Source organism: Polaromonas sp. CT11-55 (assembly GCF_047303325.1).
GTDB lineage: Bacteria > Pseudomonadota > Gammaproteobacteria > Burkholderiales > Burkholderiaceae_C > Polaromonas.
In genome coordinates this window covers 54,364-110,510 of the sequence record NZ_JBKBEX010000015.1, presented here as the reverse complement: position 1 = coordinate 110,510, position 56,147 = coordinate 54,364, and the positions used below count along the sequence as shown (strand labels likewise).

51 protein-coding genes and 1 tRNA gene are annotated in these 56,147 nt (G+C 61.9%); 25 read left to right on the top strand and 27 right to left on the bottom strand.

Features of this window, described 5'->3' with window-relative positions; genetic code table 11:
* The first annotated feature begins 61 nt into the window (after nt 1–61).
* Genes ACEN8I_RS15150 through ACEN8I_RS15140 form a run of 3 tightly spaced genes read left to right on the top strand, consistent with a single transcriptional unit; the run spans nt 62 to nt 6,661 of the window.
* Nucleotides 62–2,170, top strand: a complete 2,109-nt coding sequence (locus ACEN8I_RS15150) for a type I restriction-modification system subunit M (RefSeq protein ID WP_413329322.1) — start codon at nt 62–64, stop codon at nt 2,168–2,170.
* Complete coding sequence (locus tag ACEN8I_RS15145; RefSeq protein ID WP_413329321.1) at nt 2,170–3,381, top strand: restriction endonuclease subunit S; 1,212 nt, start codon at nt 2,170–2,172, stop codon at nt 3,379–3,381. Before ACEN8I_RS15150 ends, ACEN8I_RS15145 begins: the two co-directional genes overlap by 1 nt.
* A 25-nt stretch (nt 3,382–3,406) precedes the next feature.
* Nucleotides 3,407–6,661 carry a type I restriction endonuclease subunit R gene (locus tag ACEN8I_RS15140; protein ID WP_413329320.1) on the top strand — a complete coding sequence of 1,085 codons (3,255 nt, stop codon included), beginning with the start codon at nt 3,407–3,409 and terminating at the stop codon, nt 6,659–6,661.
* A gap of 485 nt (nt 6,662–7,146) precedes the next feature.
* On the opposite strand, the gene ACEN8I_RS15135 is transcribed toward ACEN8I_RS15140, so the two are convergent.
* A complete protein-coding gene (locus ACEN8I_RS15135) occupies nt 7,147–8,010 on the bottom strand; it encodes a glycine-rich domain-containing protein (protein WP_413329319.1) in 864 nt (287 codons plus the stop codon).
* 2 nt (nt 8,011–8,012) lie between these two features.
* Nucleotides 8,013–9,077, bottom strand: coding sequence for a UDP-N-acetylmuramate dehydrogenase (murB, locus tag ACEN8I_RS15130; RefSeq protein WP_413329318.1), 1,065 nt, complete (start codon nt 9,075–9,077; stop codon nt 8,013–8,015).
* Nucleotides 9,078–9,146: 69 nt separating this feature from the next.
* Here murB and ACEN8I_RS15125 point away from each other — a divergent pair, with 69 nt between their 5' ends.
* Both ACEN8I_RS15125 and ACEN8I_RS15120 read left to right on the top strand, forming a co-directional pair.
* Nucleotides 9,147–9,632, top strand: coding sequence for a YajQ family cyclic di-GMP-binding protein (locus tag ACEN8I_RS15125; RefSeq protein WP_007866093.1), 486 nt, complete (start codon nt 9,147–9,149; stop codon nt 9,630–9,632).
* A 2-nt stretch (nt 9,633–9,634) separates the two neighbouring features.
* Complete coding sequence (locus ACEN8I_RS15120; protein WP_413329317.1) at nt 9,635–10,309, top strand: TIGR02281 family clan AA aspartic protease; 675 nt, start codon at nt 9,635–9,637, stop codon at nt 10,307–10,309.
* Between the two features lie 22 nt (nt 10,310–10,331).
* On the opposite strand, the gene plsY is transcribed toward ACEN8I_RS15120, so the two are convergent.
* Genes plsY through ACEN8I_RS15105 form a run of 3 tightly spaced genes read right to left on the bottom strand, consistent with a single transcriptional unit; the run spans nt 10,332 to nt 12,612 of the window.
* Nucleotides 10,332–10,964 (bottom strand): glycerol-3-phosphate 1-O-acyltransferase PlsY, encoded by a 633-nt coding sequence (gene plsY / locus ACEN8I_RS15115; RefSeq protein ID WP_413329316.1) that lies wholly within the window; start codon nt 10,962–10,964, stop codon nt 10,332–10,334.
* Between the two features lie 48 nt (nt 10,965–11,012).
* The gene (locus tag ACEN8I_RS15110; protein WP_413329314.1) at nt 11,013–11,525 is read right to left on the bottom strand and encodes an aminoacyl-tRNA deacylase; all 513 of its coding nucleotides are present in this window, start codon (nt 11,523–11,525) and stop codon (nt 11,013–11,015) included.
* 25 nt (nt 11,526–11,550) lie between these two features.
* Nucleotides 11,551–12,612: an aldo/keto reductase gene (locus ACEN8I_RS15105; protein ID WP_413329313.1), complete on the bottom strand. Its 1,062-nt coding sequence runs from the start codon at nt 12,610–12,612 to the stop codon at nt 11,551–11,553.
* A gap of 286 nt (nt 12,613–12,898) precedes the next feature.
* On the opposite strand from ACEN8I_RS15105, the gene ACEN8I_RS15100 reads away from it, so the two are divergent.
* Nucleotides 12,899–13,564: an OmpA family protein gene (locus ACEN8I_RS15100; RefSeq protein WP_413329312.1), complete on the top strand. Its 666-nt coding sequence runs from the start codon at nt 12,899–12,901 to the stop codon at nt 13,562–13,564.
* Nucleotides 13,565–13,618: 54 nt separating this feature from the next.
* Here the strand turns inward: ACEN8I_RS15100 and ACEN8I_RS15095 are convergent, their stop codons facing one another.
* Nucleotides 13,619–15,403, bottom strand: a complete 1,785-nt coding sequence (locus ACEN8I_RS15095) for an acyl-CoA synthetase (protein ID WP_413329311.1) — start codon at nt 15,401–15,403, stop codon at nt 13,619–13,621.
* A gap of 8 nt (nt 15,404–15,411) precedes the next feature.
* On the opposite strand from ACEN8I_RS15095, the gene ACEN8I_RS15090 reads away from it, so the two are divergent.
* From ACEN8I_RS15090 to ACEN8I_RS15060, 7 genes are all read left to right on the top strand, one after another.
* Entirely contained in the window at nt 15,412–16,350 is a 939-nt protein-coding gene (locus tag ACEN8I_RS15090) for an alpha/beta fold hydrolase (protein ID WP_413329310.1), read from the top strand.
* 71 nt (nt 16,351–16,421) lie between these two features.
* Nucleotides 16,422–17,526, top strand: a protein-coding gene (prfB, locus tag ACEN8I_RS15085) for a peptide chain release factor 2 (protein WP_413329309.1) whose coding sequence is annotated in 2 segments (ribosomal slippage) — nt 16,422–16,502 and nt 16,504–17,526 — 1,104 coding nt in all. Because the reading frame shifts where the segments join, the coding sequence is not laid out codon by codon here.
* A gap of 88 nt (nt 17,527–17,614) precedes the next feature.
* Nucleotides 17,615–20,347, top strand: coding sequence for an aminopeptidase N (gene pepN, locus ACEN8I_RS15080; protein WP_413329308.1), 2,733 nt, complete (start codon nt 17,615–17,617; stop codon nt 20,345–20,347).
* 28 nt (nt 20,348–20,375) lie between these two features.
* Nucleotides 20,376–21,383, top strand: coding sequence for a class 1 fructose-bisphosphatase (locus ACEN8I_RS15075; RefSeq protein ID WP_413329307.1), 1,008 nt, complete (start codon nt 20,376–20,378; stop codon nt 21,381–21,383).
* A gap of 23 nt (nt 21,384–21,406) precedes the next feature.
* Nucleotides 21,407–21,482 (top strand) — tRNA-Thr (locus ACEN8I_RS15070).
* A gap of 273 nt (nt 21,483–21,755) precedes the next feature.
* Nucleotides 21,756–22,475, top strand: a complete 720-nt coding sequence (locus tag ACEN8I_RS15065; RefSeq protein WP_413329306.1) for a HipA family kinase — start codon at nt 21,756–21,758, stop codon at nt 22,473–22,475.
* The gene (locus tag ACEN8I_RS15060) at nt 22,472–23,302 is read left to right on the top strand and encodes a hypothetical protein (RefSeq protein WP_413329305.1); all 831 of its coding nucleotides are present in this window, start codon (nt 22,472–22,474) and stop codon (nt 23,300–23,302) included. The genes ACEN8I_RS15065 and ACEN8I_RS15060 overlap by 4 nt, the downstream gene beginning before the upstream one ends.
* A 126-nt stretch (nt 23,303–23,428) precedes the next feature.
* Here ACEN8I_RS15060 and ACEN8I_RS15055 read toward each other — a convergent pair whose 3' ends face one another.
* Together ACEN8I_RS15055 and ACEN8I_RS15050 are read right to left on the bottom strand one after the other, a co-directional pair.
* Nucleotides 23,429–23,893: a hypothetical protein gene (locus ACEN8I_RS15055; RefSeq protein ID WP_413329304.1), complete on the bottom strand. Its 465-nt coding sequence runs from the start codon at nt 23,891–23,893 to the stop codon at nt 23,429–23,431.
* Between the two features lie 107 nt (nt 23,894–24,000).
* Complete coding sequence (locus ACEN8I_RS15050; RefSeq protein ID WP_413329303.1) at nt 24,001–24,336, bottom strand: DUF4238 domain-containing protein; 336 nt, start codon at nt 24,334–24,336, stop codon at nt 24,001–24,003.
* Nucleotides 24,337–24,575: 239 nt separating this feature from the next.
* Here ACEN8I_RS15050 and ACEN8I_RS15045 point away from each other — a divergent pair, with 239 nt between their 5' ends.
* Together ACEN8I_RS15045 and ACEN8I_RS15040 are read left to right on the top strand one after the other, a co-directional pair.
* The gene (locus ACEN8I_RS15045) at nt 24,576–24,875 is read left to right on the top strand and encodes a PadR family transcriptional regulator (RefSeq protein WP_413329302.1); all 300 of its coding nucleotides are present in this window, start codon (nt 24,576–24,578) and stop codon (nt 24,873–24,875) included.
* A complete protein-coding gene (locus ACEN8I_RS15040; protein WP_413329301.1) occupies nt 24,872–25,603 on the top strand; it encodes a hypothetical protein in 732 nt (243 codons plus the stop codon). Before ACEN8I_RS15045 ends, ACEN8I_RS15040 begins: the two co-directional genes overlap by 4 nt.
* A gap of 239 nt (nt 25,604–25,842) precedes the next feature.
* Here the strand turns inward: ACEN8I_RS15040 and ACEN8I_RS15035 are convergent, their stop codons facing one another.
* The 13 genes from ACEN8I_RS15035 to ACEN8I_RS14975 all read right to left on the bottom strand — a co-directional run bounded on the left by ACEN8I_RS15035 (nt 25,843) and on the right by ACEN8I_RS14975 (nt 37,246).
* Nucleotides 25,843–26,676 (bottom strand): shikimate dehydrogenase family protein, encoded by an 834-nt coding sequence (locus ACEN8I_RS15035; RefSeq protein ID WP_413329300.1) that lies wholly within the window; start codon nt 26,674–26,676, stop codon nt 25,843–25,845.
* Nucleotides 26,677–26,741: 65 nt separating this feature from the next.
* Nucleotides 26,742–28,652, bottom strand: a complete 1,911-nt coding sequence (locus tag ACEN8I_RS15030; protein ID WP_413329299.1) for a bifunctional sugar phosphate isomerase/epimerase/4-hydroxyphenylpyruvate dioxygenase family protein — start codon at nt 28,650–28,652, stop codon at nt 26,742–26,744.
* A 23-nt stretch (nt 28,653–28,675) separates the two neighbouring features.
* A complete protein-coding gene (gene aroQ / locus ACEN8I_RS15025; protein WP_413329298.1) occupies nt 28,676–29,128 on the bottom strand; it encodes a type II 3-dehydroquinate dehydratase in 453 nt (150 codons plus the stop codon).
* Between the two features lie 23 nt (nt 29,129–29,151).
* Complete coding sequence (locus ACEN8I_RS15020; RefSeq protein WP_413329297.1) at nt 29,152–30,195, bottom strand: Gfo/Idh/MocA family protein; 1,044 nt, start codon at nt 30,193–30,195, stop codon at nt 29,152–29,154.
* A gap of 36 nt (nt 30,196–30,231) precedes the next feature.
* Nucleotides 30,232–31,005: an amino acid ABC transporter ATP-binding protein gene (locus ACEN8I_RS15015; protein WP_413329296.1), complete on the bottom strand. Its 774-nt coding sequence runs from the start codon at nt 31,003–31,005 to the stop codon at nt 30,232–30,234.
* A gap of 27 nt (nt 31,006–31,032) precedes the next feature.
* Nucleotides 31,033–31,875, bottom strand: a complete 843-nt coding sequence (locus tag ACEN8I_RS15010; protein ID WP_413329295.1) for a transporter substrate-binding domain-containing protein — start codon at nt 31,873–31,875, stop codon at nt 31,033–31,035.
* Between the two features lie 61 nt (nt 31,876–31,936).
* Nucleotides 31,937–32,587, bottom strand: a complete 651-nt coding sequence (locus ACEN8I_RS15005) for an amino acid ABC transporter permease (protein ID WP_413329294.1) — start codon at nt 32,585–32,587, stop codon at nt 31,937–31,939.
* A complete protein-coding gene (locus ACEN8I_RS15000; protein WP_413329293.1) occupies nt 32,588–33,256 on the bottom strand; it encodes an amino acid ABC transporter permease in 669 nt (222 codons plus the stop codon). It abuts the gene before it with no gap.
* Between the two features lie 13 nt (nt 33,257–33,269).
* Complete coding sequence (aroE, locus tag ACEN8I_RS14995) at nt 33,270–34,091, bottom strand: shikimate dehydrogenase (RefSeq protein ID WP_413329292.1); 822 nt, start codon at nt 34,089–34,091, stop codon at nt 33,270–33,272.
* A 56-nt stretch (nt 34,092–34,147) separates the two neighbouring features.
* Nucleotides 34,148–35,368 carry a CaiB/BaiF CoA transferase family protein gene (locus ACEN8I_RS14990; RefSeq protein ID WP_413329291.1) on the bottom strand — a complete coding sequence of 407 codons (1,221 nt, stop codon included), beginning with the start codon at nt 35,366–35,368 and terminating at the stop codon, nt 34,148–34,150.
* Nucleotides 35,365–35,853: a MaoC family dehydratase gene (locus ACEN8I_RS14985; protein WP_413329290.1), complete on the bottom strand. Its 489-nt coding sequence runs from the start codon at nt 35,851–35,853 to the stop codon at nt 35,365–35,367. Before ACEN8I_RS14985 ends, ACEN8I_RS14990 begins: the two co-directional genes overlap by 4 nt.
* Nucleotides 35,853–36,254: a VOC family protein gene (locus tag ACEN8I_RS14980; protein ID WP_413329289.1), complete on the bottom strand. Its 402-nt coding sequence runs from the start codon at nt 36,252–36,254 to the stop codon at nt 35,853–35,855. Before ACEN8I_RS14980 ends, ACEN8I_RS14985 begins: the two co-directional genes overlap by 1 nt.
* Before the next feature lie 32 nt (nt 36,255–36,286).
* Nucleotides 36,287–37,246 carry a ketopantoate reductase family protein gene (locus ACEN8I_RS14975; protein WP_413329339.1) on the bottom strand — a complete coding sequence of 320 codons (960 nt, stop codon included), beginning with the start codon at nt 37,244–37,246 and terminating at the stop codon, nt 36,287–36,289.
* A gap of 111 nt (nt 37,247–37,357) precedes the next feature.
* On the opposite strand from ACEN8I_RS14975, the gene ACEN8I_RS14970 reads away from it, so the two are divergent.
* The gene (locus tag ACEN8I_RS14970; protein WP_413329338.1) at nt 37,358–38,260 is read left to right on the top strand and encodes a LysR family transcriptional regulator; all 903 of its coding nucleotides are present in this window, start codon (nt 37,358–37,360) and stop codon (nt 38,258–38,260) included.
* 46 nt (nt 38,261–38,306) lie between these two features.
* On the opposite strand, the gene ACEN8I_RS14965 is transcribed toward ACEN8I_RS14970, so the two are convergent.
* Nucleotides 38,307–39,245 carry a LysR family transcriptional regulator gene (locus tag ACEN8I_RS14965; protein ID WP_413329337.1) on the bottom strand — a complete coding sequence of 313 codons (939 nt, stop codon included), beginning with the start codon at nt 39,243–39,245 and terminating at the stop codon, nt 38,307–38,309.
* A 128-nt stretch (nt 39,246–39,373) separates the two neighbouring features.
* Between ACEN8I_RS14965 and ACEN8I_RS14960 the strand changes: the two genes are divergently transcribed.
* The 8 genes from ACEN8I_RS14960 (at nt 39,374) to ACEN8I_RS14925 (ending at nt 48,844) form a co-directional block, all read left to right on the top strand.
* Entirely contained in the window at nt 39,374–40,531 is a 1,158-nt protein-coding gene (locus tag ACEN8I_RS14960; RefSeq protein ID WP_413329288.1) for an ABC transporter substrate-binding protein, read from the top strand.
* A 15-nt stretch (nt 40,532–40,546) separates the two neighbouring features.
* Nucleotides 40,547–41,335: an enoyl-CoA hydratase-related protein gene (locus ACEN8I_RS14955; RefSeq protein WP_413329287.1), complete on the top strand. Its 789-nt coding sequence runs from the start codon at nt 40,547–40,549 to the stop codon at nt 41,333–41,335.
* A gap of 153 nt (nt 41,336–41,488) precedes the next feature.
* Nucleotides 41,489–42,670 carry an acyl-CoA dehydrogenase family protein gene (locus ACEN8I_RS14950; RefSeq protein ID WP_413329286.1) on the top strand — a complete coding sequence of 394 codons (1,182 nt, stop codon included), beginning with the start codon at nt 41,489–41,491 and terminating at the stop codon, nt 42,668–42,670.
* A gap of 225 nt (nt 42,671–42,895) precedes the next feature.
* Entirely contained in the window at nt 42,896–44,554 is a 1,659-nt protein-coding gene (locus tag ACEN8I_RS14945; RefSeq protein WP_413329285.1) for a ShlB/FhaC/HecB family hemolysin secretion/activation protein, read from the top strand.
* A 23-nt stretch (nt 44,555–44,577) separates the two neighbouring features.
* Entirely contained in the window at nt 44,578–46,878 is a 2,301-nt protein-coding gene (locus ACEN8I_RS14940; RefSeq protein WP_413329283.1) for a filamentous hemagglutinin N-terminal domain-containing protein, read from the top strand.
* A gap of 10 nt (nt 46,879–46,888) precedes the next feature.
* On the top strand, nt 46,889–47,344 hold the full coding sequence (locus ACEN8I_RS14935) for a hypothetical protein (RefSeq protein ID WP_413329282.1): 456 nt from the start codon (nt 46,889–46,891) through the stop codon (nt 47,342–47,344).
* A gap of 51 nt (nt 47,345–47,395) precedes the next feature.
* Complete coding sequence (locus ACEN8I_RS14930; protein WP_413329281.1) at nt 47,396–47,737, top strand: hypothetical protein; 342 nt, start codon at nt 47,396–47,398, stop codon at nt 47,735–47,737.
* A 216-nt stretch (nt 47,738–47,953) separates the two neighbouring features.
* The gene (locus tag ACEN8I_RS14925) at nt 47,954–48,844 is read left to right on the top strand and encodes an amino acid ABC transporter substrate-binding protein (protein ID WP_413329280.1); all 891 of its coding nucleotides are present in this window, start codon (nt 47,954–47,956) and stop codon (nt 48,842–48,844) included.
* A 29-nt stretch (nt 48,845–48,873) separates the two neighbouring features.
* Here the strand turns inward: ACEN8I_RS14925 and ACEN8I_RS14920 are convergent, their stop codons facing one another.
* Together ACEN8I_RS14920 and ACEN8I_RS14915 are read right to left on the bottom strand one after the other, a co-directional pair.
* On the bottom strand, nt 48,874–49,728 hold the full coding sequence (locus ACEN8I_RS14920; RefSeq protein ID WP_413329279.1) for a DUF2726 domain-containing protein: 855 nt from the start codon (nt 49,726–49,728) through the stop codon (nt 48,874–48,876).
* 221 nt (nt 49,729–49,949) lie between these two features.
* Entirely contained in the window at nt 49,950–51,305 is a 1,356-nt protein-coding gene (locus tag ACEN8I_RS14915) for a hemolysin family protein (RefSeq protein WP_413329278.1), read from the bottom strand.
* A 194-nt stretch (nt 51,306–51,499) separates the two neighbouring features.
* Here ACEN8I_RS14915 and ACEN8I_RS14910 point away from each other — a divergent pair, with 194 nt between their 5' ends.
* A complete protein-coding gene (locus ACEN8I_RS14910; protein ID WP_413329277.1) occupies nt 51,500–52,363 on the top strand; it encodes a symmetrical bis(5'-nucleosyl)-tetraphosphatase in 864 nt (287 codons plus the stop codon).
* Here ACEN8I_RS14910 and ACEN8I_RS14905 read toward each other — a convergent pair.
* The 3 genes from ACEN8I_RS14905 to ACEN8I_RS14895 form a co-directional block, all read right to left on the bottom strand.
* A complete protein-coding gene (locus ACEN8I_RS14905) occupies nt 52,355–53,260 on the bottom strand; it encodes a YihY/virulence factor BrkB family protein (protein WP_413329336.1) in 906 nt (301 codons plus the stop codon). The two genes, ACEN8I_RS14910 and ACEN8I_RS14905, sit on opposite strands and share 9 nt — an antisense overlap.
* A gap of 122 nt (nt 53,261–53,382) precedes the next feature.
* Entirely contained in the window at nt 53,383–54,834 is a 1,452-nt protein-coding gene (locus tag ACEN8I_RS14900; RefSeq protein WP_413329276.1) for a DEAD/DEAH box helicase, read from the bottom strand.
* A gap of 341 nt (nt 54,835–55,175) precedes the next feature.
* Complete coding sequence (locus tag ACEN8I_RS14895) at nt 55,176–56,057, bottom strand: neutral zinc metallopeptidase (protein WP_413329275.1); 882 nt, start codon at nt 56,055–56,057, stop codon at nt 55,176–55,178.
* Nucleotides 56,058–56,147 lie beyond the last annotated feature (90 nt).

Sequence of the window (56,147 nt, the reverse complement as noted above, 5' to 3'; positions counted from 1 at the left end):
CAGGCGTCGTTCCATCGGGATGTACCCAAATTCTCAAGCCTCGTCCGTTACCATTGGACGCATGAACAGAGACCAGCTCAAAAAACTAGAAAAAGACCTCTGGAGTGCCGCCGACAAGCTGCGTGCCAACTCCGACCTCAAGGCCAGCGAATACAGCACCCCCGTGCTGGGCCTGATCTTCCTGAAATTCGCGGACAACAAGTACCGCCAGCACGAAGACGCCATCCTGCAGGCTTACAACAAGCTCAAAGGCACTCGCCGCGAAAAGACGCTGGAAGAGATCGCCATCGAAAAATGCGGCTTCTTCCTGAAAGATTACGCCCAATACGACTACTTGCTGAAGCTGCCTGAGAAGGAAGACATCGCCAAGGCCATTCGCCGTGCGATGGTCAGCATCGAGAAGAGCAAGCCCGAGTTACGGGGCGTCTTGCCCCAAGAGGAATACGACCGCTTCACCCGAAGCGACAAAAACAAGCACATCCCCAAGGATCTACTCAAGCTGTTTTCGGATATTCCAGTTGATGCATCGGGCGATGTGTTCGGGCAGATTTATGAATACTTCCTCGCCAACTTCGCCCTCAGCGAGGGCCAGGGTGGTGGCGAATTCTTCACCCCGCGCTCCGTCGTCAAGCTAATGACCGAGATCATCGAGCCCCATGGAGGCAAGGTCTACGACCCTGCTTGCGGCTCGGGCGGCATGTTTGTGCAGTCGGGTGAGTTCATCTTGCAACACCAGACCGACAAGGCCGCCGACCTGGACGTGTTTGTGTGTGGTACCGAGAAAACGCTGGAAACCGTCAAGCTGGCCAAGATGAACCTGGCGGTAAATAACCTGCGCGGCGACATCAAGCAAGCCAACACCTATTACGAAGACCCTTTCAACGCCTTCGGCGCATTCGACTACGTGATGGCAAATCCACCTTTCAATGTGGACGACGTGACGCTCGAGGCCGTAGAGAAGGACAAGCGCTTCAACACCTACGGCGTACCGCGCAACAAGTCCAAGGCCAAGGCTGGCAGCAAAGACGGCAAGGAAAAGGCCGTCGAAACAGTGCCCAATGCCAACTACCTGTGGATCAACCTCTTCGCCACCTCGCTCAAACCAGGTGGGCGTGCCGCGCTAGTCATGGCCAACTCTGCTTCGGATGCGCGCAACTCTGAAGCCGACATCCGCCAGACGTTAATCGAGCAGAACCTGATCTACGGCATGCTCACGCTGCCGTCCAACCTGTTCTACACCGTCACACTGCCTGCCACGCTATGGTTCTTTGACAAGGGGAAAGAGGATGACAAGGTGCTGTTCATCGACGCCCGCAACATCTTCACTCAAGTCGACCGGGCGCACCGCGAGTTGACGGACGAGCAGATCCAGAACATCGCCATCATCCCGCGCTTGCACAAGGGTCGCCGCCAGGAGTTTGTGGATCTGGTGGACCGTTATCTGCATCAGGGAATGGCCCAACTGCACGAAGCGGCCGACCACCTGCCTGGCTTGAGCGAGCATTTGCTCGCAGTGGTGACCGAAGAGGCCGACAAGAAGGCAGCGAAAGCCGCACGCCAAGCCATTACCTCGCTGGAGGTTCAGTGGGATCAACTGGTCAAGCTGAAGCAAGCGCAGGCACAGCACGGTAGGGCCAAAGGTCAGAAACACACCATCGACGGTCGCAATAAAGCCCAGCAAGCGCTGCGACTAACCTTTACCCCCTTCTTCGATGGTCTGCACGCCGCCGTGAAGGCGCTGGACAAGGCCATTCGCGAGATGGACAAGCGCAAGGCCGATGCCGCCAAGGCAGAGGGCAAGCGCGCCACGGCCAACCGCCAGACAAAGGCCGTGAAAGAGGCTGTGCAGGCTCTACACGATGAGCTGAAAGCTGCCGAACTGTATTACCAACATGTGAGCTGGTTGCAAGAGCGTTTCCCCAAGGCCACTTACCAAGACGTGACGGGGCTTTGCAAGTTGGCCAGTCGCGAGGAGATGCGGGAGCAGGATTGGTCGCTTAATTCTGGGCGGTATGTGGGGGTGGTGATTGAGGAAGACGGAAAGACAGAAACGGACTTCCTCAATCAACTCGCAGAACAAGCATCAGAACTAGATGCGTTGAACAAAGAGTCCGACGTCTTGGCAAAGATCATTCAAGGCAACTTGAGTGTCCTTTTGGAGGCTCTGTGATGAAGTGGCCGACGGTGCGTTTAGGGACGCTTGCTGACTTTAAGAACGGCTTGAACTTCCCAGGAACCAGTTGGGGCAAGGGTCTAAAAATCATTGGCGTTTCAGATTTTGGTGACCGGTCATTTCCCGACTACGGCTCACTCGATGAGGTGAACCCTCAGGGCATCGTTCGAGATGCTGACCTTTTAGCAGAGGGTGACATCCTCTTTGTCCGGTCAAATGGCAACCGTGAGCTGATCGGGCGGAGTCTATTGATCAAGGACATGCCTGAGCCGTTGTCGCATTCAGGTTTCACCATCCGGCTTCGCTTTCTGCCAGAGGCTTCGGTGTGTACGCGGTTCTACTCGCACGTCTTTAAGTCGGACATCATCCGAAAGACACTCAGCGGAGGTGGTGGCGGTACGAACATCAACAACCTCAACCAAGGCTTGCTTGGCAATTTGGAAGTTCCGGTGCCACCGCGACAAGAGCAGGAATCCATCGCTGCACTGTTATCAAGCTATGACGACCTGATCGCCAACAACCAGCGCCGCATCGCCTTGCTGGAGCACATGGCTGAGGAGATCTACCGCGAGTGGTTCTCTCGGAAAAGATCTGGTCGAGCTGGCCATAAGCTACTTCGATTTGATGAGCTAGGTCGATTCGAAAAAGGAAAAAATCCCCCCGAACTCCGCACCTCTCCGAATGAAGATTGGTTGCCTTACCTAACGGCAGATGTATTGGATGGAGCGCCAGCCAGTGAATGGGTTTTGAGTAATCGAAGCGTTATATCGAATGCTGGAGAGGTTTTGATGTTGATGGATGGGGCACGGTCTGGATTAGTTTTTCGCGGCCCTGCCGGTGTTGTTGCTTCAACAGCTGCGGTTATTCGAACTGCGCCAGAGCACCGCGGGATCATTTATCAATACCTGCGTCAAATGGAGGATGCGATCAAGTGGAACAACACTGGATCCGCAATACCTCACGCGAACAAAGACTTCATCAATCGAATGCTTGTGCCAGTGCCCCTGGACGAGGGGGCCCTGACAGAGTTCAACCGCCTTCATGAACCCCTTTATCAGCAGGCTCAAGCACTAAAACAGATATCGGCCAAGCTAAGGCTGCAGCGTGACTCATTGTTACCCCGACTGATCTCCGCCAAACTACGCCTCGATCACCTCGATATTCAGTATCCGCCCAGCATGAAGGCGGAATTGGCCAAGGCGGTCTGAGGTTCCGCAACACATGGGAGGCACGGTGGCAAAGAACTTCATTTCAGAAGATGACATCGAACAGGGTTTGATCCAGCGCCTACAGCACCTGTGTGGCTTCAATGTGCTGAATTGCTACACAGCCCAAGCTGATGACCTCAACGATGGCTCGGGCCGCGCCGATAAGCGCGAAGTCATCCTAGCCTCCCGCTTGCGTACCGCCGTTGAGCGGCTCAACCCGCAGGCCCCCACCCAAGCCGTCGATCAGGCCATGGCCCAGTTGCTGAAGCCTCGCACGGCTATGACCCTTGCCGCCGCAAATCGCGAGATGGACGCCCTGATTCGCGATGGCGTTCCCGTCACCTACAAGCCTGAAGCCGGACCTCAGGCAGGCCAAACTGTTACCGAGCGCCTGCGCGTCATCCACTTTGACGAGCCTGACCCTAAAGCGGGTCATAACGACTACCTGGTGGTCAGCCAGTTGTGGATACGCGGCGAGCATGGCCACCGCCGCCCCGACCTGCTGTTGTACGTGAACGGCTTACCCCTGGTCTTCATCGAGCTAAAGAACAGCAACGTCAAGCTGCGGGCCGCGTTTGATGACAACCTCACCACCTACAAGGCCGAGGTCCCGCAGCTCTTTGTGGCCAATGCGCTGTGTCTGCTGTCCAACGGCATCGATACCAAAGTGGGCAGCCTCACCGCGCAGTGGGAGCACTTCTTCGCCTGGCTGCGTGTGGACGATGAAAAAGAGCCGCTGGACCGCAAAGACATCGCCGAGCGCGGCCTGAGCGTCGAGCGGGCCGTGATGGGCTTGCTCAAGCCCGAACGTCTGCTGGATTACGTAGAGAACTTCTGCGTGTTCTACAGAGAAACGCAGAAAGTGATCGCTCAGAACCACCAGTTCTTGGGCGTGAACAATGCATTCGCACAGTTCACCCGTCGCCGCGAGCTAAGCGGTAAGTTGGGGGTGTTCTGGCATACCCAGGGCTCAGGCAAGAGCTTCTCGATGGTGTTTTACACCCGCAAAATCTTCCGCAAGCTCACGGGCAATTTCACCTTTGTGGTGGTGACCGACCGCGATGATCTGGATGGTCAGATCTACCGCAACTTCCTACATACCGGCGTGGTGGCCCCGAAGGACGACGTGCGCCCTCGGGACAGCGCCCAGCTGCGCGAGATGCTGGGGAAGAACAAGCGCGTGGTGTTTACGCTGATCCAGAAGTTCCGTTATCCCAAGGGGCAAAACTACCCCTTGCTTTCGGATCGAGACGACATAGTGGTTATCGTGGATGAAGCCCACCGGACCCAGTACGCTGACTTGGGCGAAAACATGCGCGCCGGTTTGCCACATGCCAACTTTCTGGCCTTCACCGGCACGCCCTTGCTAGGCAAAGAGCGCAAGACCAATGCCTGGTTTGGTGGCTACGTTTCGGAGTACAACTTCCAGCAAAGCGTGGAAGACGGCGCCACCGTACCGCTGTACTACGAAAAGCGGGTGCCCGAGGTTCTGATCCAGAACGACGATTTGAACGAGGAGTTTATTCAAATCCTGGAGGACGAAAGCCTCGATGAACAGGCGCAAGAGAAGCTCGAAAGACGCTTTGCGCAGGAGATGGCTGTTGTCAAAGTGGAAGACCGCCTCGACAAGATTGCACAAGACATCGTCTTCCATTTCCCGCGCCGTGGCTACTTGGGCAAGGGCATTGTCATCTCGGTAGACAAGTTCACTGCCGTGACCATGTATGACAAGGTGCAGACGCTGTGGAAAGCTGAAATCAAAGCGCTCAACGGACGCATTCTCAATACGAAAAACGATGTTGAGCGCCAGCGACTAAAGAAGCTTAAGGAGTGGATGACTGCCGCGGCAATGGCGGTGATCGTCAGCGAAGAGGCGGGCGAAGAAGCCAAATTTACAAAGAAGAAGCTAGACATCAAGCCCCATCGCCAACGCATGAACGCGATGGACGAGCACGGCCACGACATCGAATACAACTTCAAAGATCCAGCGCACCCATTGCAGTTGGTATTCGTATGCGCCATGTGGCTCACTGGCTTTGACGCACCGACTGTCAGCACCCTCTACCTGGACAAACCTATGCAGGGGCATACGCTCATGCAAGCCATCGCGCGGGCCAACCGAGTAAGTGGCTACGAAATCCACGGTGTAACCAAGCGCCACGGCGAGATCGTGGACTATTACAACGTCTTCCGGCGCATGAAGAAAGCGTTGCGTGACTACGCTGCGGGACCCGACGGCGAAGAACTTCCAGTACAGGAAAAGAAGCAACTCTTTGTACTGCTGGAAGAAGCCATTGAGCAGGGGTTTGTCTTCTGCCGTGAAAACGGAGTGGCACTGCGTGAGGCGTTAGAGCTCGGCGATGTATTTACCAAGCTGGGGAAGTTCAACGACTATGCCAACACGTTGCTCGCGAGCGAGGAACTGCGCAAGTCGTTCAACGTGTATGAAAACACAATTTCCTCGCTGTATGAAGCTTGCAAACCCGAGGTACTGAGCCAGAAAAAGGGGCGAGTGGTTTCGGCTTTTCAGTACCTACGGGGGGTGATAGACAGCATTGTTCAACAGGCCGATATTGACAGCGCCGTGCAGCGGATTGAAGAGTTATTGGATTCCAGCGTGGTTGTAGACAACGCTGAGGCTTTCACTGCCAAGGAATTCCAGGCCTCCTACAAAATTGTTCAGCGTGGCAAGGCGTGGGACCTCAGCAAGGTCAACGTGGAGAAGCTGCGCGAAGAGTTCAAGCAAACCGAGTACAAGAACATTCAGATCGCCGACTTGCAGGCATTTCTGCAAAAGAAGCTAGCAGAGATGATGGCGCAGAACAGTACGCGCGTTGACTTCGCACAACGGCTGCAAATGGTGATCAATTCCTACAACGCAGGCGCCACCGCCACTGAAAACTACTACGACGAGCTGACTGCATTTGCTCAATCCTTGAAGGAAGAAGCTGAACGGCATATTCGCGAAGGCCTCACCGAAGACGAGCTGGAGTTGTTCGACCTGCTGAAAAAAGAGCCGCTGTCCCAGGATGAAACCCAGAAGGTCAAACTGGCTGCCAAGCACTTGCTGAAGCGCCTTTTGGATGAGCACCCCAAAGTGCTGGTGCAGGACTGGTACAAAGACAACCAGACCCAGAAACAAGTGCGTTCAGAAATTGAACGGGTACTGGACGAAGATCTGCCCGCGACCTATGACCGCACTACATTCAAGCAAAAGTGCGACAACGTGTACGAGTTAATCGAAGAGTATGCAATGAAAGGGAAGAAGTGGGCGGCGTGAGACCGCCGCAGCGTCAACAGCGGTCAAGCTAGCCCTACTTCGGCCTCCATGAGCAGCTTCACCAAGAGCTCATTGATGAAGTACACCGCCTTGCCTGGCTCCGGCCTCATGTTAAATATTTCAATTATTTTTAACGTGAAAAAAGCCTTGTGTTAAATAACATCTCTCTTTTTGGCCCTCGGACAAGCGCTGCAGGGGGCAAATGGCACCCACAAGCTTTAAAGGCTGCTCCGACGGCTCCAAAACCCGGATTTTCGGCGTCAAAAGTGCTCGCCCCCCCGCCTGACGGGCGCAAGTAGCTATTAAAAACATAGCGTATGTCAAAAAAACCGCCTTCGGGCGGCTTTTTAAACCAATCTTTAATACGAAGCGCAAGTATGAAAGCCGGCTTGAACAAAGCGCAGATGCCCTCCACGCGCACGCCAACCCGGCCGCTTTGCCTGGCCAGGTACTTCCCGGACGGCGCCTATAGGTGTTGGCAGCGGCTAATCGCCGCCTCCACCGCATCCCGAGCCACAACCCGAACTGCATCCACTGCTGCCATCCGAAGAATCCCCGCCGCTGCTGGAATCGCTGCTGCTTGAGGACTGGCTGCCGCCAAACCCGTCGGCGTCACCGCTGTAGCTGCCGTCCGAAAAGCTTTCGCCGCAGTAGGCCTGCCCCTGCGTGCCGTCGCGGCGCACGCCCTTGCAATCGGCCAGGTAAACAAACCCGCCGGGAATCGCGAACTTGGCATCCAGCGCGAACAGCAGCGGCAGCCGGCTGGGCTGCTTGGGGTTGATGGATTCGTCGCGGCAGGACCAGAACCAGGCGCGGCGCAGGCCGTCGTTGGTGGAGGCTTTGCGGCCCAGCACTTCGGCCGGCACGTGGTCGATAAAACGCCCTACCACCAGGTCGCACCACTCGCGGTAGGCCGAGGTGTGCAAAATGAACTCGTGCCACATGCTGTCGACCACCTGCGAGGGCATGGCGACAAAACGCTTGTTGCTGCGCTGGCAGGCGATGAAGAACTGCCGCAGCCCGCGCTCCACGAGTTCGGCATCCCTGAGGGTCAGGTGCGGGTAGCTGTCCATCAGCTTGCGCCGCAGGAACCTGGGCAGCGGCGCTTCGCGGACCAGCCGGCTGCGCTCGCGGGCCGCCCAGATGCCGGCGGCCAGCATGAGGACGAAGAGCACGGAAATCGTGGTCATGGTCCAGCCCGGCGGCCGCCAGCCCGCGAATATCGCACCCAGCATCAGGCCAACCCAGGCGAAGGCCAGCATGGCGGCGGTGGAACGCGAATGCCTTAGCACCAGGCGGCGCCAGGGCGATACTTCGGGCCCTCTGTAGACCTTGCCCAGCCGCGCCATCGTCAGACCACCACCGGTTCGGGCTCCAGCAGGATGCCGAAGCGTTCATACACACTGGTCTGGATGGCCTTGGCCAGGGTCATGACCTCGCCGCCCGTCACCGGGTTGGCCGTGCCACCCCGGTTGACCAGCACCAGCGCCTGTTTTTCGTAGACGCCGGCATTGCCTATGGATTTGCCTTTCCAGCCGCAGGCGTCTATCAGCCAGCCCGCGGCCAGCTTCACGGCGCCGTCGGCCAGGTGGTAATGAACAATCTTGGGTTCGCGCTGGATGATGTCGGCGCACTGCTCGGGCGAGACCGTGGGGTTCTTGAAAAAGCTGCCGGCGTTGCCAATCACCTTGGGGTCGGGCAGCTTGGCCTTGCGGATCTCGCAAATCCACTCATACATCTGCATCGCATCCGGCGCCTGCACACCCAGTTGCTGCATCTTTTTCTCGATGTCGGCATAGCCCAGCACGGGCTTCCAGGCTTTGGGCAGGGCCAGGCGCACGCGGGTGATGACGGCCTTGCCTTCCAGGCCGAAACCGTGGCCGCCCGGCGCGGGGGCCGCGCTGCTGTGCTTGAACACCGAATCGCGGTAGCCGAAGGCGCATTGCGCGGCATTGAGGGAAAAAGCCTGGCCTGTCGTCAAATCGATGGCGTCCAGCGATTCAAAGCGGTCCTGCAGCTCCACCCCATAGGCACCTATGTTCTGCACAGGCGACGCGCCGACTGTTCCGGGAATTAATGCCAGGTTTTCCAGGCCGGGGTAGCCGTTTTGCAGGGTCCAGGTGACCAGGTCGTGCCAGTTTTCACCGGCGCCGGCCTCGATGATCCAGGCCTTGGCGTCTTCGCGCAGCAGCCGTTTGCCCATGATCTCGACCTTGAGCACCAGCGGCTTGACGTCGCCGGTCAGCACGATGTTGCTGCCGCCGCCCAGCACGAACTTGGGGGCGGCCTTCAGGGCCGTATCCCGCAGCACGGCGGCGATATCGGCTTCATCGGCCACCCGGACCAGGCTCAGGGCCTTGGCCACGATGCCAAAGCTGTTGGAATGCTGGAGTGGAACGTTTTTCTCGACTAACATCCGGGGGATTGTCTCACCCCGACGCCTCCTCCTTACTCCCTTACCGTCCCCCTCATAAAGACTCGCACCATGCCCTCTTTCGACACCGTTCTTGAAGCCGATCTGGTCAAGGTCAAAAACGCCGTGGAAAACACCGGCAAGGAAATCGCCACGCGCTTCGATTTCAAGGGGACCTCCGCCTCCATCGAACTGAAAGACAAGGACATCACCCTGATCGGCGACAGCGACTTCCAGCTCGACCAGATCAACGACATCCTGCGCAACAAGCTCACCAAGGCCGGCGTGGACATCCGCTTCCTGGATATCGGCAAGGCCGAAAAAATCGGCGGCGACAAGGTCAAGCAGGTGTCCAAGGTGCGCAACGGCATTGAGGCCGAGCAGGCCAAAAAAATCCAGCAGCTCATCAAGGGCAGCAAGGTCAAGGTGCAGGCCTCCATCCAGGGCGACGCGGTGCGCGTGACCGGCGCCAAGCGCGACGACCTGCAGACGGCCATGGCCATGATCCGCGCCGAAATCAGCGATTTCCCGCTGAGCTTTAACAACTTCCGGGACTAGACATGCCCTCCACCAAGCTTGCCACCGTTGCGGCACCGTTGCTGCTGACGCTCGTCCTGTTGCACGGCGGCGCACAGGCCCAGACCGTGGGCCTGGCCGGCATGCTGGGCAGCAAGGCCTTGCTGATTGTGGATGGCAGCCCGCCCAAGACGGTGGCCCCCGGGGAGACCCACCAGGGCGTCAAGGTGGTCTCCACCACGAGCGAACAGGCGGTGGTGGAGCTGGGTGGCAAGCGCCATACGCTGCGCATCGGCGAAGCACCCATGAGCGTGGGCGCCGGCGGCGGGCCGGGGACGCAGGCCGGACAGGGCAACCGCATCGTGCTGACGGCGGGCAGCGGCGGCCACTTCATGACGCAGGGCCAGATCAACGGCAAGATGGCCCAGTTCCTGGTCGACACCGGCGCCAGCGCCGTGTCCATGTCGCTGGCCGATGCCGAGCGCATGGGGATTGACTACAAGTCGGGCCGGCCCGTGCAACTGAATACGGCCAACGGCACCATCATGGGATGGCAGACTTCCCTCGCGTCGGTGCGCGTCGGTGATGTGGAAGTGTTTAACGTGCCGGCCGTGGTGGCGCCGCGCTCAATGCCTTTTATCCTGTTGGGCAACAGCTTTCTCACGCGCTTCCAGATGAACCGCACCAACGAAGAAATGATCTTGACCCGGCGCTTCTAGCCGGAACAAGGATTGCGCCGGCTCAGGCCTTCTTGCCGCTGCCGAGTTTCGACTCCGTCCCCTTGAGCAGCTTGCTGATGTTCTCGCGGTGGCGGTACACCAGCAGCGCGCTGATGGCGAACATCACCAGCAGCATGGCCTTGTCGACATACCAGGCTTCCCGGTCGCCGAACAGGTAATACAGGGGCGCGAAGGCCGCGGAAACCAGGGACGCCAGCGAGGAGTAGCGCGAGAAAAAGGCGATGATCACCCAGGTCGCCAGCGTCGCCAGGCCCAGTATCCAGCTCACGCCCAGCAGCACGCCCGCCGCCGTTGCCACGCCCTTGCCGCCCTTGAACTGGAAGAACACCGGGTACAGATGTCCGAGGAAGGCCGCGAAGCCGACGGCGGCCATGGTGCCGTCGCCCAGGCCGTAGTCGGCGCCAAACCATTTCACCAGCACCACCGGCAGCCAGCCCTTGAGGCCGTCCAGCAGCAGGGTGGCAATGGCGGCCGGCTTGCTGCCCGAGCGCAGCACATTGGTGGCGCCCGGGTTTTTGCTGCCGTAGCTTCGGGGGTCGCTCAGGCCCATGAGCTTGCTGACGATGACCGCGAAGGACAGCGAGCCGAGCAGGTAGGCCAGCAGCGTGGCGCCGATTGAATATGCGTAAACCATGTGTCCCTCTTTATGTTTGTGGGCGACCGGCCCTTCCCAGGCCGGCGTTCAGCCGTAGCCGGCGGCATTGTCCAGGCTCAGCGCACAGTTCACCGATTTTGCACCGAGCAATGTGACACAGACCTGCGGGTCAATCCCGACCAGGTAACCACGCCGCCCGCCGTTGATGGCGATTCTAGGCAAAGCCAGGATGCTTTCCTCGATATAGACCGGCATGGCCTTGCGCGTACCGAAGGGCGAGGTGCCGCCCACCAGGTAGCCGCTGTGCCGGTTGGCGACTTCGGGCTTGCAGGGCTCGACCGACTTGGCGCCTATCTGCCGCGCCAGGTTTTTGGTCGAGACCTTGCGGTTGCCGTGCATCAGCACCAGCAGCGGCCTGGCGTCCTGGTCCTGCATGACCAGCGTCTTGACGACGGTAAACGGATCAAAACCCAGCACCTCGGCGCTGTGCTGGGCGCCGCCGTGTTCCAGGTACTCGTAGGGATGCTCGGTGAACTCGACCTTGCTGGCTTTTAGCAAGGCGGTGGCCGGCGTCTCACTGACGTGGTCCTTTTTCCCCATCAACTAGTCCCTCAACTCCCCGCCCTCACAGAGCCGGGTCGCGCGTTTCCCAACGGATTTTGTCGATCTCGGCCAGCACTTCTGGGCTTAGCGTGGTACCCCAGACATCCAGGTCTTCGTCGAGTTGCGCGACCGAAGTCACGCCAATGATGGTGCTGGCCACCTGCCATTTGGTGTAGCAAAAGGCCAGCGCCATCTGTGTAGGCGTCAGGCCGTTGGCGCGCGCCAGCGCGTTGTAGCGCCGCGCGGCGGCCAGTGCCTCGGGGCGGCCCCAGCGCTGCTTGCGTGTGGATTCGAATTTGGCGATGCGCGCCTCCTTGGGCGCCTTCGCGCCTTCAAAGCCCGATTCGTCGTACTTGCCCGTCAGCAGGCCGAAGCCGAGCGGCGAATAGGCCAGCAGCGAAACGCCCAGGCGGTGCATGCTTTCGTCCAGGCCGTTTTCCACGGTGCGGTTGACCAGGCAATACGGGTTTTGCACCGAGGCCACGCGCGGCAGGCCGTGCTGCTCGGCCAGGCGCACAAACTCATGCACGCCGTAAGGCGTTTCGTTCGACAGGCCTATGGCGCGCACCTTGCCCGCCTTGACCAGGCCGGCCAGCGCCTGGAGCTGCTCGTGGATGGGCGTGGCGGAGCGTTCCTGCGCGGGGTTGTAATACACCGCGCCGAAAGCCGGCACATGGCGCTCGGGCCAGTGGATCTGGTAGAGGTCAATCACATCCGTCTGCAGGCGCTTGAGGCTGGCGTCGCACGAAGCCACGATGTCTTTCGCCGTCATGCCGCTGCCTTCGCGCACCCAGGGCATGCCGCGCGAGGGGCCGGCCACCTTGCTGGCCACCACCAGCTTGGCGCGCGCCGAGGGGTTTTTGGCGAACCAGTTGCCGATGATGGTTTCGGTGGAGCCGAAAGTCTCGGCGCGCGCCGGCACCGAATACATCTCGGCCGTGTCCAGGAAGTTGACGCCGCGCGCCAGCGAGCGGTCCAGGATGGCGTGCGAGGTTTTTTCATCCACCTGTTCGCCAAAGGTCATGGTGCCCAGGCAAACAGGGGTCACATGCAGGTCGCTGGAGCCGAGTTGAACTTTATTCATGGGATTTGCGCTTAATGCGGTTGGGATGGGATGAATGCAGGCCTCGAAACACTGTTGCATCCATGAGAAGCGAGTGTGACGAAGTTCACAAAGCGGCTAGTTTAAGGGCTCTGAACACGGCGTGCTGGCGGCTCCAACTCGGGCCCTTGTCTTACAACTGCTCACCAATTGCCTGCCTACCATTCACAGACCGGCGATTTAATCCCTGCGTGGCTGAATCCTGAACTGAATTCAAAAGCACACTTTTCATAACGACATCGTCCAATTTTTCCCGAGGAGAATTTCCATGAACAAACTGACCATCACTTCCCTGAGCTGCGCCGTCCTGGCCGCCTTCACCCTGTCCGGTTGCGCCAACATGAGCGAAACCCAGTCCGACACGGCCAAGGGCGCCGGCATAGGCGCGGTCGCGGGTGCGCTGCTGGGCGCGGCCACCGGCGGCTCCAAGGGTGCGGCCACCGGCGCGGTGCTGGGCGGTGCGGTCGGCGCGGGCGGCGGCTACATCTGGTCCAAGAAGATGCAGGACCAGAAGGCCGCGATGGAACGCGCCACCGTGGGCACAGGCGTGGCTGTGAGCCAGACCACCGACAACCGCCTGAAGCTGGACATCCCCAGCGACGTCTCGTTTGACGTGGGCCGCTCGGCCATCAAGCCCAACTTCGCGCCCATCCTGAACCAGTTCGCGACCAGCCTGAACCAGAACCCGGTCACGACGGTCACCATCATCGGCCACACCGACAACACCGGCTCCGACGCCATCAACAACCCGCTGTCGGTGGACCGCGCCGACGCGGCCCGCGACTACCTGGTCAGCCGCGGCGTGGCCCGCACCCGCATCGTGACCGACGGCCGCGGTTCGCGCGAGCCTGTGGCTGACAACAGCACGCAGCAAGGCCGCGACAAGAATCGCCGCGTTGAAATTTATGTGGCCGAACAAGTTGCTGCACGCTGAGCACAGGCTTCACTCGTAAAAAAAGCACCTTCGGGTGCTTTTTTTACGTCCGCGTCAGGCCGGCGACTGCGCCTTGAAGCGCTCTTCTTCCTGCAGTCGCAGCACCCGCCGCTGCACCTTGCCCGTGGTCGTCATCGGCAGCGCGTCAATAAATTCAATCTCCTTGGGGTACTCGTAAGGCGCCAGCATGTTTTTGACGTGCGCCTGCAGTTTCGCGGTGAGCTCCTCGTCAAACCCGGCCGCACCGCCCGGATGCGCCGCGCGGGCCGCGAGCTGGTCGGGCGCGATCACCACATAGGCCTTGACGACCGCGCCGCGTTCGCGGTCGGGCTTGGGCACCACGGCCGCGTTGGCGACGGCCGCGTGCTTGACCAGGCAGTTCTCGATCTCGCCGGGGCCTATGCGGTAACCCGCGGCCTTGAACACATCGTCGGCGCGGCCCTCGTACCAGAGATAGCCCTCGGCGTCGCGGCGTGCCAGGTCGCCGGTGCGGCACCAGTCGCCGGTGAACTTGTTGCGGGTGGCCTCGTCTTTTTTCCAGTAGCCCAGAAAGAAAATCGGGTCGGGGTCGCCGTGTACGTCGTAGCGGTTCACCGAGACATCGCCCGGCACGCCCACCGGGCATTCATTGCCCTCGTCATCAATCACCGCCACGCGGTGGCCCGGGTAGCCTTTGCCCATGCTGCCCGGCCGGGCAGGCCAGAAGCGGCTGCAGTTGCCCACGACGTAGTTGATTTCGGTCTGGCCGAACATTTCGTTGACGGTGACGCCGAGCTGCTCCTGGCAGTAGGCGAACACCGCATCGCCCACGGCTTCGCCCGCGCTCATCATGGCTTGCAATTTCAGCTTGAAGTACTGCGCGGGCCGGGGATAGGCCTTCATCATGGCCTTGAGGGCCGTAGGGAACAAAAAGGTGTGCGTCACGCCCTGCTCCGCCATCAGGCTGAAGGCCAGTTCGGGGCTGAAACGCCCGTTAAAAGCGACGATGGGCCGGCCGAAATACAGGCTGGGCAGCAAGGCGTCCATCAGCCCCCCGGTCCACGCCCAGTCTGCCGGAGACCAGAACACCGCGTCCGATTTTTGATTCTTTTTGCCGTCAAAGCCAAACCAGTTGTGGCTGCAGACAAAGCCCGGCAGGTTGCCTATCAGCGCGCGGTGCGGCAACAGCGCGCCCTTGGGCGGGCCGGTCGTGCCGCTGGTGTAGATCAGGATGGCGCCTTCTTCGGCCTTGGTCTTGACGGCCGTAAAGATGCCCTTTTGCACGGCAAGCGCACTGTCGTAGCCGAGATCGCCCTGGTCCTGGGCGCTGCCGGCGGCGATCACCGTGCGCAGCGCCGGGCAGTTGCCGCGAATGGCTTTCAGGCTGGCGATGGAGCTTTCGTCGCAAATGGCCACCACGGCATCGCTGTCCTGTAGCCGGTATTCCAGCGCCTCGGGCCCGAACAGCATGGACAGCGGCATGGCCACCGCGCCCATCTGGAACACCGCCATATAGGCCACGGCGGTTTCCAGGCGCTGCGGCATCACGATGGCGACGCGGTCGCCTCGCTGCACGCCCAGGCCCGTCAACACCTGGCTTAGCGCATCGGCTGCTTCTTGCAGCTCCTGGAAGCTGTGCAGCACCGTCTTCGCACCCGGCTTGTGCTCGCGTATCGCCGTCCGGGGTTGCTCGCGCGCCCAGCGGCTGCAGCAGGCCTCGGCGATGTTGAAAAATTCATCCACCTGCCAGCGAAAGCCGGCGTGCAGTGCCGCGTAGTGGTCGGGCTGGCCGGCCTGGGATTTACCGGCAGCCGGCTTGTCCCTGTGTTGACTGCGCTTTGTGTCTTGTCTCTTTATCATGGGCACCAATGTACAAAGAAAAACGATCTTCCCGCAGCGAGTTTGTCCCTATACGCGGCCTCAGCTACCACGTTCGCCTCTGGGAAAGCCCCTCGGGCACCGACCCCGCGCTGCCGCCACTCGTTCTGGTCCATGGCTGGATGGACGTGGCGGCCTCTTACCAGTTCATGGTGGATGCCCTGTCCGACGCCTTCGCGCAAGGCCGAACCATCATCGCGCCCGACTGGCGCGGCTTTGGGCTCACGGGCTCGGGCCCAGACGGCAGCCCCGCCGACAACTACTGGTTCGCCGACTACCTCGCCGACCTGGATTTTTTGCTGGACCATTACGCGGGCGAGCGGCCCGTGGACCTGGTCGGCCACAGCATGGGCGGCAATGTCGCCATGCTGTATGCCGGCGTGCGGCCCGCGCGCATACGCCGGCTGGTCAACCTCGAAGGTTTCGGCCTGCCGCCCAGCAAGCCCGAACAGGCGCCGGGCCGTTATGCCAAATGGATGGACGAGCTCAAAAGCCTGCGGCGCGGCGAACTCGCGCTCAAGACCTATGACAGCGTGGACGGCGTGGCGCGCCGCCTGATGAAAACCAACCCGCGGCTGTCGGCCGACAAGGCGGGCTGGCTGGCCGGCCACTGGGCACGCCCAGATGCGTCGGGGAAATGGCAAATCCTGGGGGAAGCCGCGCACAAGATCACCAGCGCGCAGCTGTACCGCGTCGACGAAGCGCTGGCAATCTACCGCTGCATCAGCGCGCCCACGCTGGCCGTCGAGGCTTCCGACGATTCGCTGGCTACCTGGTGGCAGGGCAAATACAGCCTGGCCGAGTACCACGAGCGCCTCAAACAGGTGGCCCAGGCCCGGGTCGCCGTGATCCAGGACGCCGGCCACATGCTGCACCACGACCAGCCGGAACAGCTGGCAACACTGATTGAGGGCTTTCTGGAGCAATAGTCCCTGTGTCATGAGAAAATAGCGGGTTAGGCCGCCCCTTGCGGCCACCAACATTTCAGGACAGAAGAACCATGGAAGCAGAACGCATCAACCTCATCAGCAACCAGCTCGTGGACCTCAGCAACCGGGTCAACGAGCTTCGGGGGTATCTTTGACTACCCTGCCAAAGAACGAAAGCTGAACGAAGTCAACGCCGCACTCGAAGACCCCAAGGTCTGGGACAACCCCAAGCGCGCGCAGGAACTCGGCAAGGAAAAAAAATCGCTGGAAGACGTGGTCCACGTCATCGACCGCCTGAGCTCCGAGCTGGCCGACAACACCGAACTTTTCGAGATGTCCAAGGCCGAAGGCGACGACGCCGGCATGGCGACGATTGAAGGCGAGGCCGCCAAGATCGCCGCCGAGGTCGAAAAAATGGAATTCCGCCGGATGTTCAACAACCCGGCCGACCCCCTGCCCTGCTTCCTGGACATCCAGGCCGGCGCCGGCGGCACCGAAGCCTGCGACTGGGCCAGCATGCTGCTGCGCCAGTACCTCAAGTACGCCGAGCGCAAGGGCTTCAAGACCACGGTCGAAGACGAATCGCCCGGCGACACCGCGGGCATCAAGGGCGCGACCATCAAGATCGAGGGCGAATACGCCTTCGGCCTGCTGCGCACCGAAACCGGCGTGCACCGCCTGGTGCGCAAGTCGCCGTTTGACTCCTCAGGCGGGCGCCACACCTCGTTTGCCTCGGTGTTTGTTTATCCCGAAATCGACGACTCCATCGAGATCGAGATCAACCCGGCCGACGTGCGCACCGACACCTTCCGCGCCAGCGGCGCCGGCGGCCAGCACATCAACAAGACCGACTCGGCCGTGCGCCTGACGCACATCCCGACCGGCATCGTCGTGCAGTGCCAGGACGGCCGCAGCCAGCACAGCAACCGCGACGTGGCCTGGAAGCGCCTGCGTTCGCGGCTGTACGACTTCGAGCTGCGCAAGCAGCAGGAAGCCCAGCAAAAGCTGGAAGACACCAAGACCGACGTGGGCTGGGGCCACCAGATCCGCAGCTATGTGCTGGACAACAGCCGTATCAAGGACCTGCGCACCAATGTCGAGGTCTCGGCCACGCAGAAAGTGCTGGACGGGGACCTGGACGTTTTTATCGAAGCCTCGCTGAAGCAGGGCGTTTGATGTTGGATGCCCGTGGCGGCCGGCGCGGCCGCCCGGGATTTTCGTTGAGTGATTGTTTGAGTTTTTAGATTGTTTTGAGGAAGCAGCCATGTTGCAAATGCCCGATGACCGTGGATCTGGACAAGGGCCCACAGTGGTCATCAACCGCGCCGACTACATCGCCCCCGCCTACTGGATAGACACCGTCGACCTGTGCTTCGACCTGGATCCGGCCAAGACCCGCGTGCTCAACAAGATGCGCCTGCGCCGCAACCCGGACGTGCCGCCCCAGCCGCTCAAGCTCGACGGCGAGGAGCTCAACCTCTCGCGCGTGCTGGTCAACGGTCAGGGCACCTCCTTCAAGATGGAAGGCAACCGACTGGTGCTGGAAAACCTGCCCGAAGGCAATGAGCCCTTCGAGCTCGAAATCTTCACCACCACCTGCCCCGCCAAAAACACCAAGCTGATGGGCCTGTACGTCAGCAACGACTCCTTCTTCACGCAGTGCGAGGCCGAGGGCTTTCGCCGCATCACCTACTTCCTGGACCGCCCCGACGTGATGGCCAGCTACACCGTGACGCTGCGCGCCGACAAGGCCCAGTACCCGGTGCTGCTGTCCAACGGCAACCTGGTCGACCAGGGCCCGCTGGAGCCCGGCCCCAACGGCGCGCGGCATTTCGCCAAATGGGTGGACCCGCACAAAAAGCCCAGCTACCTGTTCGCCCTGGTGGCCGGCCAGCTGGTCAGCCGTGAGCAGCGCATCACCTCGCGCGCCGGCAAGCAGCACACGCTGCAGGTCTATGTGCGCCCGGGCGACCTCGACAAGACCGAGCACGCCATGGCCTCGCTGATGCATTCGGTGGCCTGGGACGAAGCCCGTTTCGGCCTGCCGCTGGACCTGGAGCGCTTCATGATCGTTGCCACCAGCGACTTCAACATGGGCGCCATGGAAAACAAGGGCCTGAACATCTTCAACACCAAGTACGTGCTGGCCAACCAGGCCACCGCCACCGATGTGGATTTTTCCAATATCGAGAGCGTGGTCGGCCACGAGTACTTTCACAACTGGACGGGCAACCGCGTCACCTGCCGCGACTGGTTCCAGCTGAGCTTGAAGGAAGGCCTCACGGTGTTCCGCGACCAGGAGTTCAGCCAGGACCTGGCCGGCTCCCCCTCGGCCCGCGCCGTCAAGCGCATTGAGGACGTGCGTGTGCTGCGCACCGCCCAGTTCCCCGAGGACGCCGGCCCCATGGCCCACCCGGTGCGGCCCGACAGCTATGTCGAGATCAGCAACTTCTACACCGTCACCATTTACGAAAAAGGCGCCGATGTCGTGCGCATGATGCAGACCCTGGTGGGACGTGACGGCTTTGCCCGCGGCATGACGCTGTACTTTGAACGCCACGACGGCCAGGCCGTGACCTGCGACGACTTCGCGCAGGCGATCGCCGACGCCAACCCCATGTCGGACCTGGCGCGCCTGCTGCCCCAGTTCAAGCGCTGGTACAGCCAGGCCGGCACGCCGCGCGTGCACGCCCAAGGCCGCTACGACGCCGACGCCCGCACCTACACCCTCACGCTGTCGCAAAGCTGCGCGCCCACGGTGGGCCAGCCCGTCAAGCAACCGTTTGTGATCCCGGTCGGCCTGGGCCTGCTGGGCGCGGACGGCCAGGACCTGCCGCTGCAGCTGGCCGGCCAAAGCCATGAAGGCCAGGCGCCAGCGAGCACGCGCACCGTGGTGCTCACGCAGGCCGAAGAGACTTTCACCTTCACCGGCATCGCCGCCGAGCCCGTGCCTTCCATCCTGCGCGGCTTCAGCGCCCCTGTGGTGCTCGAGTTCGACTACAGCGACGCCCAGCTGCTGCACCTGCTGGCGCACGACAGCGACCCCTTCAACCGCTGGGAAGCCGGCCAGCGCCTGGCCGTCAACCGCGCCATCGCGGCCATCACCACAGCCGGCACGCCCGCCGCCGTGCTGGATGAAGCCTACCTGGACGCCATGCGCCAGGTGCTGCGCCACCCCACGCTGGACGCCGCCTTCAAGGAGCTGGTGCTCACATTGCCGTCCGAAACCTACCTGGCCGAGCAGCTCGAGGTGGTGGACCCGCAGCGCATCCACGCGGTGCGCGAAGCCATGCGCCTGCAACTGGCCACGGCCCTGGCGGCCGACTGGGCGGCCGTCTACGACGCCAACCACGACACCGGCGCCTACACGCCCGACCCCGTCTCCAGCGGCCGCCGCGCGCTCGCGGGCATGGCGCTGACCTATCTGTGCCTGGCGGCGCAAAGCACCGGCGATGCCGACTGGCCGCACAAGACCCTGCAGCGCTTCAAGGACGCCGGCAACATGACCGACCGCTTCAACGCGCTGGCCGCGCTGGTCTCCAGCGGCCACGCCCTGGCCGGCGAGGCGCTACCGCTGTTCCACGCCATGTTCAAGGACGAAGCCCTGGTCATCGACAAATGGTTCGGCCTGCAGGCCGGCGCGCCGGATCGCGGCGGCAATGTGCTGCCGGCCGTCAAGCAGCTCATGAAACACGCCGACTTCAGCCTGCGCAACCCCAACCGCGCGCGCAGCGTGGTCAGCACCTACTGCCAGGGCAACCCGGCCGCCTTCCACCGCGCCGATGCCGCAGGCTATGTGTTCTGGAGCGACCGCGTGATGGAACTCGACGCCATCAACCCGCAGGTGGCCGCCCGCCTGGCGCGCGCGCTGGACCGCTGGAGCAAGCTGGCCGAGCCCTACCGCAGCGCGGCACGCGAGGCGATTGCACGCGTCGCGGCCAAGACCGACCTCAGCAAAGACACCCACGAAGTCGTCTCTCGCGCATTAGCCGATTGACCCTCCCCTCAACAGAACGGAGCCCCCCATGTCCCAGAAAATCTCCCTGACCCGCTACCTGGTGGAGCAGCAGCGCATGGACGGCCACATCCCGTCGCAGCTGCGGCTGCTGCTCGAAGTGGTGGCGCGCGCCTGCAAAAGCATCAGCCAGGCCGTCAACAAAGGCGCGCTGGGCGGCGTGCTGGGCACGGCCTCCAGCGAGAACGTGCAAGGCGAAGTCCAGAAAAAACTCGACATCATCGCCAACGAAGTGCTGATCGAGGCCAATGAATGGGGCGGCCACCTGGCGGCCATGGCCTCGGAAGAAATGGACAGCATTTATGTGGTGCCCAACCGCTACCCGCAGGGCGAATACCTGCTGCTGTTCGATCCCCTGGACGGCTCCAGCAACATCGACGTCAACGTCAGCATAGGCACCATCTTCAGCGTGCTCAAAAAGCCCGAAGGCCATGCCGGCGTCGAGGAAAAAGACTTTCTGCAGGCCGGCAACAAGCAGGTCGCGGCCGGCTACTGCATTTACGGCCCGCAAACCACCCTGGTGCTGACGGTGGGCGACGGCGTGGCCATGTTCACGCTGGACCGCGAGCAGGGCTCCTTTGTGCTGACCGAAGAAAACGTCCGCATCCCCGAAGACACTAAAGAGTTCGCCATCAACATGAGCAACATGCGCCACTGGGACGCGCCGGTGAAACGCTATATCGACGAATGCCTCCAAGGCAAGGACGGCCCACGCGGCAAGGACTTCAACATGCGCTGGATCGCCTCCATGGTGGCCGACGTGCACCGCATCCTGACCCGCGGCGGCGTGTTTATGTACCCCTGGGACAAACGCGAGCCTGAAAAAGCCGGCAAACTGCGCCTGATGTACGAAGCCAACCCCATGAGCTGGCTGGTCGAACAGGCCGGCGGCGCCGCCACCAACGGCAAACAACGCATCCTGGACCTGCAACCCACCAAGCTGCATGAGCGGGTCAGCGTCATGCTGGGCTCCAAAAATGAGGTCGAACGGGTAACCTCCTACCACTCCGGGCTATAATCTCTGGCTGTATTCAATAAAAAGCCGGTGTAGCTCAGTCGGTAGAGCAGCTCATTCGTAATGAGAAGGTCGGGTGTTCGATTCATCTCTCCGGCACCAATTCAGCGGGAAACAGCGATAGTGGTCACTTACCGGTGATTGCTGGTGTCATCTCTGGTGACAGCCGGGTTCCGCATCAAAAAGCCTCCTCACGGAGGCTTTTTGCTTTTTGGGCGATTTTTACCACCCGCCCAGCCTTGACACACGAATGCGCAACCTCCAGACTACCTGTAACAAAAAGTGCAATTAAAGGTGTCGCTTGGGCATTCGCTCACACCCTCACTTCAACGTGACTTGCCGGCAAAGCTGCGTACCCGAATTTCTTGAAAATTTATGCCACCTACTACACAGAGCAGCTTCTTTCCGGTTCAATGCAATCGCACCCGCCCAAAGCCACCAGCGGCTGTTGACTGCGACTTCGTCGCTGTTTGCGATGCAAGCACCGAGCGGTATTTGTGCAAGGGTCAGTCTCGCATTGCGCATTTGCCTGCAACAGAGTGGATTTGCTCAACGCTTGCTCGTGACATTGGTCTTCCTGTCCCGCCTTTCGCCGTGGTGGAGCTGACTACAAACCCTGGTGTTTTTTTGTTTGGCTCTCAATGGCTTGGAGGTGCAGTCGATTACATGGTTGGACTTCCCCATGTCAGCAATCCGGAACTATTCAGCAGAGTATTCGGAATGGATTGGGTATCACACAATGACGACAGGCATTTCGGCAACTATCTTTACCTGGTTATTAATGGCGAAGTTATTTTGCGGCCGATGGACTTCAGCCGAGCATGGCTTCATCACGGCTGGCCCTTACCTGGGCTGCCACTTCCCAAGTGCTTCACAACAGACAACAAGCCCATCTGGGAGGCAATGCACGGCTACACTCCGCCATTGGCGACTATAGACAAAGTAACCTCTTTGGCCGATGATTGGATGCTCAACACCTTGGAAGCCATGCCCGCTGTTTGGGTTACGCCGCAGCAGCGTAGTGATCTGATCGCTTGGTGGACATCTCCAGCCAGGCAATCCAGAGTAACACTCGCCAAATCAACCTTGCCATGAAGACCGCTAAATACAGCCTCATCACTATGCGTCCGTCACTTGAACGCCTCGATGTTCTGTGCGTTGGCGTAGCTGTTTTAGATGATGGCGAATGGTTAGTTCTTACTGTTCCGGATTCGAGGAAGTTCCTATCGCTGGATCCAAATTTTGATTTCTCCACCATAAGTGCGTTTGCAAGCACGCTTAATCGTTTTCTTGAGCATTGCGAAACATTGAGTGACGCCCGCCAGCTGCTCGCATCAAGTCGCAGCAGCATTTCAATTCACGATTTCGAGGGCGTTTTTGGTTACGAGACTGAGCAAGAATTTGACGCTCAGATTCATGCATTGATGGCTGAATCCGTTCTCCCTATAGGCGCTAGTCCCAGGCCATCAATCGCACGGAAGAAGGCGAAACCCCGTATTCGGTCGCAACTACGTCGCCAATTCCAAACCATGGGGTTGCTTGGGAAGACGCACGACGACATCAACAGCCGCAAAGTAATACCTAATTTTCCGGTTTCTGCAGCTCACGGTTTGGTCGCTGAGTTCGCGATCAAAAACGGCGTAATGAGTTTTACCGAAACTCTTGACTTCGCAGTGTCCGAAGACGGCGTTCGCAATCGCATCTTTGAGGCGCAAGCAAAGTGCTTGGTTATGAAGACTGCGGTCGAGACATTCGGTACAAACATTAGCCGCCACATCGTCATTGCAGGCGGTGGAAGTCCAAAGGCATCTAGATCTGTGGACCTCTTAAGCACGGTCGGTGAGCTATACGCACTCGAGAGTTCGGCAGACATGGCCAAGTACTTTGGTGCCATCGAACACTCAGCCCATCACATAGGCTAACTAACGGAAGCCTCCCGCTGTGGCGGTTTTTTTACGTTGACGGGATAGTCCCGTCGGCCTCCATCGCCCCGCATAGTGCGGATGCAGAGGCCGACCGCTTCTATAGAACGGAATCCGGCCAAGCCTTTAGCTCGTGAAGTCACCTGGCCGAATTGTCAACACTCCGCGCATCCCGCTTGATGTGATTGCCGCAGCCAGCTCGTCGCTCACCGCATACTTACAAATTTCTCCGAGATAGGCAATCGGGATGTCGGTGAGCATCTCGCCCTTGAGTTCAAGGTGTTCGACCTCCTCCAGTGGCCCCTCATCAAAGGACTTGAACTTCGACCGTTCACGGTCCACGGCGCTCTCCACGACAGTCAAAACGTTCAAGGCGAAGAATTCGTTGTGTAATCGTTTTTGCCGGTATTCGACGAGCAGAGGCAGCATTTCGACTTCGCAGCCGAAACTGCTTAGAAGCTCCGCAAAAGGCTTCGAGACGATGGTGAAGGGCACCGTCATGAAGTAGTCGGTCAATCCGGCCGGAGACTCGCGGTCATCTCTGACTTGGACACGGACGTCACCCCATAGCGATTCGAGACGCTTGCCCATGTTTAGGTGGAATCCGGGGATGCTCCACAAGCGATGAAGGTCTACCAAGTTCGGAGATGCATCTGGCGCAGGGACGCCATGCCGAAGGTCAACGGTCAAGAGTTTCGTCATAGGATCAACTTAGTGGAATGTCCGCTGTTGTCTGATTCGAGACTGGAGAGCGGTGCCTCTAAAGAACGCCCCTCACCCTCTATCTCAAAGTCATAAAAGCGACTCTCGTTGGCCACGTTTTTCACGTGTGAGACAAAGGTAATTCCTTTTTGTTTGTCGAATACATGCACTCGGTTCTTCTTATCTGAAGTGAAGTTCCGTAAAAGAAACTGCGGAACATAGTGCTGAATTTTTACTTGAGTAATTTTGTCCCCAGTTAGAAGTTCGCCGTAGTCGGCACAACGAATCGGCCCGATTAGTCTAGCCATTGCCGACATGGCTACCAACGTCATTGAATTCAAAAAAGCTAAGCCCCTACAGTGACTGTAGGTTTATCCTATCTTACAAGTTGTAAGATATAATGACACCGTCAGTTAGGTGGTCCCGGCCTCCTGACCGACCCTAAAACTTATACACATACATTCAAACTTATCCGTTCAATTCATTCTTTAAAGTTCAAATTTAATACTCAGCACCAAACTCAAATTTATACATTCCAATTTATTCAAAGCCTATATCTGTTTACCAACTTATGAACATTTCACCTAAAGAAGGCCTCGTCCTTGAACAGCTCTCCAGCAATGCTGGCTCGGAGATGTATGGGCTTGAGATGGTCAATGCATCGAATGGTGCATTGAAGCTTGGCACGATTTACGTCACTTTGGGACGCCTTGAAGACAAGGGCTTCATCGAGAGTCGCAAAGAAGACGCGTCCGTAAGGACCGTGCCTCGCAGGCTTTACAAAATCACTGGAGCCGGCAGGAAAACATACCTTGCTTGGAGCGCCGCGATGTCGGCCTATAACAAGGGAATGAATGGAGTTTTGGTATGAGTGACGACTATTTCGGATCCCCTAAGGACGTGATCGGGTCCGCGATGACTGAGGCAGAACGGGTGTATCGCCTGGCACATGGAGGTTATGACGCGCCGTCGTGGGTTACGTCGGCTCAAAAGGCAGCGGAATGGTTTGACCAAGCAGTGCGAGAAACTAAGCAGCGCGAGGACCTCTTGACGCGATTAAGGCTGGATTCAAACTTGACGACATTGAAACTTGCCCAACAGATCAAGGATGTAGAGCGCACAGCTAACATGTTTGCCGAGAAGTTTTTAATACAAGAGCGATTGGCAAAGCACTACGGTATGGGTGCAACTGAACAAACTGGCCGGCAGATCATGAATCCTGCCGAGGCATTCTACGAGAGCTACACCAGTGACAAGAGAAAGAAGACAGACAAGTCCGAAATCGACAAGGAACCTACAGTCACTGAAGCGCCTAGGGTGAGTAGAGCGCCAATAGTTCAGAAAATTGAAATTGCTCCAGGCTATGGGTTGCTCCGTTTCCTCGGTCATTTTTGCAGTAAGAAGTTCAGAGAACGCGTTCTTGAAGCTCTTCACGCAGAGTCGATTGCAGAGTATCAAGAGGCGTTAAAGCGCAAAGACAAGGCTGGCGCGATCTCAGCGCGGTATCGGATGTATGTTTCAATGGTTCGAACAGTCTTTGGCGGAGCGATCGACTGGGCCTTCGGTAGGTTCTCCCTCAAAATCGGCTCAGGCGAGTAATGTTGACCGCAATGCAAAAAGGACTCTTCGGGGTCCTTTTTTATTTGTAAGTGTCCTGGGCCTGTCTAGTGGCTCAGAAATCGAGGGTTTCGGTCAGGTGACTCAGAATGCCATCCGCGTTGATACGCCTGACAGCCTGCTTGGCCGCCACCCTCTCCACAATGACATCGACTCTCCACGAGGGTGCAATGCGGTCGAAGAAAAAATCCTGGCCATCCTCACCGAAAACCGGCGCCAATTCAATACCTGATTGTGGCGACCGAACGCAAAACCTCTGGCGTTGTGGTGGGAAGCCCGAAAAACTCCAGGTACGCCGGGATCTGCTCGAACAACATGTCCGTCCCCACCTGGACCTGGCATCCGCGTGCGATGGCCGCTTTGAGGAAGGCTGTGGTTTCGCTGCGCATGACCACCTCGCCCACAAAAGTGTTGGGCGCGATGCGTGAGACGTCCATCGGCAGGGGATCGCCCTCCTCCATGCCCATGGGCGTGGCATTGACGACCAGGTCGTAGCCGGCGGGATCGTTGGACCCAGTGCTCACGCCCAGTTTGGGGTAGTGCTTTTTGAGCCGGCCGGCCAGTGCTTCGGCGGACGCGGCGTTGACGTCAAAAAGGCTGATCGCTTCAATGCCGGCTGCGGCCAGTGAGGCCGCAATCGCCGAGCCGACGCCGCCGCTGCCCACCACCAGCACCCGCTTGCCGGGCAGGCTCAGGCCCTTGCGCTGGATGCCGCGCACGAATCCTTCACCGTCAAACATATCGCCCTGCAGGCGGCCGTCGGCAGCGCGGCGCACGGCGTTGCACGAACCGGCGATCAGTGCCGTGGGCGAAACCTCGTCGAGCAATCCGACCGTGCTGACTTTGTGGGGCATGGTGATCAGCGCGCCGCCGATGTTTTCGAGCGTGAAGACTGACTTCAGGAAAGCTGCGTAGTTTTCGGCACGGCATCCCATGGGCACGACGACCGCGTCAATGCCTGCCTGCTCGAAGTAAGGGTTGTAGATCATCGGTGCCTTGAACGAATGCGTGGGAAATCCGATGTGGGCGATGAAGGTGGTTTTGCCGCTGATCATGAAAGCCTTCTTGATGGTCCTGGTGGAAACGATGGAATATTGTCGGATGGCCGGGGGTGGCGTTGTCAGGCGGCGGCGTCCCGCCATTGCGCCAGCGCACCCAGGTGCACGGGGGCGTTGGCAATGCCGTACTGCTGGTAATTGCCGCAGCGCTCAATCATGCTGAAGAAAAACCGGCCGTCAAATGGTGTCGTATATGCCTGGAAAAATTCACCGTCGGCATCCCGGTCGTACATGATGCCGAGCTCCCGCATGGACGCGAGCAGCGCCGGGTCCAAGTCGTATTTTGCTGCCAGGTCATCGTAGTAATTTCCGGGAACGGCTAGCAGGCTTGCGCCCTGCGCCTTGAGCCTGCGCATGGCGGCCACGAGGTCGCGCACGGAGATTGCAATCTGCTGGACACCCGCGCCGCCGAACTGCGAGACCGTCCTGGCGGTGGACGTGTTCTCACGCTCCGAGACATTGAGCGCATACCGGACCTCCCGGCCCGAGGATTCCATGACACGGTTGCGGATGATGCCGTAGGGATCGTGCATGACGGTGCTGGACCCGGGTTTCAAGCCCAGGACCGCGCGGTAGAACAGGGTCCAGGGCTCGACCTGGCCGGTTGGAAGCACCTGGACCAGGTGGTCGATGCGCGCGCCTTCGCCAAAGGCGGTGGCGGCGGATGGCGCGTTGTCGATGATGAAATCGGCTTCGAAGCCATGCTCACCGCCCGCGTGCACGTCAAAGAAATAAAGCAGGCTGCCGTCGGGTGCGCGCACCGCCGGAATCGTCAGCTCGTTCTGGCCCACCCGGCCGGCCACACGCGTGCAGCCGAGCGCCTCGGCGCGGCTGAGCGCCGCCAGGGCATCGTCGGTCGCCAGCGCGGTGGCGCAGGCCGACACCCCGTGGGCTTCAAAATAGGCGCGCGCGAAAGAATCTTCCTCGAGGTTGAGCACCACCCTCACCTCGCCCTGGCCGTACAGATCGACCGCCTTGGAGCGGTGTTTGCCGATGCGCCGAAACCCTATGGCCTGCAAAAACTGGGCGAGCCGTGCCGCGCTGCCGGCGTCGACCGCAAACTCGACAAAAGACCAGCCGCGCAAGACGGGCGGCGGCGGTGGGTCAAACAGCGAGACCCTGCGGCTTTCGCCGTGGGACTTCCCAGTCTTCAGCGAGGCCACGTCCCGCATCTGTTCCTCGAGCCAGAGCAGCGAGCGCATCGCGTCGGCCGCAGTGGCACGCGCCGGCGCGGCGCGAAATTCGTCGTTGAAAATTTCGAGCGACAGCGGGCCTGTATAACCGGCATCGAGCACCGCGGCCGTGAACTTCGCCATCTCAAACTCGCCCTGCCCCGGAAAACAGCGGTAGTGGCGGCTGTGGCTGAGAACGTCGAGCTTGACCCAGGGCGCATCGGCCAGCTGCACGTAAAAGATCTTGTCTCCCGGAATCTGTGCGATCGGCAGCGGGTCATCGCGCAGGGCCAGCGTGTGGAAGCTGTCCAGGACAATCCCCAGGTGCGGATGGTTGGCGCGCTGCACGACCTGCCAGGCCTGGCCGAAGCGGTTGATCTGCGGCGCCCAGGCGAGCGCCTCATACCCGACCCGCAAGCCGCGCCGCCCCGCCCTCTCGGCGAGCTGGTGCATCTGCTCGGCCAGGATTTCGACATCCCCCGACGCGTCGGACTGGGCGTTGGTGCACACCAGTATCAGCGGCGCACCGAGTTCCTGCATGACGTCGAATTTGCGCTCCGCGCGATCCAGGTTACGCAGCAACTGCGCCGGGGTCACGCCGTCGAAATCGCGGAATGGCTGGAACATGTCGATCGAGAGGCCCAGGTCCTCGGCGATGCGGCGCACATCGCGCGGCGAACCCGGAAACTGCAGCAAATCGTTCTCGAATATCTCGACACCGTCAAACCGCGCGGCCGCCGCGGCCTGCAGCTTCTCCCTCAGCATGCCCGACAGCGACACGGTGGCAATGGATCGACGCATCGTGGACCTCGCGACGATCAGGTTCAAGCCGTCCGTCGGGCGGCCTGCACGGCCGACACCGCCGCGCGCAAGCCCAGTGTGTAGCTGTCGACGCCAAATCCGCAGATCTGGCCCTTGACGATTTCAGCGAAGACCGAATGGTGCCTGAACTGCTCACGGGCATGGATGTTGGACATATGGATTTCAACAACGGGCACCGTGAGGATGGCCAGCGCATCCCGAATCCCGTAGCTGTAGTGGGTCCAGGCGCCGGCGTTGATCAGGACGGCATCGACGCCGTCCGTGAAGCCCTGGTGGATGCGCTCGCACATGGCGCTCTCGCTGTTGGTCTGGAAATGTTCAATGCCCGCGCCGAGTTCCCGGCCCAGCGCCATGAGGGTGGCATTGATCTCGTCAAGCGTGATGGTGCCGTACTGGACCGGGTCCCGCTTGCCGAACATGTTGTGGTTGATGCCGTGCAGCATGAGTATCTTCATTGGGTTCCTTCTTCTGTGAAAAATCAAAGTTCCACCGTGCGGCCGGACTTCGCCGCCTGCACGATCGCTTCGGTCACGCGCAGGTTGGCCAGGCCGTCCCTCGCGCTCACCAGCGGTTGCGCCTGGCCGCGTATCACCGCGCCGAAATGCTCCATCTGGCGCTTGATCGGGTCGTCGCGAACCATGCCGACCACCCCCTGTTCAAACGGTTTCCACCAGGAGCGGTCTTCGGGGCGCGGGTAGGTTTTGAGCCTCATCGTCGGCACCGACAAGCTGCCGTTGGTGCCTGAGATGACATAACAATCCTCGTCGTCGTAGCTGGGGTAGGCCTTGTTTTCCTGCGAGGTCTGCTCCCAGCTTCGGGCGCTGGCGGCTGTATCTGAAAGCATGAAGGTCCCGAGCGCGCCACTTGCGAACCTCAGGGAGATCGCCACGGTGTCTTCCACAGGAAACCCGCGTACAGCGTGCGAAGCCATGGCCTGCACCGCCACAATCTCGCCGCAGAGCATGCGCAGGTTATGGACCTCGTGGATCATGTTGAGCAGGATAGGCCCCGCGCCCGGCTCCCGCCGCCATGGCGCGTCATCGAAATAATGGTCGGGCTTCAGAAAGGTTGCACTGCCAGTCACCGAGACCAGCCGGCCGAGCTGGCCGGACCCCACGACCTCGCTAGCCTTGGCCATGATCGGGCTGTGGGCGCGATGATGGCCAATCAGTACCTTGGCGCCGGAGCGCTCGACCAACTGGACCAGGCGCTCGCCTTCGGCAAATGTCGGTGCCAGCGGCTTCTCGAGCAGCATCGGCAAACCGGCGTCGATGCAACGCATGGCATGCTCAACATGCAGCTGGTTGGGCGTCGCGAGCACGATGCCATCGGGAGGGTCCTTCGAAACCAGTTCCTCCAGCGATGCGTAATGCGGCACGCCGGCGGCGGCCGCCAGCGCGGCGGCGCCAGGCGCCGGATCGACAATGGCGGACAAGGTGCAGCTGGGGCTGCTGCGCACCACGCCCAGGTGGGCTTGCCCGATATAGCCGGCACCGGCTACCGCGATCCTGGTTTTTGGCATGGGCTTCCTCTGTTCGGAGCTGACCTGGTTCCGGCTTTAGTGCCCGGCCAGGATGTCACCGAGAAATGCCCGCGTGCGCTCGTGTTTCGGGTTCGCGAAGAACTCCTTCGGGGGGCCTTCTTCGACGATCTGCCCGCTGGCCATAAAGATCACACGGTCCGCGACGGCGCGCGCAAAGCCCATTTCATGCGTGACGCAAATCATGGTCATGCCGTCGTTCGCCAGCGCGACCATGGTGTCGAGCACCTCCTTCACCATCTCAGGGTCCAGCGCCGAGGTCGGCTCGTCAAAGAGCATGACCTTGGGCTCCATGCACAGCGCGCGCGCAATCGCCACCCGCTGCTGCTGGCCGCCAGACAGTTGCGCCGGATACTTTTCAGCCTGCTCCCCGATCCGCACGCGTTCGAGCAGGCGCCGCGCCGTGGCTTCCGCCTGGGCTTTGGACAGCTTGCGCGTGTTGATGGGCGCGAGCGTACAGTTTTCAAGCACCGTCAGGTGCGGGAAAAGATTGAACTGCTGAAAGACCATGCCGACCTCGGCGCGCACGGCGTTGATCGCCTTGGCATCATCCGTCAGCGCGATGCCGTCGACGAGGATGCGCCCCTTGGAGTAGCCCTCAAGGTGGTTGATGCAGCGGATCAAGGTGGACTTGCCCGAACCCGAGGGCCCGCACAGGACAATTTTTTCTCCCGCGCGGACCGACAGGTTGATGCCGGTCAGGGCCTGGAAGGAGCCGTACCATTTATCGACGTCTTCCATCACGATCATCGGGGTGCCCGCGCCGGCGGACGGGTTGGCGGTTTGATTCATGGCTCTGGCTCTTTCCGGACGACGGGATTACTTGGCAACGAAGGGAACACCTTCAATGCTGGCCGGGAAGTTCGTCATCGACGTTCCGGTCCACTTCTGCTGGATCTTGGCGAGCTCGCCGTTGGCCTTGATCTTGTCGATGAAGGCGTTGAGCACGGTGTTGAGCTCCTTGTCTTCCAGCCTGGTGCAGGCGCCGTTGAACAGCTGCGTGAACTCGAGCTTGTTCTCGTAGGTATTGGGCGTGGCTTCATTGAGGCGGCGCGCATAGAACACATTGCCGCCGACGGCCTGCACCTGGCCTGAGAGCAGTGCCTGTATGGTGGCCGCATCGTTGTCGAAGCGGCGGATGACCGTGCCGGGAGGCGCATTCTTGGTCACATCGCTGTCCTGGGTGCTCGAGCGCGGCACACCGATCACCAGCTTGCCCATGTCGGCATTGGTCTTGACCACCACGGACTTGGCCGCCACCAGGAAGATTGAGTTGCCGATGTAGGGCTTGCTGTACTGCACGGCTTTGGCGCGGTCAGGAAGCATCGCCATCGTCGCGAACAGCACGTCGACACGCCCGGACGTCAGCGCCGGGATACGGTTGGCGACCTCCAGGCCGGCGAACTCGACCGGCACGCCGAGCTCTTTGGCAAAGGCTTTCGCCATGTCGGCATCGATGCCGTCGGCCTGGCCGGTCGTCGAATCGACGAAGCCCCAGGGCGGGTTGGCGGCCTGGATGCCTACCACCAGCTTGCCTTTGGCCTTGATCTCGGCCGAAGTAATGGCCCGGGCTGGAGCGGTGATCAGCGTGGACGCGGCAATCAGGCCTGCAAGGCCGAGCATGAGCTGGCGGCGCTTGGAAGAAATCGTTTTGAAAGTCATGTCATGGTCTCCGGTTTAGGTTTTTTTTGAAAGCGGGTGACTGAAAAGTTGTCAGGAGCGGTCACCGGGCGCCCGTGGCAAGTCTGCGTTCCAGCCGCGACCCATAAAGGGAGAGCGGCCAGCACATCGAGAAGTAAAGAAGGGCTACGACGGCATAGACCAGCAGCGGCTTGAAATTCTGGTTGGAGACGATGCTGCCGCTGCGGGCAAGCTCGTTAAACCCGACGATCGCCGCGAGCGAAGTGCCTTTGATCAGTTGAACCAGGAAGCCGATGGTCGCCGGAAGAGAAATACGCAGCGCCTGGGGCAAGACGATCTTGCGCATCCGCGTGAGGTAGTTGACGCCAAGGGCGTTTGCCGCCTCGGTCTGGCCGCGCGGAACCGCTTCGATCGAGCCGCGCCAGATTTCGCCGAGGAAGGCACTGGCATGCAGCGTGAAGCCGATCGCAACGGAAGCCCACGGGTCGAGCTTCAAACCTATCAGCGCCAGGCCGTAGTAGGTCACGAACAGTTGCATCAGCAAAGGCGTTCCCTGGAACAGCATGATGTAGCCGCCGGTGATGCGCTTGAGCGTCTTGAAACCCGAGGTCCGCGCGAGTGCGATGAGCAATCCGGCCACGGCGCCCAGGGACAAGCCGATCAGCGACAAGGCAATCGTCCACTGCAGACCTTTGAGCAGGAACAGAAATTGAGGAATGGTGAAGGAGTCCATCTATTTCACCGGGTAGCTGAACATGCGCTGGGCAATGGCGCTCATTCCCATGAGCAGCGCCGTCGACATCGCAAGGTAGAGGAATGTCACCGTGCCGTAGACCTCGAAACTGCGGAACGAGTCCGATTCGATGCGCTGCGCAACCGAGGTCAACTCATAGGCCGAGATCGCGGAGGCGATGCTCGTCGTCAAGGTCAGCAGGATGAACTGGCTGGCCAGAGAGGGAAACACCGCCCGCAAGGCGGGCTTGAAAACGATCAGGCGGAACACCTGGAGCTTGCTCAGGCCCAGGGCGTGGCCCGCTTCGATTTGCCCTTTGTCGATGGCCTGCACTCCGCCGCGAAGAATCTCGATGGCATAGGCGCCGCCGTTCACGCCGAGCGCAATGATCGCCGTCGGTGTCGGGTCCAGCCGGATGCCCACCAAGGGCAGGGCAAAAAACACGAAGTAGATCTGGACCAGGAAGGGCGTGTTGCGAATGAGTTCAACGAAAGTGATGACCATCCAGCGTACCGGCGCCACATGAGACCCCCTGAGCGCGACGCCAACAGCGCCGATCACCGAAGAAAGCAGCAGGCCCGCAAAGGCAAGGCCGAGGGTGCCGGCACAACCCATCAGCAGGTCTGGAAACCCGTTGAGCACCGGATTGAAGTCGAATTTGTAATCCATGCGAAATTCCCGATCAACCCAGGGGCACGGTCAGTTTTTCGATCACCAGGCGGGTGTCGGGCCTCATGCCGCGCCACCACGCGAAGGCTTCAGCAGCCTGTTCGGCGAGCATGCCCACACCGTCGGCAATGCGTTTGACGCCCGCGTTCCGGGCAAGGCGAAGAAAGGGCGTCAACCCTTTGCCGTAAGCCAATTCGTAGGCCAGTTCGCAGTTGGCGAAAACAGTTGCAGGAACAGGCGGCAGCTCGGCGCTGAGGCTGGCCGAGGTGGCGTTGAAGACGAGGTCGAAATGCTGGCCGGCCAGGTCCCCATAACCGCTCGATGTCAACGGGATATCGCTGCGAACCTCGCTGACCAATTGGGAAGATTTTGAAAGGGTCCGGTTGACGATCAACAACAAAGCCGGCTTTTCGGCAAGAAACGGCAGCAACGCACCGCGGGCGGCGCCACCCGCGCCCAGCATCAGGATGCGTTTGCCTTTGAGCGCGCAGCCAAGGTTGTGTGTGACGTCACGGACCAGGCCCACGCCGTCGAAATTCTCCGCGTACACCACGTCGTTTTCGAACTTGAGCGCGTTCGCCGCCCCCGCCAGCGTGGCGCGCTCGGAACGCCTGCCGGCATAGGCGAAGGCATCGAGCTTGAAAGGCGCGGTGATGTTCATGCCGCGGCCGCCGGAAGCCCGAAATTCATCCAGCTGGGCTCTAAAGCTTTCACGGGAACCCTCGATCGCCCGGTAGGCCATGTCTTGCCCGGTGGCCTCGGCGAACATGCCGTGTATCAGCGGTGATTTGCTGTGCCCGATCGGCTGGCCGATCACGGCGTATTGGTCAGTCATTGATTTGTCTCCGGTTTCCGCCAGTGCGCTGGCTTCTTTGTTCCAAACACCCGCCTTTATTTCACGGCGCTCTCCGCGTAAAGCACGCCGTCCGCGACCATGCGGTCGATCTCCGACGCCGAGTAGCCAAGGCCTGCGGCAATGCTGCGGTTGTGCTGGCCCATCAGCGGAGCCGGCATCGTGATCGTCGTATCGCAGCCCGAGAAGTGGAAAGGCAGATTCGGCAACTTGACCTTGCCAAGGACGGGATGCTCCTGCTCGATCAGCATGCCGCGCGCAAGCACCTGGGGGTCGGCGAGGACCTCATCGATACCCTGGACCTTGGCGCTCGGCACTTCGATGGCGTCGAGCTGCGCGAGACAATCCGCGACCGTGCGGGTCGACACCCAGGTTCTCACGACGGGCAGGATTTCGAGGCGGTTCGCGTTCCGTCCGCTCGCACTGTGAAAGCGCGCGTCAGCGGCGAAGGCCGGACCGCCTACCAGGGCCGCGAGCCGTTTCCAGGCATCGTCAACCTGGGCGGCGATCACGATATAGCCGTCGGTGGCGCTGAACACGCCGTACAGGGTCGACTGCGGCAGGTCGTGGCCGGTTTGCACCGGAATTTCGGTACCGCCGGAGAAGGTGTAGCACTGCACCGCGTATTCATGCATAGCAACGAGGCAGTCGTAGAGCGCCATGTCGATGTGCTGGCCCAGCCCGGAACTCACGCGACCCAGCAGGGCCGCGCAGACTGCGGCAACGCCGTGGATGCCGGTATACATGTCGCCCAGCGCGATGCGCAGCAACGGCGGCGCCTCGCCCGGGTTGCCGACCATGGCCATGATGCCGCTCTTGGCCTCGGCGATCAGGCCGAAGCCTGCGCGGTGCGAGTCGGGACCGGTGTGACCGTAAGCCGAGACGGAGCAGTAAACGAGTTTGGGATTTCGCTTCGAAAGTTCGGCATAGCCAAGGCCGAGCCGGTCCAGGGCACCAGGCCGGTAGTTCTCGAGGAACACGTCCGCGGTGTCGGTGAGCTTGTGCATCATCTCGAGGCCGCGCGGGTCCTTGAGGTTGACGCAGAGCCCCTGCTTGCCCATGTTTTGCTGGAGGAAGTAGCCGCTCTGCCCGTTCACAAAGAACGGGTGCGCGCGGCCCGCGTCGCCCATCGTGGGGCGCTCTACCTTGATGACCTCGGCGCCGAGCGCCGCGAGGCAGCGGCCCATGTAGGGACCGGCAAGGAAGTGCGAATAGTCGATGACACGGATGCCTTTAAGCGGCAGGGATTGGAGCGTCATGGTGCGGTTTCCGTGGAGGGGTTGGCACCGGGACGGCGCGGGATCATGAGGCGGTGTTCGCCCTGCTGCAATACCTGGCCCTTCTGGTTGAACAGTCGGGTGGGCAATATGACGATGCCCCAGTCCGGCTTGCTTTTGGAAGCGCGCATGCTGCCGACGGTGAACTCGATGTGCAGCACGTCCCCGATGTAGATGGGGAGCGCGAAATCCCAGGTCCAGCCCAGCGACATGCCCGGCAGGAAGCGGTATTCGCACTGGGTCTTCAGCCCGTCGGCCACCGAGAGGCCCATGAGGCCGTGTGCCACGCGCTGGCCGAAATGGCTGTTGCGCGCGTATTCCTCATCCACATGCACGGGCGTGAAATCGCCGGTGAGCTCGGCGTAGGCGTCGATGCGCTCCGCCGTCACGGTGTAGGTCGGGCTCTTGCAGCTGTCACCGACGACCGCATCGTCCCAGTATTTTTCGGGGGTGGTGAAACTGCGCATCACTGGGCCCTCGGGTTGATGGCCAGAACTTCGACCACGGAGTTGCCGCTCGCCTGGATCAGCTCGATCGCCAGCCCGTCCGGCAGCTGCAGCCAGTTGCGCCCCTGGGGCAGTGGCTTGACCTTCCACTTGTGCGCCTCGGCAATCGCGGCGTCGAGATCCTCGACCATGATGCCGATGTGCGCGAGCCAACCCGCGTCGTTGCTCGGTGGCGCTTCAAAGCCGGGCGTGGACATCAGCTGCATGCCGCCAATCGTCCAGTACTGGCTCGGCGCATCGGTGGGGCCTTCGATCTCGCGCACGTCCATGCCGAGTACCTGGTAGAAAAAGTCGATGTGCCACTGGATGTCGCGAACGCGTACCGCGACGTGCTCAACATAGGATTTTTGGGGATAGCTCATGTCTCTGTTTCTATTGATGTTTACGTTTATGTTTATGTTTGTTTGGCGGTGCTTGGCAGCGGGAGGCCTCGCTCTATGCCCTTGATGCAGGCGACCAGTGCGGAATTGACAGGTGTCGCGACGCCGTAGCGCGCCCCCCAGCGCACGACGGCGCCGTTGACATAGTCGATTTCGGTGACCGAGCCCTTCTCAAGGCTCTGCAGCATGGAGGCCTTGAACTCAGGGGGCAGGCCCTCGGCGGCCTTGAGCCAGGGTTGCCGGGGATCGGAGGTGGTGAGCGCGATGTCACCGGCGCGCGCGACCGCGATGGCTTCGGCGACGGCCGCCATGGCACAGTTTTCGACTTCCGGGATGGCGTAGAGCGCGCCGTAGTTCAGCCGGGTGATGCCGCTCAATGCGCCTGTCGCCACATTGACCAGCAGCTTGTCCCACATGGTGCCCATGATGTCGCGGCTCACCGTCGTCACAAGGCCTGCGCTGGTGAAGGTCTCGGCGATACGCAGCGCGCGTTCACTGACCCGGCCGTCAAGCTCGCCGACGATGGTTTCCTTGCCGCGTATACCCGAGATGATGTGGCCCACACCGAGCATCACACCGCCCGCATAGGTCTTGCCGGCGAGAACACGTTCGCGCCCAACGACATCGGCCAGCACATCCTCGTGGCCCAGGCCGTTCTGCAGCGAGAGCACAACCGTTGAAGCCCCCATCACGGCGTGGGCCGACTCAATGGCCTCGCGGGTATGGAAGGACTTGACGAGCACGACGACGAGGTCTGCCGGTCCCGTGCTGGCATCCACCTGGTCGCAATGCGTTGCCGCATGCACTGGAACCAGCCTGTCGCCGCGCTCGTCGCGCACCTTCAGTCCGTCGCGACTCAGGGTTTCTACCAGTGCCCGACCGCGATTGATCAACCAGACCTCGTGGCCGGCTTCGGTCAACACACCACCGATCGCACACCCCAGCGCGCCGGCTCCCAATATGCAGATTTTCATAGACATGGATGCTAGGGACGCGCCCAACTCTCGTCTATCCAATGCCTAGAATAGATAACATTGCGTTTTTCAATACAGCAGCTCAAGCCCGCTATGACCACCCCAACCCGATTGACCCCGTCTGAGATGGTGGACACGAACCTGCTGCGCCTGTTCGACCTGCTCTACAGCACCAACAGCGTCACCCGATCGGCGGAACTGCTGGGATTGAGCCAGCCGACCGTGAGCATCTGGCTGGTAAAGCTGCGCAAGCAATTCAATGACCCGCTTTTTGTGCGAACGACCGAGGGCATGCAGCCCACACCTCGTGCCGAAGCGCTGGTCGGCATTGTTCGCGCGGCGTTGGAGTCCCTGCGCCAGCTATCGGAAAGCGAACCCGTCTTCCATCCGGCGTCCGCACAGCGAACCTTCCGCATTTGCATGACGGATGCGAGCCACATCACCCTGCTGCCCCAGTTGCTCTCGCACGTGCGCGCGCTGGCGCCGGGCATCCGGCTCGACGCGGCGCGCATCGATGCCGACATGCCGCGCGCCTTGCAGGCCGGCGATGCCGACATTGCGATCGGGCTGATCCCCCAGCTCGAAGCCGGTTTCTATCAGCAAACCTTGTTCACCCAGGACTGGGTCTGCCTGGCCAATGCCGGCCATCCGCGCATCGGCGACACATTGAGCCTTGATCAATATGCCGACGAGTCGCACATCCTGATCGGCTCGGGCACGGGTTCGATATTGCTCGGCGACGCGTTGAAACGCCAGAAGATCGAGCGCAAGGTTTTGCTGGAGTTGCCGGGCTTCCTCGGCCTGAGCGCCATCCTGTCCTCAACCGACCTCATCGCGACCCTGCCGCGGCAGATCGGGGAAACGCTCGCGCGCATGGCCGGCCTCAGGGTGCTGGCCTGTCCCGTGGCCATTCCATCGTTCACCGTCAAGCAGCACTGGCACGCCCGCTATCACCATGATGCCGCCAACCGGTGGCTGCGCGGCGTTTGCGCAAACCTGTTCCTCAAGTCTTGAGTGGCGGCGGATTCAGCCCCTCAACGATCGACCCCCTCTTGCTTCTTCATGCCTGGTGCATAAAAAGCCCTGCGCAGACGCTTCTCAACCATCTGTTGGCACTGTCTTGCTGGTACCGCGCATGCCAGTATTGCTTCACGGTAAAGCCGGGAATTTCGAACGGGCACGGCAGCACCCGCAAGTGGCCCGCGCGCGCCAAAGTCTCCCCGATCATGCGGGGCAAGGTGGCGATCAGGTTGCTGCCGCCCAGGATCGATGACAGCCCCAGAAAGCCCGGCAGTTCCAGGCCCACCTTGCGCCGGATCTGCAGCGACTCAATGGCGTTGTCCAGCAACTGATGGCCGGTCCCCGAGCTGATGCTGATATGCCTTTCCGCCTGGTAGGCCTCAAGGCTCCAGCACTGCGCCAGGTTGTCGCCAATGCGGGGATGGTTGGCCTTGGCCAGGCATATCCAGTCCTGTTTGTAAAACGTCTGCTGGTAGAAGCCGGCATCGAGCCAGGGCAAATAACCGAGGGCGGTATCGGCCTCACCCGACTCCAGCTTGTCCGCCAGGTCCGGGCCGATGACGCTGGCCTGCAGGGAGATGCCGGGCGCAACCGCATGGACATGGTTGAGGATGCTCGGAAGCAAGGTGATATGGCTGGCATCCGTCATGCAGATCGAAAAGCGTTTTTCGGCGGTCGCCGGGTCAAACGGTTTTTCCGGCCGCGACAGGCGCGACATGCCGGCCAGTATCTCCCGCACCGTCCCGATCAAGGCTTCGGTGCGCGGGGTCGGGAGCATGCCTTTGGACGTCCTGATGAACAGCGGGTCATCGAGCTGCTGGCGCAGTTGCGATAGCCAGGTGCTGATGGTTGACTGGCTTTGACCCAGCGCATCCGCCGACCGGGTCACGCTTCCGGTGGCGCACAGCAAATCCAGCAGCCGAAGGAATTTGACGTCGAGAAGCGGGGCATCGAGGTCCATCGCGCCATTGTCCACCATTATCGAATTTACCGATGACGCAAATCGGATCCATCGAATGGACGAACGATGGTGCGGCACCTAGCATCTCCTGCAGTTCCATGGACCGTGGAACCCAGGCACACACAACTATTCGTCAGGAGACAACAATGCTTCAACCACTGCGCCTCGTCGCTGCAGGCGTGGCCTTTGCCGCCATGCACACCCTCACCGCGGCACAGCCCGCCGCACAGCCTGTTCCCATCATCGGGCTGGTCGAGCTATCGGGAACCGGCGCCACCGCAGGCACCAACTACAACAACGGCGTGAAGCTGGCCATTTCGGAAATCAATGCGGCCGGTGGCGTGTTGGGCCGCAAGATCAGCTACAGCGCCTGGGACACGCAGTCGAATCCCGGCATTGCCAAGTCACTGGCGACCAAGGCCATCGACCAGGGTGCGCCTCTGGTGATGGGGCCGGTTTTTTCGGGCTCGATCCTGGTCAGCATGGCCGAAACCCGCAGGGCGGAAGTTCCCAATGTCATAGGCGGCGAGGCCGCCGCGATCACGCAGCAGGGAAACCCTTACGTGTTCCGCAGCTCCTTTACCCAGGCCGCCGCCATGCCCAAGGTGGTCCGCTATATCCGCGACAGCGTCAAGGCCAGGAGCGTGGCCATCATCTACGTCAACAACGATTTCGGCAAGGGTGGACGGGACATGGTCCTCAAGGAGCTCCAGGCTGCCGACATCAAGGTGCTCGCCGATATCTCGACAGAGGCCGGCCAGCTCGACTTCTCCAGCGCCGTGCTGAAGGCCAAGCAGTCCGGCGCGGATGCCCTTTTCGTCTACAGCAACGAGGAGGAATCCGCCCGGGTGCTGAAAGAGGTGCGCAAACAAGGCTATGACAAGCCGGTGATCGGCGAAACCACCCTGGCGAACGACAAAGTCATCGAACTCGCGGGGGAAGCGGCCAACGGTGTGGTGGCGCACGTAGGCTTGACCCCGGATGCGCCGAATCCCACCGTGCAGGCCTTTGCCAAGCGATACCTCGACGAGTACAAATCAAAGGCGGATCACAACGCCATGAAGGGCTATACCGGCATGCACGCCGCCAAGGCCATTTTCGACAAGATAGGCAAGATCGATTCCAAGGCATTCGCGGCCGCGATGCACGGTGCCAGCATCTCGGCAAAGCAATATCCAGGGGTGTTGTTCGACGTCAAGTATGACGACAAGGGCGACCTTGATCGCGAGAGCTTCATCGTCAAGATCGTCAACGGCAAGGCGCAGGTCATAGAAACGCTCAAGCCGGCTGCCGCTGCCAGGTAAGGGCGGCGCGTCAACATGGCAAGCCCCTCCTTCGAGCACTGCAGGTACGAGCGCCACGGGCGTGTCCTCACCATCACGATCAACCGTCCGCAGGTTCTGAACGCGTTGAACCCGGCGGCCCATTTCGAAATGGCGCAGGCCTTTGATCTCTACGCCGCGGACCCTGAGCTGCACGTGGCCATCCTGACCGGAAGCGGAGACCGCGCATTTTGCGTGGGTACCGACCTGAAGGAGCTCTCAAGAACAGGCGAGCACCGCAAACCGCCCAGCGGCTTCGGCGGCATTACCACGCGCTTCGACCTTTTCAAGCCGGTGATCGCGGCGGTCAATGGCCTGTGCCTCGGCGGCGGCGCCGAAATGGTGGCCGCCTGCGACCTGGCGGTCTCCTCGGACAGCGCCAGTTTCGCCTTGCCGGAGCCGCTGGTGGGCCTTGCCGCGCTGGGCGGGGGCGCCTTGCAGAGACTGGCGCGCGAGATGCCGATGAAGGACGCGATGATGTTGATCCTGACCGGCCGGCGCATTGACGCGCAGGAAGCCAGGCGCATCAGCCTGATCAACGAAGTGGTACCGCACCAGGAACTGATGCCCGCGGCATTCGCCCTGGCCGAGCGCGTGCTCGCCTGTGCGCCCTTGGCCGTGCAGGCCTCCAAACAGGTGATGCTGCAAAGCCTCGACATGCCCGATCTGCAAACGGCCATGAGCGCCCGCTACGAGGCAGCGGAAAGGATGCTGGCCAGCCAGGACGCGATCGAGGGTCCGCTGGCCTTCGCCGAGAAGCGCAAACCGGTGTGGACAGGTCGCTAGAAGATAGCGACACGCAAGCTGCGGCCCCCAAAAAGCCACCCGACCGGGATGAAGGCGCCGCCGGGCTCCTGTACGCTTCATCCCTCATGCGGGCATCGAATTGCCGGGGCGCCCGGTACGAGGCACCGCATCCAAGACGACCTGGAGAAAGACATGGATTTCGCACTCAACGAAGAACAGAAAATGCTGGTCGCAACGGTGCGCCGTTTCATCGACGAAGAACTCAGACCGCTTGAGGACGAAGTCGAACAGCAGGGCTTTCTGGACCCGGACAAGGCGCGCGCCATCCACGAAAAGTCCAGGGCACTCGGCCTGTACGCCACGAACATGCCCGTCCAGTTCGGAGGCGGCGGGCTCGGTGCGGTCGATACCATGCTGCTGGAAGAGCAGTTCGGCCACACCACCGACATCCTGATACGCCGCGCATTTGGCAATGTCTATGAGGTGCTGCTCGCTGCCCAGGGCGAGCAGGTCGGCCGCTGGCTCGAACCCACAGTGCGAGGAGAGCGTGTCTGCTCCATCGCTATCACCGAGCCCGGTGCCGGTTCGGACGCCGGCAGCATCACGACGCGTGCCGTCAAAACAGCCGATGGCTGGCGCCTTTCGGGGAGCAAGCATTTCATCAGCGACGCAGAGGTCTCCGACTTCTTTATCGTGTCGGCGTTGACGGATGATCCCGGGGCCAAGGAAGGGAAGAAAAAGATATCGCTGTTCCTTGTCGACAAGGGCCTGCCCGGTTTTACGCTCGGCAAGGACCAGAAAATGATGGGACTTCGCGGCACCAGCCATCTTGAGCTTTGGTTCGACAACGTGCCCCTGGAGCCGATTGCGCTGCTTGGCGACGAAGGCAAAGGCCTGCAGCAGGCGCTCGGTGTGCTGGGCCGTGTCAGGCTGGCACAGGTCGGGGCGCGGGCCGTCGGCAAGGCCAGCCATGTGCTCCAGCTGATGACCGACTACGCCGCACAGCGCAAACAGTTCGGCCAGCCGATCGCCGACTTCCAGCTGGTGCAGCAAATGCTCGCGGACAGCGTGATCGAAATCAACTCGGCCCGCCTGATGGTTCTGCATGCCGCCTGGATGATCGACCAAGGCCTTGATGCCCGCGACTGGATCTCCATGGTCAAGGTACAGGCCGCAGAGATGCTGGGCCGCGTGACCGATCGGGCCGTCCAGGTATTTGGAGGGATGGGGTATTGCAAGGAACTGCCGATTGAACGCTACTACCGCGACGCCCGGATTTACCGGATTTTCGACGGCACCTCCGAAATCCATCGCACGGTGGTCGCGCGCAGCCTGATGCGGCATGGGGCGGCGCTGTTCGATATCAGCGCTTGAAGCAAGCCCGTTCCGGACCTGATACCGCTACCGTGGTTGCCATCACTTCCCACACAACTGCGGCAAGGTCACAACACGGAAGAGCCTCATTTGTAAAAGGCGCAGGCAAAAGCACGCCTCGTACTTACGTCCTGTTACGATGAGCGACGCCCTGAACAGAGCCCTTTGAGAGCTCCATTTTCCAAGCCATTTGTTCAGCCCAACGGTCCCCGTGGATGAGAACAAATGAGTCGCTTGATCACTTACCTGGCCCGTTGCGGCCTGAGCGGCGCGCTGGCGCTGACTGCCGCTGCAGCGGCATTGGCGGCCGATGAGCGTTTTGAGATCACGCGTTTCCAGGTTGAAGGCAATACCCTGCTGCCCGCTGCGGAAGTGGATCGCCTGGTCGGCCCGCTCGCCGGCCCGCAGCGCGGTTTTGCCGATATCCAGCTTGCCGTGGAAGCCTTGCAGCAGGCTTATCGCCAAGCCGGCTACAGCACGGTGCTGGTGTCGGTGCCTGAGCAGGAACTGGCCGGCGGCGCGGTGAAGCTGCTGGTGCGGGAAACCGTGATCTCCTCGATCACCGTAACGGGCAACCAGCATTTCGACGAGGCCAATATCCGCGCCAGCCTGGTGCGACTGCAGGTGGGCCGCTCGCCCAGCCTGGGCGCGATTTCTGAATCCATACAGCTGGCCAATGAAAGCCCGGCCAAGCAGGTCGGCGTGACGCTGGCCGAGGGCGACAAGCCGGGCACGATAGACGCGAAGGTGCTGGTCGACGACCACAAGCCGCTGCGCATCATCACCACACTGGACAACACGGGCTCGCCCTCCAGCGGCCGCTGGCGCACCGGTGTGGCCGTGCAGCATGCCAACCTTTTTAACCGCGACCACGTGGGCACGCTGGCTTACACCACCTCGCCCGACAGCCCTTCGGGCGTGAACCTGAATGTCTATTCGGTAGGCTACCGTGTCCCGCTGTATGCGTATGGCGACAGCGTCGACTTTATTTACGGCAAGTCGAGTGTCAACTCGCCTGCCAGTTCGCCGGTGCTGGGCGGCCTGCTGGGTTTTACGGGCAAGGGCGACGTATACGGCTTGCGCTGGAACCATTTTTTGGGCCGCAGCGGCGAAAGCACTTCCAAGCTGGTGCTGGGCCTGGACCACAAATTCATCGACTCGCGCTGCGAAGTCGGTGGCGTCACGGTCAGCATCGCGCCGCCCACGCCGCCGATTGCCTCCTGCGTGCCCTACAAGACCACGCCGCTGAGCATCACCTACAGCAGCCAGACCGAGGGTGCCGACCAGATGTCGGGCTACAGCGTCGGCCTGTCGCGCAACATTCCCAGCGGCGAGCGCTACACGAATATTGATGGCCGCACCGATCGCTACTCTTACCTGACGCCAGGCAACCGCGCCAGCCGTGACGATTTCATGGCCGCGCGCGGCAGTGCCTCGCTGTTCAGGTCTTTGGCCAGCGGCTGGCAGCTGCGTCTGGCCGGTAGCGCCCAGTACACCGACACGCCGCTGCTCGCGGGCGAGCAGTTCGGCCTGACAGGGTCCACAACGGTGCGCGGCTTCCAGGAGCGGGCGGTGACGGCCGACAGCGGCATCGTGGCCAATGCCGAGCTCTATACGCCGGAGCTCTCCGGCCGTGTCGGGCTGCCGGGCCAGCTGCGCGGTGTGTTTTTTGTGGACGCGGGCCATGGCAGCAACAACAAGGTGGGCAGCAGCGGCCTGCCCGGCAGCGTCACGGTGTCCAGCCTGGGCGCGGGCCTGCGTTATGTAATGAGCCGCGATTTCAGCCTGAATGTGGACCTGGCGCGCGTGAGCAACGCGGGCACTTCCCTCACGGAAAAACGGGGTGACTGGAATGCCCACCTGAGCGCCTCGCTGGCGTTCTGAAGAAGAACACAAGGTAGACCACCATGCGCATGTCCACGCACCTTTATTCCCGTTCACACCGACTCTCGCTGCTGGCCGCTTCGCTATTGCTGGCATGCGGCACGCAGGCCTTTGCCCAGGGCTTGCCGGCCAATGCCCTGCCCACGGGCTGGAATGTCACATCAGGCAGCGCGACCTTCGCGCAGAGCGGCAACACGCTGACCATCAACCAGACCAGCCAGCAGGCCATCGCCAATTTTTCGACCTTCAATGTGGGCTCAGCCGCGCTGGTCGACGTCCACCAGTTGAACAGCTCGGCAGCCCTGCTGGCCAGGGTCAACGGCGGCGACCCTTCCCAGATTCTTGGCGGCATCCGGGCCGACGGCGCCTTGTGGCTGATCAACCAGGCCGGCATCATGGTGGGCCCGGGTGCACGCATTGACGTGGCGCGTTTCATCGCCAGTTCGCTCAATGTCAGCGACAGCGATTTCCTGGCCGGCCGCATGAACTTCAAGAGCACGGGCACGCCGGGCGACGTGCGCAATGCCGGCACCATCAACGCGGCCAGCGGCGGCAGCATTTACCTGGTGGGCGCCAATGTCGCCAACACCGGCAGCCTGAATGCGCCCCAGGGCGAGGTACTGCTGGCGGCGGGGCAAACCGTGCAGCTGGTGGACACGGCAACGCCGGGCGTCAGCGTTGCCATCACCGGCACGCCGGGTGAAGCCCGGAACATAGGCCAGATCACGGCCGAAGCCGGGCGCATAGGCCTGGCCGCGGGCCTGGTGAGCAACAGCGGAACCCTCAACGCCTCCAGCGCGGTGCGCGAGGGGGGGCGGATTTTTCTGCGCGCTTCGGGTGACGTCAGGACCTCGGCCACGTCGAACATCAGCGCCAATGGCACGACGGGCGGCAACGTGGTGCTGATTGCCGAGAACGCGGCCTCCATAGACGGCCAGGTGTCGGCCACAGGCAGCGCGGGCCGCGGCGGTTATGTCGATACCTCGGGCAAACAGTCGCTTGACGTGGTGAACGTGCCGACGGTCGGCCAGGGCGGCGAATGGCACATCGACCCGTTCAACATCGAGATTGTGGCCGCCGGGCCGGACGCCGGCGTCGCGGGCACGAATGCGATTGTGTCCAATGAGACAGGTGCCCATATCACCGCGGCGACCATTGTTGCCCAGCTTGATGCCGGAACGAACGTGAGCATCACCACGGGCACGGGCAACCCTGCCATGGACATGGTGCATGGCGACATCACGGTGTCGGCCGCCATCGCCAAGAGCGCCGGGGGCGATGCGGCGCTGACGCTGAACGCCAACAACAACATCGTCATCAACGCGCCCATCACCAGCAGCTCGAACAAGCTGGCCCTGAACCTGAACAGCAACTACCTGAACAACTACCCGGCCGACAACCACGCGGTGCAGCTCAATGCCGACCTGGCGCTGAACGGCGGCGCGCTCACGGTGTCGCAAAGCGGGGGCAGTGGCAACGGCACGCTCAATATCGCGGGCGGCACGACAACGCTGGCGGGCGGCTCGGCCATCAACGCCGCGGGCGTGAACGTGCAGGCCGGCGGCACGCTGGCCGGTGCCGGCACCCTGGCGCTGGGCGGCACCGGGACGCTGCTGAACAACGGCACCGTGTCACCAGGCACCGCAGGGTCCGCCGGCACGCTGTTCGTTCAGGGCAAGTACACGCAGGGCAGCACCGGGGTGCTCAACATCAGACTGGCGGGCACCGACAGCTTTGACAGGCTCGCCATCAGCAACACCGCCAGCTTGAACGGCAGGCTCAACGTCCGCGGGCTCAACGGCTTTGTGCCGCCTGCCGATTCGACCTACAACTTTCTGACGGCGACGGGTTCGGGCAGCGGCAGTTTCAGTACGGTCGACGCACCCAACATCACCTCCAGCTCCGGCACGGCGAGCCTGGCCCTCAGCTACCCCGGCACAGGCACTACCGTTGCCCGCATCACGACAACCGCTTCCTCCGCGAACATCTGCTCGATCTCGCCGAATTCAGTGCTCTGCCAGGTGCTGTCGGCCGCCATCCCCGTCGCGGTCGCAATCCAGCCCGCCACCACGGCCGTCACCACGGCCTTGGACTCCAGCATCAGACCGCTCGCTACCGGCGCAGCGCTGTTTTTTACCCCGCCGCCAAGCGAATCCACCCCCGAGCAGGTCGCCTCCATGCCGGTCTCCATCCCGGCGGCCGGCAGCACGGCAACACAAGAGGACAAGGACAAGTTGGCTCCCGACAAAAAGGACGACAAGTCGGCGGAAGTCAAAACGACCGTCGCCAAAAACGAGCCGGTCAAAAAAATGTATTGCAATTGAGGCGCATGACATGAAGCAGCCAACACTTTTCACCCGCCTGCTCCCCGCATTGGCACTGGCCCTGCTGGTGCTGGCCCCGCTGGCGCAGGCCCAGGTGGTGGGCACCGTCACCAAGGTCTCGGGCCTGATGGTGGCCAAAAGCGCCGAGGGCCGCAGCCGGGTGCTGGCCGAAAACTCGCCGCTGCGCCAGGGCGACACCATCACCACCGGGCGCAATACCTTCGGCCGCCTGGAGTTTGTGGACGGCGCGGCCATGGTGCTGCAGCCCGAGACCCTGCTGGTGCTGACGCGCTACCGCTATGACGCGGGCAAGCCCGAACTCGACAAAGTCGAACTGGAATTGACGCAAGGCGGCTTCACCAGCACAACCGGCACATTGGGCAAACGCAGCCCCGACGCCACCGTGATCACCACGCCCGCGGGCAATCTGCAGGGCGGCGCCAGCATGGAGGTTTCTCTCAGGTAGCCATAAGGCCGCCCGAGCAAATCCCCGACACCCCACATCGAAGGAACCTCCATGAAAAAAATCATTTCGATTCCGCTGGCCCTGGTGGCCACGCTGGCCTCCACCGCGGCCCTGGCGCAGAACACTCCGGTCATACCCTCGCCCACCGGCGCGCGCGCGCCGGGGCTGTATGTGGCCGTGCTGGACGGCCTGATCAAGGTCACCAACCCAAGTGGCACCAGCAATTTCGCGGCGGGCCAGTTTGGGTATACGGCCTCGGTAATGCAGCCGCCTGTCATGCTGCCGGCAAACCCGGGGATCCCGTTCACGCTGCCGCCGGCGTTCAATACGTCGACATCGGTCACCGGCTCGGGCGCCCCCAAGTCCAACACGGTGGATTGCATCGTGCGCTGAAGCACGGATGCCGCGCCTGGCAAGGCCGGGAGCCCGGTTTATCTTCGCGGCAGCTTAAAAGCCCCTGTTCTTGCGAACCAGGGGCTTTTTTATGCCCTCGCGCAGCAACGGCTACTAACAATGAGTACCTTGGTCGTACCGGGGAAGCCCTGCCCTGGCGGCGTTGCGTATTCAGGGCCTTTGCCTAAGAATGGGACCGAACAACGGGAGGTTCCGATGAAGACACCATTTCAAGGACTGTTGCCGGCCGCCTTGGCCCTGCTGGTGATCGCCCTGCCGCAAGGGGCGTCCGCCCAAGCCACGCTGGAAAAAATCAAGAGCCGCGAGCAGATCAATGTGGGTTACCGGGCGCTTGCGGCGCCTTTCTCGTTTAACGAAGCACCGGGCAAGCCGCTGGGCTACAGCATCGAGTTTTGCAAGCCCATCATTGAGCAGCTGCGCCAGGCGGCGGGCAATAAGAACCTGCCGGTGCGCTATATCGAAACCGAAGTGGACGCGCGGGTGCGCCTGCTGACGGAAGGCAGTGTGGACTTGCTTTGCGAAAGCGTGACCGATACGCCGGAACGTCGCGCACGCATGGATTTTTCGACGCCGATTTTTGTCGATGCGGTCCAGGTGGCGGTGCGCAACAAGGACATGATCAGCACGCTGGAGCAGTTGAAGGGCAAAAGCATTGTCGGCATTGACGGCAGCACCGCGATCCCGGCGATGGAGCGTTTTTCGAAGACGCACGCGCTGAATTGGCAGCAGGCCAAGGCCGTGAATCCCGACGCTGCATTGGGCCAGCTGCAGCTGGGCTGGGCGGCCGGTTATGCGCGTGACGGCGCGTTGCTGGCGGCGCAGCTTGCCAGCCAGTCTGACGCGGGCAACTACACCATCCTGCCGGAGCGGCTCTCGGTGGAGACCATTGCCATTGCCTATCGCAAGGGCGACGCGGCCATGGGGGCGCTGGTGAATGCTTCGGTCAAGGAGTCCATGCGCAGCGGCGCCGCCCAGGGCTGGTATGAGCAGTGGTTTTTAAAGCCGGCCAAGCCCGGCGGCAAGCCGCTGTTCACGGCCATGCCGGCGGAGATGAAAGCGCTCATGGACGCCGCCAAGGCGAACTGACCAGGCCCCTCGCAGGGGGCCCGCCCGGCTCAGGCGCCTGCCGGCGGCGGGGCGTCCTCGGGCGTAATGAAGGAGTCTTCCCAGGCCACCGCGAATTGGTTATCCGTGCTGTCGTGAACAATGCCGGAGCCGGTGCTCAGCGGGTCGAAGTTGGTAAAGCGTATCTTGCGGTTGCGCTCCAGCTTGGCGCGCAGGCTGCTGCGGGCGGCGGCCATGGCGGCCATGTCCACCTGGTTGGCCGCGGGTTTCAGCTGCTCCACCTGCTCCACCTGCTCCACATGTTGCACGTGCTGCGCATCGGCGACCAGGGCGCTGCCGTCGGCCGCGCGCATGGTGTCGGGCACGGTGGCCAGGGCGTCGGCCTCGGCCTCCAGCGGCAAGGCCATGGGCGGCTCGCCGAGCACGGCCGGTGAGGACGGTTCTTCGTCGTCCGACAAATCGATTTCACCGAGGAAGGCGGCGCGCACGTCTTCCAGCGTGGGAAGGTTGCCGGCGCGCACCACGGCGTAGGCGATGCCGCATTCGGCAAACAGTTTTCGCTTGAGGTCGCGGCTGCTGGCCCTCAGGCCCTGGGGGCCGGGCACGTCCAGGCAGCCGATGACGGTGCCGTCGGCGGCGCAGACCGTGAAGCTGCAGTAGACGTTTTTGAGCAACTCAAAAGAGCGCTGGCCTTCGGCTTCGTTGCGCGGCGAGACAAAACGGATGACCGGGACCTTGACCAGCACGTGGTGGTCGAAAAATGCGCGCTGCAGCCAGTGCCAGACTTCCTGCTCGGCATCGAGCAGCAAAGGCCTGGGCTGCAGGTGCCATTGCGCGGGAATACGCCTTTTTTTGCGGGCGGCACGCGCCAGCCAGCCGTGGTGGCAAGCCGCCCCTGTTGCCATCCCTGACACTGCCGTCGCCGTCAGTGCCAACACAAAAACATCAAACATGTGTGCCTTAACTTTTTTTCAGTTTAAACACAGCACCCTTGAAGTTACAACCATTTACGTACCTGGGTGTTGTTGCAGCGTCTCACCTCTCGTCAGACCGCAGCAAGTAGTGACTTATGTCACGCAACAGCGCCTAAAAGCTGCGAAGCCGCAACAGCATCTGGAACAAAGGATTACAACTCAGGCGAGTCAGCTTCCGGCAACAAGCTGGCCAGCACCTTGTCGATACGCTTGCCGTCCAGGTCCAGCACTTCGAAGCGCCAGCCCGCGCATTCGACGATTTCGGCGGTTTTGAGCAGCCGGCCCGAAACGCTTTGCAGCAGGCCGGCGACCGTGTTGTAGCGGCCCTTGCCTTCTTCGGGCAGTTCCTTGATGTCCAGCCTGGCCTTGAGTTCGGCCACGGGCATGACGCCGTCGATCAGCCAGCTGCCGTCCTCGCGTTCGGTGGCCCAGGCGTCCACCTGGGCGCCGGGCTGCAATTCGCCGGTGATGGCCTCCAGCATGTCCATGGGCGTCATCAGGCCCTGCACCACGCCGTATTCGTCGACCACAAACACCATGCGGGTGGAGCGCGCGCGGAACTGCTCCAGCAGTTCCATGCCAGTCAGCGTTTCCGGCACAAAGACGGCCGGTACCGCGTAAGCGCCTATGCGGTCGGCCACCGAGGGCACGGTGCCCGGGCCCTGGGCCTGTTCCTGGCTGGAAGAGCCGGACTGGATCCGGCCGCGCAGCGCGAGCAGCTTGGCAACGTTGACCACGCCCACCACGTCGTCCAGGCTGCCGCGGCACACCGGATACCAGGAATGGCCGGTGGCGCCGGCCTTGTCGATGGCCTGGGCCACGGTGTCGGAGGCATCCAGCCACTCGATGTCGGAGCGCGGCAGCATCAGCGAGGTCAGCAGCCGGTCGTCGAGCAGGAACACGTTTTGCACCATCTGGTGTTCGTGCTCCTCGATCAGGCCGGCATCCACGCCCTCTTCCAGGCTGGCGGCGATTTCTTCCTCGGTCACGGCGCGGCCGGCCGTGTTGTCGATGCGCAGCAGCTTGAGCACCGCCAGCGTGCTGATGGACAGCAGCCTGACAAAAGGCTTGGCGCCCGTCGCCACCCACATCATGGGCCGCGACACCAGGCGCGCGACGGTTTCCGGATAGAGCTGGCCTATGCGCTTGGGTACCAGCTCGCCGAAGACGATGGTGATGAAGGTGATGACGGTCACCACCAGCGCGGTGGCGGTGATCTGGGACGCGCGCTGCGGCGCGCCGAAGGTCTGGATCCAGGCCGCCAGGTTGTCACTGAAAGCGGCCTCGCCAATAATGCCGTTGAGCATGCCGATGGAGGTGATGCCCACCTGCACCGAGGAGAGAAACTGCGTGGGGTCGTCCAGCAGGCCCAGGGCCGCCTGGGCGCCCTTGTCGCCGGACTCGCCCATGGCTGTGAGCCTGGCCTTGCGGCTGGAGGCGAGGGCCATTTCCGACAGGGCAAAAACGCCGTTGAGCAGCGTCAAAAAAGCAATCAGCAAAAAGTCCATAGATTAGGAGTCAGAGGAGTCTGGGCGGCAGGAATCCGTCGGCTACAACGCGCGAGAAAACGGTCCATCGCGGCGCTACCTCCTGCGCCCATAGTCGGGCTATGGGCTTGTCGGCATCACCGCGCTGTCCTCGTTTTTCGCGCGTTTCGCTTCGACGGCTCCTGCCGCCCAGACTCCTGGCGCAAAATAAACACATGTCAATGTACTGTATCGGCGACCTGCAGGGTTGCGACGCCCCCCTGGGGCGGCTGTTGGAGAAGCTGGATTTTTCGCCCAGCCGCGACACCCTCTACTTCCTCGGCGACCTGGTCAACCGGGGTCCCGAATCGCTCAAGGTGCTGCGCCGCCTGGCGGCCCTGGGCGACGCCGCGCAGTGCCTGCTGGGCAACCACGACCTGCATCTGCTCGCGTTGTGGCAGGGGGCGCGTCCCCCGGGCCGCAAGGACACGGTGCAGGACATCCTGCAGGCACCGGACAGCGAAACGCTCATGGACTGGCTGCGGCACCGCGCCATGGCGCTGCAGCGCCACGGCTGGCTGATGGTGCACGCGGGCGTGCTGCCGCAATGGACGGTGGCGCAGACCATGGCGCTGGCGGCCGAGGTGGAGCAGGTGCTGCGCGGCGGCGAACTCAAGGCGTTTTTCGGCGCCATGTACGGCAACACGCCGGACCGCTGGAGCGACAGCCTGCAGGGCGCCGACCGGCTGCGCGTGGTGGTGAACGCGCTCACGCGCCTGCGCTTTTGCACGCCCGAAGGCGTGATGGAGTTCGACAGCACCGAGGGCGCCGACGGCGCGCCCGCCGGCTACCTGCCGTGGTTTGAGGTACCGGGGCGCAAGACCGCCGGCACGGCGGTGGCCTTCGGCCACTGGTCCACCCTGGCCAAGGACGGCGCCGCGCCGCGCCTGCGCAACAACACCCTGCCGCTGGACACGGGTTGCGTCTGGGGCGGCTGCCTCACGGCAGCGAAACTGGGGGCGGAAGCCGGAACGTTTGAGCTGATCGCCGTGCCCTGCGAACAGGCGCAAAAACCAGGCAAGGCCGGCAAATCAGGCTGAGATGGGCCGGCCCCGGCCGGCCTCATCGGCCCAGGCGCGCGCCACACTGGCGGACAGCAGCAGCACGGCCGATGAAAAATAAATCCACATCAGGATCACCACCAGCGAGCCGGCCGCGCCATAGGCAGACACCACGGCGGCGGTGGAGAGATAAAAGGCCATCAGGTGCTTGCCGACCGCAAAGAGGATGGCCCCCGCGGCTGACCCCATCACCAGATAGCGTAAAGCGGGTTTGGGGCCCACACTCATTTTCATGAGGGCCACAAACAGTGCGACGCAAAAACCGAAAGACACGAGTTCGTTGAGCACCCAGGCGAGTTTTTCGACCGGCAGGTAGCTGCCCGCCCAGCCCGACAGCAGGCTTAAAAAGGTTGAAATCGCCAGCGAGACCAGGAGCAGGAAACCAAACGCCAGGATGTAGGCCACGCCGCGCAGGCGCAGGGACGCGCTGTGCCACCATTTTTGCTGCGGCACTTCGCCGCTGCCTTGCCGCCACAGCCGCTCAAACGCATCCTGCAGCTCCGCGAACACGCCCGTCGCCCCCGACAGCAGCAGCGCAAAAGCAAACAGCGAAGCCGTAATGCCTTCCGAAGGCGCCTGCGCGCTGGACAGCGCCTGCTGCACCACCTGGGCGCCCTGCGCCCCTATGACGCTGCGGATCTGGTCGACCAGGCTGGTTTCGAGATAGGCGCGGTCCAGCCACCAGCCGAGCACGGCGACCAGCAGGACCAGCAGCGGTGCCAGGCTCAGGATGCCGTAAAAAGACATGGCCGCGCTCATGCGCATGCCGCCGGCGTCAATCCACTGGTCGACGGCGCGCCACAAGGGGCGAAAGATTCTCAGGACTTGCTGGGAGAGCGCGGGAAACCCGAAAACCGCTGATGGTGCGGTCTTCATGTCGGGGTCGGAATTCGCCATCATGAGGACAGCGTAAAAGGCGGGCCGCGCGACCCGCACCGGACAGCCCCCCTACCGGCCGTAGGCGCTAACCGACGGCCCGGCGGTTTTCAAGCCACGGTTCAGACCGTGGACTGGGTCTTGAACAGCGCCGCGACTTTTTTCTTGGGCTTGATGTTGGCCGACACGCCGCTGCGCACGGGAGCGGCCTTGGCGGCGGCTTCCCAGGCGGGCTGGGCGTCGGGCGCAACCGTCGGTTCATAGGGCTGGTCGAAGAAGGGATCGCGCTGCGCGGCCGGCTGGCGGTGCGGCGTGTATTCGCGGCGCTCGCGCGGCTGGTGTGCCTCGCGCGGGCTGCCGCCGTCCTCGCCTTCGCGGTACATGCGGCGGCCGTCGTTGATGCGGCCCTGCTCCTTGATGCGCGGGCGGTCTTCGTCGAACTCTATGGGTTCCAGCTCGATCTTGGTCTTGATCAGCTTCTCGATGTCGGCCACCAGGCGGTTGTCGCTGCTGGCCACAAAACTCACGGCCAGGCCCGAGGCGCCGGCGCGGCCGGTGCGGCCTATGCGGTGCACATAGTCTTCGGCGTTGAAGGGCACGTCGAAGTTGAACACCGCCGGCACGTCCTTGATGTCCAGGCCGCGGGCGGCCACGTCGGTGCAGACCAGCAGGTCGACTTCGCCCTTCTTGAAGGCTTCCAGCGCCTTGAGGCGCTCGTCCTGGCTCTTGTCGCCGTGCAGCGCGGCGGTCTTCAGGCCCTCGCGCTCCAGCGAGCGGGCCAGGCGCGCGCAGCCCAGCTTGCTGTTGACGAACACAAAGGCCTGCTTCATGCCGCGCTCTTTGAGGATCTGGTGCAGGGCCCGGCGCTTGTCGTCGGCGCCCACGCTGTAGAAATGCTGCTCGACGGTGGAGGCCGTGGCATTGGAGCGCGCCACCTCGATGGTGACCGGGTCCTGCAGGTAGCTGGAGGCCAGGCGCTTGATTTCGGGCGAGAAGGTGGCCGAGAACAGCAAGGTGATGCGCTGCTTGGGCAGGTAGCTCAGGATGCGCTGCAGGTCGGGCAGGAAGCCGATGTCCAGCATGCGGTCGGCCTCGTCCAGCACCACGTATTCAACCTGGTTGAGCACCGCGTTCTTGGCTTCGATGTGGTCCAGCAGCCGGCCCGGCGTGGCCACCAGCACTTCCACGCCTTTTTTGAGTTCGGCCGTCTGCGGCTTCATGTCCATGCCGCCGAACACCACGGTGCTGCGCAGGTTGGTGTATTTGGCGTAGAGTTCGACCTGTTGGGCCACCTGCACCGCGAGCTCGCGCGTGGGCAGCAGCACCAGCGCGCGCACCGGGTGGCGTGCGGGCGAGGTCGAGGGGTTCTCGTGTTTCAACATGCGCTGCAGCAGCGGCAGCGAGAAGGCGGCGGTCTTGCCGGTGCCGGTCTGGGCGGCGCCCATCACGTCCCTGCCCTGCAGCACGACCGGAATGGCCTGCTCCTGGATGGGGGTCATGGTTTCGTAGCCCATTTCGGCGACGGCGCGGGCCAGCGGTTCAGCCAGCGAAAGATTCGAAAAAGAGGATGTCATAAGAAAGCTCTGCGTAACGCTTGCGGGTATCTCTGTCGGTGGTAGCGCGCGTATCGGGGGATGGGGTTGCCTGGGCGCGCGTGCGGCCAACAGCACAGCCGTTGGCGGGAAAGGTAACACCGCAGACCGCCCGGGTCCGCGCGATATCGACCGCGCGGCAGGGCTTGTGCAGGGCTTCCTCAGCCCCGTATTGTCGCACTTTGGGCCAATTGGCTGGTTTTGCCGGTAATTTACGGTTTCAGGCCTGCCGCGGGCCCGGCGCCCGGGCCGGTTCCGTCGGCAGATTGCTATTGATTTTATAGCTTCTCATGACCACCGGACAATGGCCTCAAGGGACCAGACTATAAATTTCGGGCACTGAAGGTGTCGCAGGCCTTGACGCTGCCGGTTTTAAAGCCGGTGTCGAACCAGCGCTGGCGCTGGGCGCTGGTGCCGTGGGTGAAGCTTTCGGGCACCACCGCGCCGCCGCCGGCGCGTTGCAGGGCGTCGTCGCCGATCTTGGCGGCCGCATTCATGGCTTCCTCGACGTCGCCCTGCTCCAGGATCTGGCGGGCGTTCTGCGCGTTGTGCGCCCAGACCCCGGCAAAACAGTCGGCCTGCAGTTCCAGCCGCACGCTCAGCGCGTTGTATTCAACCTTGCTGACGCGGCCGCGCATCTGGTCCATCTTGGCGCTGATGCCCAGCAGGTTCTGCACATGGTGCCCCACCTCGTGGGCGATCACATAGGCCTGGGCGAAGTCGCCGGGCGCGCCCAGGCGGCTGCGCAGGGTTTCGTAAAAACCGAGGTCGATGTAGACCTTCTGGTCGCCCGGGCAATAAAACGGCCCCATGGCCGCCTGCCCCTGGCCGCAGGCCGTGGGCGTGGCGCCGCGGAACAGCACCAGCCGGGGTTTTTGGTAGGTCGCCCCGCCCTTGGCAAAAACGTCGGTCCACACATCCTCGGTGTCGGCCAGCACGGTGGAAACAAATTTCGCCATGCGGTCGTCGGCCGGCGGCTTGTGGGCCGGCCCCTGCTGCTGCACCTGGGCCGGTGGCCCGCCGCCGCTGAGCAGCCCCAGGATGGTCAGCGGGTTGATGCCGAAAATCCAGCCGCCGACCAGCGCCACCACGATGGTGCCAATGCCTATGCTGCGTCCGCCAAAACCGAAGCCGCCGCCACCTCCGCCGCCGTCATCACGGCGATCTTCGACGTTGTCGGATTCGCGATTGCCTTCCCATTTCATGATCTTCCCCTTGTGCAATGCACTTACCGTGCTTGTGTCGTGCAATACTTGTTGGCGTCCGCCGTGCAGGCACTGCCCCGATGCCCCGGG

Excerpts from the sequence above, each read along its gene's own strand:
- ACEN8I_RS15150 (WP_413329322.1), top strand. The coding sequence starts at position 62 with ATGAACAGAGACCAGCTCAAAAAACTAGAAAAAGACCTCTGGAGTGCC.
- ACEN8I_RS15145 (WP_413329321.1), top strand. The coding sequence starts at position 2,170 with ATGAAGTGGCCGACGGTGCGTTTAGGGACGCTTGCTGACTTTAAGAAC.
- ACEN8I_RS15135 (WP_413329319.1), bottom strand. The coding sequence starts at position 8,010 with ATGGCGCGGCTGGGCAAGGTCTACAGAGGGCCCGAAGTATCGCCCTGG.
- murB (WP_413329318.1), bottom strand. The coding sequence starts at position 9,077 with ATGTTAGTCGAGAAAAACGTTCCACTCCAGCATTCCAACAGCTTTGGC.
- ACEN8I_RS15125 (WP_007866093.1), top strand. The coding sequence starts at position 9,147 with ATGCCCTCTTTCGACACCGTTCTTGAAGCCGATCTGGTCAAGGTCAAA.
- ACEN8I_RS15120 (WP_413329317.1), top strand. The coding sequence starts at position 9,635 with ATGCCCTCCACCAAGCTTGCCACCGTTGCGGCACCGTTGCTGCTGACG.
- plsY (WP_413329316.1), bottom strand. The coding sequence starts at position 10,964 with ATGGTTTACGCATATTCAATCGGCGCCACGCTGCTGGCCTACCTGCTC.
- ACEN8I_RS15110 (WP_413329314.1), bottom strand. The coding sequence starts at position 11,525 with ATGGGGAAAAAGGACCACGTCAGTGAGACGCCGGCCACCGCCTTGCTA.
- ACEN8I_RS15105 (WP_413329313.1), bottom strand. The coding sequence starts at position 12,612 with ATGAATAAAGTTCAACTCGGCTCCAGCGACCTGCATGTGACCCCTGTT.
- ACEN8I_RS15100 (WP_413329312.1), top strand. The coding sequence starts at position 12,899 with ATGAACAAACTGACCATCACTTCCCTGAGCTGCGCCGTCCTGGCCGCC.
- ACEN8I_RS15095 (WP_413329311.1), bottom strand. The coding sequence starts at position 15,403 with ATGATAAAGAGACAAGACACAAAGCGCAGTCAACACAGGGACAAGCCG.
- ACEN8I_RS15090 (WP_413329310.1), top strand. The coding sequence starts at position 15,412 with ATGTACAAAGAAAAACGATCTTCCCGCAGCGAGTTTGTCCCTATACGC.
- pepN (WP_413329308.1), top strand. The coding sequence starts at position 17,615 with ATGTTGCAAATGCCCGATGACCGTGGATCTGGACAAGGGCCCACAGTG.
- ACEN8I_RS15075 (WP_413329307.1), top strand. The coding sequence starts at position 20,376 with ATGTCCCAGAAAATCTCCCTGACCCGCTACCTGGTGGAGCAGCAGCGC.
- ACEN8I_RS15065 (WP_413329306.1), top strand. The coding sequence starts at position 21,756 with ATGCCACCTACTACACAGAGCAGCTTCTTTCCGGTTCAATGCAATCGC.
- ACEN8I_RS15060 (WP_413329305.1), top strand. The coding sequence starts at position 22,472 with ATGAAGACCGCTAAATACAGCCTCATCACTATGCGTCCGTCACTTGAA.
- ACEN8I_RS15055 (WP_413329304.1), bottom strand. The coding sequence starts at position 23,893 with ATGGGCAAGCGTCTCGAATCGCTATGGGGTGACGTCCGTGTCCAAGTC.
- ACEN8I_RS15050 (WP_413329303.1), bottom strand. The coding sequence starts at position 24,336 with ATGACGTTGGTAGCCATGTCGGCAATGGCTAGACTAATCGGGCCGATT.
- ACEN8I_RS15045 (WP_413329302.1), top strand. The coding sequence starts at position 24,576 with ATGAACATTTCACCTAAAGAAGGCCTCGTCCTTGAACAGCTCTCCAGC.
- ACEN8I_RS15040 (WP_413329301.1), top strand. The coding sequence starts at position 24,872 with ATGAGTGACGACTATTTCGGATCCCCTAAGGACGTGATCGGGTCCGCG.
- ACEN8I_RS15035 (WP_413329300.1), bottom strand. The coding sequence starts at position 26,676 with ATGATCAGCGGCAAAACCACCTTCATCGCCCACATCGGATTTCCCACG.
- ACEN8I_RS15030 (WP_413329299.1), bottom strand. The coding sequence starts at position 28,652 with ATGCGTCGATCCATTGCCACCGTGTCGCTGTCGGGCATGCTGAGGGAG.
- aroQ (WP_413329298.1), bottom strand. The coding sequence starts at position 29,128 with ATGAAGATACTCATGCTGCACGGCATCAACCACAACATGTTCGGCAAG.
- ACEN8I_RS15020 (WP_413329297.1), bottom strand. The coding sequence starts at position 30,195 with ATGCCAAAAACCAGGATCGCGGTAGCCGGTGCCGGCTATATCGGGCAA.
- ACEN8I_RS15015 (WP_413329296.1), bottom strand. The coding sequence starts at position 31,005 with ATGAATCAAACCGCCAACCCGTCCGCCGGCGCGGGCACCCCGATGATC.
- ACEN8I_RS15010 (WP_413329295.1), bottom strand. The coding sequence starts at position 31,875 with ATGACTTTCAAAACGATTTCTTCCAAGCGCCGCCAGCTCATGCTCGGC.
- ACEN8I_RS15005 (WP_413329294.1), bottom strand. The coding sequence starts at position 32,587 with ATGGACTCCTTCACCATTCCTCAATTTCTGTTCCTGCTCAAAGGTCTG.
- ACEN8I_RS15000 (WP_413329293.1), bottom strand. The coding sequence starts at position 33,256 with ATGGATTACAAATTCGACTTCAATCCGGTGCTCAACGGGTTTCCAGAC.
- aroE (WP_413329292.1), bottom strand. The coding sequence starts at position 34,091 with ATGACTGACCAATACGCCGTGATCGGCCAGCCGATCGGGCACAGCAAA.
- ACEN8I_RS14990 (WP_413329291.1), bottom strand. The coding sequence starts at position 35,368 with ATGACGCTCCAATCCCTGCCGCTTAAAGGCATCCGTGTCATCGACTAT.
- ACEN8I_RS14985 (WP_413329290.1), bottom strand. The coding sequence starts at position 35,853 with ATGCGCAGTTTCACCACCCCCGAAAAATACTGGGACGATGCGGTCGTC.
- ACEN8I_RS14980 (WP_413329289.1), bottom strand. The coding sequence starts at position 36,254 with ATGAGCTATCCCCAAAAATCCTATGTTGAGCACGTCGCGGTACGCGTT.
- ACEN8I_RS14975 (WP_413329339.1), bottom strand. The coding sequence starts at position 37,246 with ATGAAAATCTGCATATTGGGAGCCGGCGCGCTGGGGTGTGCGATCGGT.
- ACEN8I_RS14965 (WP_413329337.1), bottom strand. The coding sequence starts at position 39,245 with ATGGTGGACAATGGCGCGATGGACCTCGATGCCCCGCTTCTCGACGTC.
- ACEN8I_RS14960 (WP_413329288.1), top strand. The coding sequence starts at position 39,374 with ATGCTTCAACCACTGCGCCTCGTCGCTGCAGGCGTGGCCTTTGCCGCC.
- ACEN8I_RS14955 (WP_413329287.1), top strand. The coding sequence starts at position 40,547 with ATGGCAAGCCCCTCCTTCGAGCACTGCAGGTACGAGCGCCACGGGCGT.
- ACEN8I_RS14950 (WP_413329286.1), top strand. The coding sequence starts at position 41,489 with ATGGATTTCGCACTCAACGAAGAACAGAAAATGCTGGTCGCAACGGTG.
- ACEN8I_RS14945 (WP_413329285.1), top strand. The coding sequence starts at position 42,896 with ATGAGTCGCTTGATCACTTACCTGGCCCGTTGCGGCCTGAGCGGCGCG.
- ACEN8I_RS14940 (WP_413329283.1), top strand. The coding sequence starts at position 44,578 with ATGCGCATGTCCACGCACCTTTATTCCCGTTCACACCGACTCTCGCTG.
- ACEN8I_RS14935 (WP_413329282.1), top strand. The coding sequence starts at position 46,889 with ATGAAGCAGCCAACACTTTTCACCCGCCTGCTCCCCGCATTGGCACTG.
- ACEN8I_RS14930 (WP_413329281.1), top strand. The coding sequence starts at position 47,396 with ATGAAAAAAATCATTTCGATTCCGCTGGCCCTGGTGGCCACGCTGGCC.
- ACEN8I_RS14925 (WP_413329280.1), top strand. The coding sequence starts at position 47,954 with ATGAAGACACCATTTCAAGGACTGTTGCCGGCCGCCTTGGCCCTGCTG.
- ACEN8I_RS14920 (WP_413329279.1), bottom strand. The coding sequence starts at position 49,728 with ATGGCAACAGGGGCGGCTTGCCACCACGGCTGGCTGGCGCGTGCCGCC.
- ACEN8I_RS14915 (WP_413329278.1), bottom strand. The coding sequence starts at position 51,305 with ATGGACTTTTTGCTGATTGCTTTTTTGACGCTGCTCAACGGCGTTTTT.
- ACEN8I_RS14910 (WP_413329277.1), top strand. The coding sequence starts at position 51,500 with ATGTCAATGTACTGTATCGGCGACCTGCAGGGTTGCGACGCCCCCCTG.
- ACEN8I_RS14905 (WP_413329336.1), bottom strand. The coding sequence starts at position 53,260 with ATGAAGACCGCACCATCAGCGGTTTTCGGGTTTCCCGCGCTCTCCCAG.
- ACEN8I_RS14900 (WP_413329276.1), bottom strand. The coding sequence starts at position 54,834 with ATGACATCCTCTTTTTCGAATCTTTCGCTGGCTGAACCGCTGGCCCGC.
- ACEN8I_RS14895 (WP_413329275.1), bottom strand. The coding sequence starts at position 56,057 with ATGAAATGGGAAGGCAATCGCGAATCCGACAACGTCGAAGATCGCCGT.